The organism is Proteus sp. GOKU, assembly GCF_015475555.1.
Lineage (GTDB): Bacteria > Pseudomonadota > Gammaproteobacteria > Enterobacterales > Enterobacteriaceae > Proteus > Proteus mirabilis_B.
The window spans coordinates 403,700-461,370 of the sequence record NZ_CP034105.1 but is presented as its reverse complement, the minus strand read 5'-3'; the positions used below and the strand labels follow the sequence as shown (position 1 = coordinate 461,370).

Annotated in this window: 49 protein-coding genes, 1 tRNA gene and 3 rRNA genes (2 of these 53 running past the window's edge); 8 read left to right on the top strand and 45 right to left on the bottom strand. The window is 40.0% G+C overall.

Translation table 11 applies throughout. The features are described 5' to 3' along the window. The 5 genes in view from EHE21_RS02230 to EHE21_RS02210 are tightly spaced (at most 16 nt apart) and all read right to left on the bottom strand, a layout consistent with a single transcriptional unit that may run on beyond the window. On the bottom strand, positions 1 to 943 hold the 5' portion of the coding sequence (locus tag EHE21_RS02230) for an acetyl/propionyl/methylcrotonyl-CoA carboxylase subunit alpha (protein WP_194951725.1). The gene continues 803 nt to the left of window position 1, outside the view; only the first 943 of its 1,746 coding nucleotides appear in the window; it begins with the start codon at positions 941 to 943; the stop codon falls past the left edge of the window. A gap of 16 nt (positions 944 to 959) precedes the next feature. After that, positions 960 to 2,537 (bottom strand): 5-oxoprolinase/urea amidolyase family protein, encoded by a 1,578-nt coding sequence (locus EHE21_RS02225; RefSeq protein WP_194951724.1) that lies wholly within the window; start codon positions 2,535 to 2,537, stop codon positions 960 to 962. Between the two features lie 14 nt (positions 2,538 to 2,551). Next, entirely contained in the window at positions 2,552 to 3,358 is an 807-nt protein-coding gene (locus EHE21_RS02220) for a putative hydro-lyase (RefSeq protein WP_194951723.1), read from the bottom strand. Then, entirely contained in the window at positions 3,355 to 4,146 is a 792-nt protein-coding gene (locus tag EHE21_RS02215) for a LamB/YcsF family protein (RefSeq protein WP_194952572.1), read from the bottom strand. Before EHE21_RS02215 ends, EHE21_RS02220 begins: the two co-directional genes overlap by 4 nt. Positions 4,147 to 4,159: 13 nt before the next feature. After that, entirely contained in the window at positions 4,160 to 5,410 is a 1,251-nt protein-coding gene (locus EHE21_RS02210) for an NRAMP family divalent metal transporter (protein WP_194951722.1), read from the bottom strand. Positions 5,411 to 5,878: 468 nt separating this feature from the next. Here EHE21_RS02210 and EHE21_RS02205 point away from each other — a divergent pair, with 468 nt between their 5' ends. Then, positions 5,879 to 6,538, top strand: coding sequence for a GntR family transcriptional regulator (locus EHE21_RS02205; protein WP_088493892.1), 660 nt, complete (start codon positions 5,879 to 5,881; stop codon positions 6,536 to 6,538). A 127-nt stretch (positions 6,539 to 6,665) separates the two neighbouring features. On the opposite strand, the gene rrf is transcribed toward EHE21_RS02205, so the two are convergent. The 8 genes from rrf to pepQ form a co-directional block, all read right to left on the bottom strand. After that, positions 6,666 to 6,781: ribosomal RNA gene (rrf, locus tag EHE21_RS02200) — 5S ribosomal RNA — on the bottom strand. Positions 6,782 to 6,898: 117 nt separating this feature from the next. After that, a 23S ribosomal RNA gene (locus EHE21_RS02195) occupies positions 6,899 to 9,801 on the bottom strand. A gap of 237 nt (positions 9,802 to 10,038) precedes the next feature. After that, a tRNA-Glu gene (locus EHE21_RS02190) sits at positions 10,039 to 10,114 on the bottom strand. Positions 10,115 to 10,198: 84 nt separating this feature from the next. Then, positions 10,199 to 11,741: ribosomal RNA gene (locus tag EHE21_RS02185) — 16S ribosomal RNA — on the bottom strand. Together the 16S, 23S and 5S rRNA genes with 1 tRNA gene alongside form the textbook arrangement of a ribosomal RNA operon. Positions 11,742 to 12,159: 418 nt before the next feature. Beyond that, positions 12,160 to 12,690, bottom strand: coding sequence for a menaquinone-dependent protoporphyrinogen IX dehydrogenase (gene hemG / locus EHE21_RS02180; RefSeq protein ID WP_194951721.1), 531 nt, complete (start codon positions 12,688 to 12,690; stop codon positions 12,160 to 12,162). A gap of 20 nt (positions 12,691 to 12,710) precedes the next feature. Then, on the bottom strand, positions 12,711 to 14,162 hold the full coding sequence (trkH, locus tag EHE21_RS02175) for a Trk system potassium transporter TrkH (protein ID WP_194951720.1): 1,452 nt from the start codon (positions 14,160 to 14,162) through the stop codon (positions 12,711 to 12,713). A gap of 25 nt (positions 14,163 to 14,187) precedes the next feature. Continuing rightward, positions 14,188 to 14,808: an IMPACT family protein gene (locus EHE21_RS02170; RefSeq protein ID WP_194951719.1), complete on the bottom strand. Its 621-nt coding sequence runs from the start codon at positions 14,806 to 14,808 to the stop codon at positions 14,188 to 14,190. Then, positions 14,808 to 16,142, bottom strand: a complete 1,335-nt coding sequence (gene pepQ, locus EHE21_RS02165; protein WP_194951718.1) for a Xaa-Pro dipeptidase — start codon at positions 16,140 to 16,142, stop codon at positions 14,808 to 14,810. Before pepQ ends, EHE21_RS02170 begins: the two co-directional genes overlap by 1 nt. Positions 16,143 to 16,409: 267 nt before the next feature. On the opposite strand from pepQ, the gene fadB reads away from it, so the two are divergent. After that, positions 16,410 to 18,590 carry a fatty acid oxidation complex subunit alpha FadB gene (gene fadB, locus EHE21_RS02160; RefSeq protein WP_194951717.1) on the top strand — a complete coding sequence of 727 codons (2,181 nt, stop codon included), beginning with the start codon at positions 16,410 to 16,412 and terminating at the stop codon, positions 18,588 to 18,590. A gap of 11 nt (positions 18,591 to 18,601) precedes the next feature. Beyond that, on the top strand, positions 18,602 to 19,765 hold the full coding sequence (gene fadA / locus EHE21_RS02155) for an acetyl-CoA C-acyltransferase FadA (RefSeq protein ID WP_194951716.1): 1,164 nt from the start codon (positions 18,602 to 18,604) through the stop codon (positions 19,763 to 19,765). Between the two features lie 149 nt (positions 19,766 to 19,914). Here fadA and fre read toward each other — a convergent pair whose 3' ends face one another. From fre to pepE, 3 genes are all read right to left on the bottom strand, one after another. Beyond that, complete coding sequence (fre, locus tag EHE21_RS02150; RefSeq protein WP_194951715.1) at positions 19,915 to 20,616, bottom strand: NAD(P)H-flavin reductase; 702 nt, start codon at positions 20,614 to 20,616, stop codon at positions 19,915 to 19,917. A gap of 15 nt (positions 20,617 to 20,631) precedes the next feature. Continuing rightward, positions 20,632 to 22,101: a 4-hydroxy-3-polyprenylbenzoate decarboxylase gene (gene ubiD, locus EHE21_RS02145; protein ID WP_088493899.1), complete on the bottom strand. Its 1,470-nt coding sequence runs from the start codon at positions 22,099 to 22,101 to the stop codon at positions 20,632 to 20,634. A 120-nt stretch (positions 22,102 to 22,221) separates the two neighbouring features. Further along, the gene (gene pepE, locus EHE21_RS02140) at positions 22,222 to 22,947 is read right to left on the bottom strand and encodes a dipeptidase PepE (RefSeq protein ID WP_023583493.1); all 726 of its coding nucleotides are present in this window, start codon (positions 22,945 to 22,947) and stop codon (positions 22,222 to 22,224) included. A gap of 288 nt (positions 22,948 to 23,235) precedes the next feature. On the opposite strand from pepE, the gene rfaH reads away from it, so the two are divergent. Then, positions 23,236 to 23,736, top strand: coding sequence for a transcription/translation regulatory transformer protein RfaH (gene rfaH, locus EHE21_RS02135; protein ID WP_088493900.1), 501 nt, complete (start codon positions 23,236 to 23,238; stop codon positions 23,734 to 23,736). A 62-nt stretch (positions 23,737 to 23,798) separates the two neighbouring features. Here rfaH and tatC read toward each other — a convergent pair whose 3' ends face one another. From tatC to udp, 10 genes are all read right to left on the bottom strand, one after another. Then, positions 23,799 to 24,584, bottom strand: a complete 786-nt coding sequence (tatC, locus tag EHE21_RS02130) for a Sec-independent protein translocase subunit TatC (protein ID WP_165121748.1) — start codon at positions 24,582 to 24,584, stop codon at positions 23,799 to 23,801. A 3-nt stretch (positions 24,585 to 24,587) separates the two neighbouring features. Beyond that, positions 24,588 to 25,103, bottom strand: a complete 516-nt coding sequence (tatB, locus tag EHE21_RS02125; RefSeq protein ID WP_088493902.1) for a Sec-independent protein translocase protein TatB — start codon at positions 25,101 to 25,103, stop codon at positions 24,588 to 24,590. A gap of 3 nt (positions 25,104 to 25,106) precedes the next feature. After that, the gene (tatA, locus tag EHE21_RS02120) at positions 25,107 to 25,376 is read right to left on the bottom strand and encodes a twin-arginine translocase TatA/TatE family subunit (protein WP_006535549.1); all 270 of its coding nucleotides are present in this window, start codon (positions 25,374 to 25,376) and stop codon (positions 25,107 to 25,109) included. Positions 25,377 to 25,501: 125 nt separating this feature from the next. Next, positions 25,502 to 27,139, bottom strand: coding sequence for a ubiquinone biosynthesis regulatory protein kinase UbiB (ubiB, locus tag EHE21_RS02115; protein ID WP_023583497.1), 1,638 nt, complete (start codon positions 27,137 to 27,139; stop codon positions 25,502 to 25,504). Beyond that, positions 27,139 to 27,780 (bottom strand): ubiquinone biosynthesis accessory factor UbiJ, encoded by a 642-nt coding sequence (locus EHE21_RS02110; RefSeq protein ID WP_075672295.1) that lies wholly within the window; start codon positions 27,778 to 27,780, stop codon positions 27,139 to 27,141. The genes ubiB and EHE21_RS02110 overlap by 1 nt, the downstream gene beginning before the upstream one ends. A gap of 1 nt (position 27,781) precedes the next feature. Continuing rightward, positions 27,782 to 28,537 carry a bifunctional demethylmenaquinone methyltransferase/2-methoxy-6-polyprenyl-1,4-benzoquinol methylase UbiE gene (gene ubiE / locus EHE21_RS02105; protein ID WP_075672293.1) on the bottom strand — a complete coding sequence of 252 codons (756 nt, stop codon included), beginning with the start codon at positions 28,535 to 28,537 and terminating at the stop codon, positions 27,782 to 27,784. A gap of 83 nt (positions 28,538 to 28,620) precedes the next feature. Beyond that, complete coding sequence (gene rmuC / locus EHE21_RS02100; protein ID WP_102949417.1) at positions 28,621 to 29,961, bottom strand: DNA recombination protein RmuC; 1,341 nt, start codon at positions 29,959 to 29,961, stop codon at positions 28,621 to 28,623. Between the two features lie 102 nt (positions 29,962 to 30,063). Continuing rightward, positions 30,064 to 30,594 (bottom strand): DedA family protein, encoded by a 531-nt coding sequence (locus EHE21_RS02095; RefSeq protein ID WP_088493904.1) that lies wholly within the window; start codon positions 30,592 to 30,594, stop codon positions 30,064 to 30,066. A 71-nt stretch (positions 30,595 to 30,665) separates the two neighbouring features. Further along, the gene (locus EHE21_RS02090; RefSeq protein ID WP_194951714.1) at positions 30,666 to 31,448 is read right to left on the bottom strand and encodes a tyrosine-protein phosphatase; all 783 of its coding nucleotides are present in this window, start codon (positions 31,446 to 31,448) and stop codon (positions 30,666 to 30,668) included. A gap of 148 nt (positions 31,449 to 31,596) precedes the next feature. After that, positions 31,597 to 32,355: a uridine phosphorylase gene (gene udp / locus EHE21_RS02085; RefSeq protein WP_023583501.1), complete on the bottom strand. Its 759-nt coding sequence runs from the start codon at positions 32,353 to 32,355 to the stop codon at positions 31,597 to 31,599. A 704-nt stretch (positions 32,356 to 33,059) separates the two neighbouring features. Here udp and EHE21_RS02080 point away from each other — a divergent pair. Further along, a complete protein-coding gene (locus tag EHE21_RS02080; RefSeq protein WP_194951713.1) occupies positions 33,060 to 33,452 on the top strand; it encodes a YidB family protein in 393 nt (130 codons plus the stop codon). Between the two features lie 78 nt (positions 33,453 to 33,530). On the opposite strand, the gene EHE21_RS02075 is transcribed toward EHE21_RS02080, so the two are convergent. Continuing rightward, positions 33,531 to 34,358, bottom strand: coding sequence for a hypothetical protein (locus tag EHE21_RS02075; RefSeq protein ID WP_194951712.1), 828 nt, complete (start codon positions 34,356 to 34,358; stop codon positions 33,531 to 33,533). Positions 34,359 to 34,539: 181 nt separating this feature from the next. Then, positions 34,540 to 36,813 carry a 5-methyltetrahydropteroyltriglutamate--homocysteine S-methyltransferase gene (gene metE / locus EHE21_RS02070; protein ID WP_194951711.1) on the bottom strand — a complete coding sequence of 758 codons (2,274 nt, stop codon included), beginning with the start codon at positions 36,811 to 36,813 and terminating at the stop codon, positions 34,540 to 34,542. 106 nt (positions 36,814 to 36,919) lie between these two features. Between metE and metR the strand changes: the two genes are divergently transcribed. Further along, on the top strand, positions 36,920 to 37,873 hold the full coding sequence (gene metR, locus EHE21_RS02065) for an HTH-type transcriptional regulator MetR (protein ID WP_075672279.1): 954 nt from the start codon (positions 36,920 to 36,922) through the stop codon (positions 37,871 to 37,873). Here metR and EHE21_RS02060 read toward each other — a convergent pair. The 6 genes from EHE21_RS02060 to EHE21_RS02035 form a co-directional block, all read right to left on the bottom strand. Further along, entirely contained in the window at positions 37,788 to 38,660 is an 873-nt protein-coding gene (locus EHE21_RS02060; RefSeq protein ID WP_194951710.1) for a carboxylate/amino acid/amine transporter, read from the bottom strand. The two genes, metR and EHE21_RS02060, sit on opposite strands and share 86 nt — an antisense overlap. A 2-nt stretch (positions 38,661 to 38,662) precedes the next feature. Next, positions 38,663 to 40,312 (bottom strand): Na+/H+ antiporter, encoded by a 1,650-nt coding sequence (locus tag EHE21_RS02055; RefSeq protein WP_088493911.1) that lies wholly within the window; start codon positions 40,310 to 40,312, stop codon positions 38,663 to 38,665. 407 nt (positions 40,313 to 40,719) lie between these two features. Continuing rightward, positions 40,720 to 41,223, bottom strand: a complete 504-nt coding sequence (locus tag EHE21_RS02050) for a GNAT family N-acetyltransferase (protein ID WP_075672273.1) — start codon at positions 41,221 to 41,223, stop codon at positions 40,720 to 40,722. 127 nt (positions 41,224 to 41,350) lie between these two features. Further along, complete coding sequence (locus EHE21_RS02045; protein ID WP_088493913.1) at positions 41,351 to 42,697, bottom strand: NCS2 family permease; 1,347 nt, start codon at positions 42,695 to 42,697, stop codon at positions 41,351 to 41,353. Positions 42,698 to 43,441: 744 nt separating this feature from the next. Beyond that, positions 43,442 to 44,629, bottom strand: coding sequence for an MFS transporter (locus EHE21_RS02040; protein ID WP_194951709.1), 1,188 nt, complete (start codon positions 44,627 to 44,629; stop codon positions 43,442 to 43,444). A gap of 200 nt (positions 44,630 to 44,829) precedes the next feature. Further along, positions 44,830 to 45,576, bottom strand: a complete 747-nt coding sequence (locus EHE21_RS02035; RefSeq protein ID WP_160229926.1) for a sulfite exporter TauE/SafE family protein — start codon at positions 45,574 to 45,576, stop codon at positions 44,830 to 44,832. A 184-nt stretch (positions 45,577 to 45,760) separates the two neighbouring features. Between EHE21_RS02035 and EHE21_RS02030 the strand changes: the two genes are divergently transcribed. Further along, positions 45,761 to 46,339, top strand: coding sequence for a helix-turn-helix domain-containing protein (locus EHE21_RS02030; RefSeq protein WP_069368071.1), 579 nt, complete (start codon positions 45,761 to 45,763; stop codon positions 46,337 to 46,339). A gap of 212 nt (positions 46,340 to 46,551) precedes the next feature. Then, a complete protein-coding gene (locus tag EHE21_RS02025; protein WP_194951708.1) occupies positions 46,552 to 47,448 on the top strand; it encodes a cation diffusion facilitator family transporter in 897 nt (298 codons plus the stop codon). A 70-nt stretch (positions 47,449 to 47,518) separates the two neighbouring features. Here EHE21_RS02025 and ilvN read toward each other — a convergent pair whose 3' ends face one another. From ilvN to murQ, 11 genes are all read right to left on the bottom strand, one after another. Then, positions 47,519 to 47,803, bottom strand: a complete 285-nt coding sequence (gene ilvN / locus EHE21_RS02020; protein ID WP_069368073.1) for an acetolactate synthase small subunit — start codon at positions 47,801 to 47,803, stop codon at positions 47,519 to 47,521. 3 nt (positions 47,804 to 47,806) lie between these two features. Then, positions 47,807 to 49,504 carry an acetolactate synthase large subunit gene (gene ilvB / locus EHE21_RS02015; protein ID WP_088493916.1) on the bottom strand — a complete coding sequence of 566 codons (1,698 nt, stop codon included), beginning with the start codon at positions 49,502 to 49,504 and terminating at the stop codon, positions 47,807 to 47,809. Positions 49,505 to 49,612: 108 nt separating this feature from the next. Continuing rightward, positions 49,613 to 49,711 carry an ilvB operon leader peptide IvbL gene (ivbL, locus tag EHE21_RS02010; protein WP_088493917.1) on the bottom strand — a complete coding sequence of 33 codons (99 nt, stop codon included), beginning with the start codon at positions 49,709 to 49,711 and terminating at the stop codon, positions 49,613 to 49,615. 242 nt (positions 49,712 to 49,953) lie between these two features. Further along, positions 49,954 to 51,465, bottom strand: a complete 1,512-nt coding sequence (locus tag EHE21_RS02005; protein WP_075672261.1) for a YfcC family protein — start codon at positions 51,463 to 51,465, stop codon at positions 49,954 to 49,956. Between the two features lie 104 nt (positions 51,466 to 51,569). After that, on the bottom strand, positions 51,570 to 52,517 hold the full coding sequence (gene arcC / locus EHE21_RS02000) for a carbamate kinase (protein ID WP_194951707.1): 948 nt from the start codon (positions 52,515 to 52,517) through the stop codon (positions 51,570 to 51,572). Between the two features lie 15 nt (positions 52,518 to 52,532). Beyond that, a complete protein-coding gene (gene argF, locus EHE21_RS01995; RefSeq protein WP_088493920.1) occupies positions 52,533 to 53,525 on the bottom strand; it encodes an ornithine carbamoyltransferase in 993 nt (330 codons plus the stop codon). A gap of 136 nt (positions 53,526 to 53,661) precedes the next feature. Beyond that, complete coding sequence (gene speFL, locus EHE21_RS18975; RefSeq protein ID WP_109372621.1) at positions 53,662 to 53,763, bottom strand: leader peptide SpeFL; 102 nt, start codon at positions 53,761 to 53,763, stop codon at positions 53,662 to 53,664. A 302-nt stretch (positions 53,764 to 54,065) separates the two neighbouring features. After that, positions 54,066 to 54,854 (bottom strand): sulfite exporter TauE/SafE family protein, encoded by a 789-nt coding sequence (locus EHE21_RS01985; protein WP_088493921.1) that lies wholly within the window; start codon positions 54,852 to 54,854, stop codon positions 54,066 to 54,068. Further along, positions 54,854 to 55,705, bottom strand: coding sequence for a MurR/RpiR family transcriptional regulator (locus EHE21_RS01980; RefSeq protein ID WP_194951706.1), 852 nt, complete (start codon positions 55,703 to 55,705; stop codon positions 54,854 to 54,856). Before EHE21_RS01980 ends, EHE21_RS01985 begins: the two co-directional genes overlap by 1 nt. A 24-nt stretch (positions 55,706 to 55,729) precedes the next feature. Next, positions 55,730 to 57,094 carry a PTS transporter subunit EIIC gene (locus tag EHE21_RS01975; protein ID WP_194951705.1) on the bottom strand — a complete coding sequence of 455 codons (1,365 nt, stop codon included), beginning with the start codon at positions 57,092 to 57,094 and terminating at the stop codon, positions 55,730 to 55,732. A gap of 42 nt (positions 57,095 to 57,136) precedes the next feature. After that, positions 57,137 to 57,671, bottom strand: partial view of an N-acetylmuramic acid 6-phosphate etherase gene (gene murQ / locus EHE21_RS01970; RefSeq protein WP_194952571.1) — the 3' portion only. The gene runs 377 nt beyond the window's last position; only the last 535 of its 912 coding nucleotides appear in the window; the start codon falls outside the window, past its right edge — the gene reads right to left on this strand; it ends in the stop codon at positions 57,137 to 57,139.

Below are 57,671 nucleotides of genomic sequence, written 5' to 3'. Positions count from 1 at the left end.
TGCCTGCTGTTTCTTCGGTAACAGGGTGCTCTACTTGTAAGCGTGTATTCACTTCTAGAAACGAGATAGTGCCATTTGCACTTAATAAAAACTCAACGGTACCTGCGCCCACATAACCTGCTTTCGCACAAATATCTTTAGCGGATTGGTGAATACGTTCACGTTGTTCGTCTGTCAAATACGGTGCTGGTGCTTCTTCAATAAGCTTTTGATTACGGCGTTGTAACGAACAATCTCGTGTTCCGACAACAACAACATTGCCCAGTTTGTCTGCAATAATTTGCGCTTCGATATGGCGAGGTTTATCTAGGAATTGCTCAACATAACATTCACCACGACCAAATGCAGTTACGGCTTCTCGTACAGCAGAATGGTACAGCTCTTCAATCTCTTCCATTTTATGCGCGATCTTCAAACCCCGCCCACCACCACCAAAAGCAGCTTTAATGGCAACAGGTAGACCATGCTGTTTAGCAAAATCGATAACCTCTTTGGCGTCATTAACAGGATCAGACGTACCATTTACAAGAGGTGCACCAACAGATTGTGCAATTTTACGTGCTTTCACTTTGTCACCAAGCACTTCAATCGTTTCTGGGTTAGGGCCGATCCAAATAAATCCTGCGTCTTGTACCGCTTTTGCAAAATCAGCTCGCTCGGAAAGAAAACCGTAACCGGGATGGATCATTGTGGCATTAGCTTTATGGGCAATATTAATAATTTTCTTAATATCTAGATAGCTTTCTTTCGGCAAATTACCATTGAGTCCATAAGCTTCATCAGCAAGACGGACGTGTAGTGCATCAATATCATCATTAGCGTAAATGGCAATCGAAGTCGCACCATGATCCTGACAAGCACGAATAATACGAACCGCAATTTCACCTCGGTTTGCAATAAGTACTCTATGCTTCACTCGTTGTTTTTGGTTAATTGTTGTCATGAGTGGCATTCTCCTATCAATATTCTTGAAATTCGGTAATTGGATTAAAACGAATTCTAGCGTTAACAGGGATCTGCCCTGCAAGTGGTAAGTGATATTCAGCAACAGCGCCGATAACAGGATATCCTCCTGTTAGTGGGTGATCGTTAAGAAACAAAACAGGTTGCCCATTAATCGGAACTTGTATTGCGCCGATGCAAGTGCCTTCACTCGATAGCTCTTGTTGTTGTTCTCGAGCAAGAGGGGTTTCGCCCAGTAAACGCAACCCAATACGGTTAGATTGTGGTGTCACCTGCCATAATTGAGAGGTTAATGTTTTTATAGCTTCAGTGGTAAACCAGTCAGTGCGAGGACCTAAAACAACATCAAGCGTGACGATATCATCTTGTTTTGGCAGTGTTGATGTCGGCTGTTCATCAGCAAGAATACCGTTTGAAGTACTTTCATTATTTAAATGAAGTACATCGCCTTCTTGCAAAGCATTAGGACCAATTTGTGCCAAGGTATCAAATGCATAACTCCCTAACACCTTGGGTAATTCAAATCCACCTCTCACGGCAAGATAGCTACGTACACCTGCTTTTGGCATACCTAAAATAATTTCATCGCCACAGCGAACATCGATAGGTTGATAACCAGATAAGGATTCATTCTCACCTGACTCATGTTTTAGTGTAATGGAACAATCCGCCCCAGTTAAAGCGATCACACAATCTTGTCGTGCTTTAAGTGTCAGTCCACCTTGGGTTATCTCAAGTGCAACAAAGGTTGCAGGATTACCCACTAAACGATTGGCTGCATGTAAAGCGGGTTTATCAAGTGCGCCTGAAGCAGATACTCCCATTGATGCAGCACCAATACGCCCTTCATCTTGAAATAAAGTTTGTAGCCCTGCTGAAATGACATATAGCCCTTTATCATTTAATGAGAGTGGAGAAGCAACTACGGCTTTTTTCTCCGGTAGTGAAACGGTTATCGGTGATTTTTTTGCATCAACAAAATGCACTTCATTACCTGGTAATAAAAAAGCAGGTTGTTCGCGTGAGAGATCCCACATCTTTATTTCTGTGGTACCAATAAGTTGCCAACCACCGGGGCTTTGTTGTGGATAAACGCCACTAAACTCGCCAGCTAATCCGACCGATCCTGCGGGGATACGTGTACGAGGTGTTTTACGGCGAGGTACGTAAAGCTGAGTTTCATTTGCAATCAAATAAGCAAAACCTGGGGCGAAACCTGTGAATGCAACTTGATAGGTTTGCTCTGTGTGTCTGCGGATCACTTCACTGGTAGCGATCCCTAATAATTCAGCGACCTCATTAAGATCCTCACCTTGATAATGAACGGGGATCGTTAATGATTGTATTTGACGTGCTGATACCGCTTTAACTTCTAACTGTCGAAGCTGAAGCACAAGTTCTTCAGCTGTGATTAGCCACGGCGTATAGTGAATTAAGAGTGTTTTCGCCGCAGGTACAATGTCTTGAATAGCAGCAATATCCGCTTGTTTAACGGATTCATACAATGCGAGCGTCTCTTTTAAAGAGGAAAGCTCAACAAGTAAATGAGATAGGTTAACGGGTAAAAAGCGCAAAGTATCTTCCTCCCTTATACGTGATAAGCTGCATCAGGCACATCGGTAATAAACATATGCCCCGGAGCATGGCTAAGTGCGAAAGGAACACCTGAACGCATCACTGCTGCTTGTGGTGTCACACCACAAGCCCAAAATACGGGGATCTCGCCTTTTTCAATTCTCACTGGTGAGCCAAAATCTGGCGACATAATATCTTTAATACCCAAAGCATCTGGCGAGCCAATATGTACGGGAGCACCATGTACAGAAGGGAAACGACCACTTATCATCACCGCATCAGCGACTCTGTCAGCGGGAATAGGACGCATTGAAACCACCAATTCGCCTTCTAATCGTCCTGCTGGACGACACAAGCGATTGGTTTTATACATCGGAACATTGCAGTTATCTGTGATATGGCGAATTTCAATACCCGCTTCTAACATGGGTGTTTCGAAAGTAAAACTACAACCAATAAGAAACGTCACAAGATCGGGATGTTGTGCCCAAATTTTGGTGGCATCCGTAATTTCACCCGTTAATTTGCCATTTTCCCAAACACGATAAAGAGGAATGTCAGTACGCAGATCGGCGTCTTTCGCTAAAACAGTGCGATAACTACCTGATTCGCAAACATCTAATATTGGGCAACTTTTCGGGTTACGTTGAGCATAGAGCAGAAAATCAAATGCCCAATCACGAGGTAAACTAATCATATTAGCTTGCGTCATACCTTTAGCCATACCGGCGGTTGGTATGGCTAAACCATTGCGAATAGCTAATCGAGCTTCTTGTGCATTAGCAATTGCATCCGCGGTTGCTTGCATTAAATTAGTCATTTTTGAACCTCCTTTTTAAGTGGCAGAGGTGCAAAAGGCTTAATGCTAACACCATGATTAATTAAAATTTCTTTTACACTTTTAGCGAGAGCTACGGCATCTGGGCTGTCACCATGAACACAAATAGAATCAGCTTGTATCGTTGTAAAAATGCCTTCTATGGACTCAACACCACCTTCTTGCACAAGCCGCAACATACGTTGAGCAACACGTTCAGGATCATGTAAAACAGCTCCCTCTTTTTTACGAGAAACTAGCGTACCATCAGCATGATAAGCTCTATCAGCAAAGGCTTCTGCAATTACTCGAAGACCTTTTTCTTTCGCAAGTGTAATCAAAGGTGATCCCGCTAAAGCAACTAATGTCAGTTGAGGATCTACAGCAAGTATCGCCTCAATAACAGCAAGTGCTTGACGTTTATCATGCGCAATTGTGTTGTAAAGCGCACCATGAGGCTTAACATAGGTCACACTTAAACCCACTGCTTTAGCCAATCCTTGTAAAGCACCTATTTGATAAATCACATCTGCGGTTAATTCATCACTGGCAATATCCATATTACGACGACCAAAACCGACTAAGTCAGGATAAGCAACATGCGCACCTATCGCGACATTACGCTGTTTCGCCGCTTTTAATGTTTTTAAAATTCCATCCGGTGAACCTGCATGAAAACCGCAAGCGATATTAGCGCTACTGACAATTTCAAGCACCGCATCATCATTGCCCATTGTCCATTGACCGAAGCTCTCACCTAAATCACTGTTTAAATCGACTGCTTTTATCATCATTATTGTTCTCTTAAGCAATGTTGAGGTAGTTGAAAATAGCACCCACGGACATAATGCCCATATACCAAGTCAGCGCACAGACCAAAATACCTGACCACAGTAACCATGCAGGATATTTATAGCCATTCATGAGATCTTGGCGACGCCATGCAACAAAAATAAATAGTGTCATACCAATAGGTAAAATCAGACCGTTAAAACCACCGGCGAAGACTAATAATGCAGCTGGCGCTGTTCCCATAACCATATAAATGACAAGTGAAATAGCGATGAAAATAATGGTTGCGATATTACGTTGACGCTCAGTAACACCTTTTTTAAATACTGTAATAAATGACATTGAGGTATAAGCAGCACCAATTACACTTGTTAATGCAGCTGCCCATAAAATAAGACCAAAGATGCGTAATCCAGTTAAACCTGCCGCGTGTTGAAATGCTTGAGATGCAGGGTTAGCCGCGCGACTAGAAATATCTAATGTTACGCCACTGGCAACTACGCCCAAAATGGCAAGGAACAGGATATAGCGCATTAATCCAACCACTAAAATTCCTTTAGTTGCAGCGCTTGATACAGCATCAATGTTCTCAATACCCGTAGTTCCTTTATCGAGAAGACGGTGAGCTCCGGCATAACAGATATAACCGCCCACAGTACCACCGACAATTGTAGTGATCGTTGCGAAGTTAATCGCATCAGGTAAAACAGTTTGTCTTAATGCTTCACCTACTGGAGGATTAGAGGCAAACATCACAAAAACAGTCAGTAAGATCATGACAATGCCAAGAACGATAATCATACGATCGATAAAGTTACTGGCTTTACGTGATGAGAAAATATAGATCGCAAGTAAAGCACTTAAGATCCCACCCCATTTAGGATCAAGACCCACCATTGCATTAAGCCCCAAACCAGCACCTGCAATGTTACCCACGTTAAACACTAAACCGCCAAAAATAACTAATACCGCAAGTAAGTAACCGCTACCGGGTATTGCTTTGTTAGCAATGTCTGAAGCTCGCATATTGGTAACTGTGATCACTCGCCAAATACTTTGCTGAACAACATAGTCGATGATGATTGATGCCAAAATACCGAATGCAAATGCTGCCCCCATAGTGGCAGTAAAGGTTGCAGTTTGAGTAATAAAACCCGGACCAATAGCGGATGTCGCCATTAAAAAAATGGCAGCTATCAATGAAGAGCGTCTATTTTTTATAAACGAACTTGATGTTGTGTTTGCAGAATCTTGTGTAGCCATGAGCTACCCCCTTTATCATCATTATTTTAATTATTATTACTAAGGCAATTAGCGTGCCATTGTTGAGCATGAATACGTAATTGTTAATCACCTGATATTAGATTGTTGAACAATTAATAATAATAGATGAATAAATAAGCAAATAGATTTAAATATGGGATGATAAAAGTGCAGTGAAGATCGCATTTTTAACATTTTATTGACAATTATCATTAATTAATAAGTAATGAATATGCACCTAAATGCAGCATAAAAAGATGAGATGCACAAAAATAGTGCACAAGATTGAAGGAAAAATAAGTTTAATCACTAAAATATCGTGATAAAAAATTAAGTTTTTTTGATGGAAATAAACAGAAAGTCATACTCGATACAGTGAGAAGTACGACAGAGTGACACAATAGAGGTTATATATTACAAAACACACTGATAGAATAGGCGCTTCAATTAAGCTAATAGCAGAAGATAATGCAGAAAAAAACATCTCCACAAATTCTTTCTCAAAAAGTCGCAAATGTTATTCGGCAAAAAATCACTATTGGAGAATTACCTCCTGGTGAAAGATTGTCAGAAACTGCATTAAGCGAAACGCTAGAGATATCGCGTAATACTTTAAGAGAGGTTTTTCGCGTTCTTACCCAAGAAGGGCTTTTAACTTATAAACCTAATCGTGGTGTTTTTGTTTCTGTGCCAGATATGGCAAGTATTATGGATATTTATCGTGTAAGACGATTAATTGAATGTGATGCTCTGCGACATTCTTATCCTATGCATCCAGCTATTGTTAGAATGCAAGATAGTGTTAACCAAGCAAAAGTCTTTCAAGAACAACAAGATTGGAGCGGTGTAGGAACCTGTAATATGCATTTTCATACCGCGATTGTTGAGCTTTCAGATAGTCCTAGATTGTTTAAACAATACCAACTTATTTTAGCAGAGTTACGTTTAGCCTTCGGTTTATTAAACGATCCTCAATTACTACATGCACCGTATATTGAGAAGAATGAACAGATTTTAACACTTTTAATGGATGGAAAAGCCCAAGAAGCAGCAACAGCAATGGAAGACTATTTAGAAATATCAGAAAGAACAGTCCTTGCTGCATTTTCTCGTCATAATTTTTGCTAAAAGATCATAAAAGATGCCCTAATTTAGGGCATTTTTGTATTTAGAATTTAGCATAGCACTTAAAATTTACTAAACCCCAAACGCAAAAAAGCCAACCCAGTGGGTTGGCTTTCTCGTCTTATTTAATGCCTGGCAGTTCCCTACTCTCACATGGGGAGACCCCACACTACCATCGGCGCTACAACGTTTCACTTCTGAGTTCGGCATGGATTCAGGTGGGTCCGCTGCGCTATGGCCGCCAAGCAAATTCGGTTTTATTACCCGTTACATCGATTTCTCGTCATAACCAGCAATATTCAATCTTAAACAAGCCTACTTCATCTACTGTTTGTCTCTCAGACAAAACACCTTCGGTGTTGTCAGGTTAAGCCTCACGGTTCATTAGTACTGGTTAGCTCAACGTATCGCTACGCTTACACACCCAGCCTATCAACGTCTTAGTCTTAAACGTTCCTTTAGGTCACTCAAGGTGACAGGGAAGACTCATCTCGAGGCAAGTTTCCCGCTTAGATGCTTTCAGCGGTTATCTCTTCCGCACTTAGCTACCGGGCAATGCCATTGGCATGACAACCCGAACACCAGTGGTGCGTTCACTCCGGTCCTCTCGTACTAGGAGCAACCCCTCTCAATCTTCCAACGCCCACGGCAGATAGGGACCGAACTGTCTCACGACGTTCTAAACCCAGCTCGCGTACCACTTTAAATGGCGAACAGCCATACCCTTGGGACCTACTTCAGCCCCAGGATGTGATGAGCCGACATCGAGGTGCCAAACACCGCCGTCGATATGAACTCTTGGGCGGTATCAGCCTGTTATCCCCGGAGTACCTTTTATCCGTTGAGCGATGGCCCTTCCATTCAGAACCACCGGATCACTAAGACCTACTTTCGTACCTGCTCGAGCCGTCACTCTCACAGTCAAGCTGGCTTATGCCTTTGCACTAACCGCATGATGTCCGACCATGCTTAGCCAACCTTCGTGCTCCTCCGTTACTCTTTAGGAGGAGACCGCCCCAGTCAAACTACCCACCAGACACGGTCCCCGATCCAGATTATGGACCTAGGTTAGAACATCAAACGTTAAAGGGTGGTATTTCAAGGTTGACTCCATGCAGACTGGCGTCCACACTTCATAGTCTCCCACCTATCCTACACATCAAGGCTCAATGTTCAGTGTCAAGCTATAGTAAAGGTTCACGGGGTCTTTCCGTCTTGCCGCGGGTACACTGCATCTTCACAGCGAGTTCAATTTCACTGAGTCTCGGGTGGAGACAGCCTGGCCATCATTACGCCATTCGTGCAGGTCGGAACTTACCCGACAAGGAATTTCGCTACCTTAGGACCGTTATAGTTACGGCCGCCGTTTACTGGGGCTTCGATCAAGAGCTTCTCCTTACGGATAACCCCATCAATTAACCTTCCAGCACCGGGCAGGCGTCACACCGTATACGTCCACTTTCGTGTTTGCACAGTGCTGTGTTTTTAATAAACAGTTGCAGCCAGCTGGTATCTTCGACTGGCTTCGGCTCCGTCCGCAAGGGACTTCACTTACCGCCAGCGTGCCTTCTCCCGAAGTTACGGCACCATTTTGCCTAGTTCCTTCACCCGAGTTCTCTCAAGCGCCTGAGTATTCTCTACCTGACCACCTGTGTCGGTTTGGGGTACGATTGTTGGTAACCTGAAGCTTAGAGGCTTTTCCTGGAAGCAGGGCATCAATTGCTTCACCACCTTAGTGGCTCGTCATCACACCTCAGCATTAAGTGACCGGATTTGCCTAATCACTCTGCCTACATGCTTGAACCGGGACGACCGTCGCCCGGACAACCTAGCCTTCTCCGTTCCCCCATCGCAGTTACCACCAGTACGGGAATATTAACCCGTTTCCCATCGACTACGCTTTTCAGCCTCGCCTTAGGGGTCGACTCACCCTGCCCCGATTAACGTTGGACAGGAACCCTTGGTCTTCCGGCGTGCGGGTTTTTCACCCGCATTATCGTTACTTATGTCAGCATTCGCACTTCTGATACCTCCAGCATACCTCACAGTACACCTTCGCAGGCTTACAGAACGCTCCCCTACCCAACAACACATAGTGTCGCTGCCGCAGCTTCGGTGCATGGTTTAGCCCCGTTACATCTTCCGCGCGGGCCGACTCGACCAGTGAGCTATTACGCTTTCTTTAAATGATGGCTGCTTCTAAGCCAACATCCTGGCTGTCTGAGCCTTCCCACTTCGTTTCCCACTTAACCATGACTTTGGGACCTTAGCTGGCGGTCTGGGTTGTTTCCCTCTTCACGACGGACGTTAGCACCCGCCGTGTGTCTCCCGTGATAACATTCTTCGGTATTCGCAGTTTGCATCGAGTTGGTAAGTCGGGATGACCCCCTAGTCGAAACAGTGCTCTACCCCCGAAGATGAGTTCACGAGGCGCTACCTAAATAGCTTTCGGGGAGAACCAGCTATCTCCCGGTTTGATTGGCCTTTCACCCCCATCCACAAGTCATCCGCTAATTTTTCAACATTAGTCGGTTCGGTCCTCCAGTTAGTGTTACCCAACCTTCAACCTGCCCATGGATAGATCACCGGGTTTCGGGTCTATACCCTGCAACTCATTCGCCCAGTTAAGACTCGGTTTCCCTACGGCTCCCCTATACGGTTAACCTTGCTACAGAATATAAGTCGCTGACCCATTATACAAAAGGTACGCAGTCACCCCATAAAGAGGCTCCTACTGCTTGTACGTACACGGTTTCAGGTTCTTTTTCACTCCCCTCGCCGGGGTTCTTTTCGCCTTTCCCTCACGGTACTGGTTCACTATCGGTCAATCAGGAGTATTTAGCCTTGGAGGATGGTCCCCCCATATTCAGACAGGATAACACGTGTCCCGCCCTACTCGTCGAGTTCACAATAACAGCATCTTCGGATACGGGGCTATCACCCTTTACTGCCGGACTTTCCAGACCGTTCTCCTGATGCTGCTATTGATTAAGACTCTGGGCTGTTCCCCGTTCGCTCGCCGCTACTAGGGGAATCTCGGTTGATTTCTTTTCCTCGGGGTACTGAGATGTTTCAGTTCTCCCGGTTCGCTTCATGACGCTATGTATTCACGTCATGATAATATCCATTGGATATTGGGTTTCCCCATTCGGAAATCGTCGGGTATAACGGTTCATATCACCTTACCGACGCTTATCGCAGATTAGCACGTCCTTCATCGCCTCTGATTGCCTAGGCATCCACCGTGTACGCTTATTCGCTTAACCTCACAACCCGAAGATGTTTCTCTCGAAGACCAATGTCTTGAGTTCACACTTCAAGGTCTGAGATTTTGAGAGACTCATCAATATACCTCGGTGATATATTGATTTGTTTTCAATTTTTCAGCTTGTTCCAGATTGTTAAAGAGCATAATAGGTAAAATAACTCATGCGAATTATCTTAACTATTCTCTGATTTTCATCAGACATAGTGTGGTACGCCTTTCACTCATACCGCGCAATTGGCGTCCCCTAGGGGATTCGAACCCCTGTTACCGCCGTGAAAGGGCGGTGTCCTAGGCCTCTAGACGAAGGGGACTCTTGTCAGCTTCGCAGACGCGCTTTTGCTCGTTCTTCATCAGACAATCTGTGTGAGCACTGCACATAACACGTATCTCTTAGGTAAGGAGGTGATCCAACCGCAGGTTCCCCTACGGTTACCTTGTTACGACTTCACCCCAGTCATGAATCACAAAGTGGTAAGCGCCCTCCCGAAGGTTAAGCTACCTACTTCTTTTGCAACCCACTCCCATGGTGTGACGGGCGGTGTGTACAAGGCCCGGGAACGTATTCACCGTAGCATTCTGATCTACGATTACTAGCGATTCCGACTTCATGGAGTCGAGTTGCAGACTCCAATCCGGACTACGACAGACTTTATGAGTTCCGCTTGCTCTCGCGAGGTCGCTTCTCTTTGTATCTGCCATTGTAGCACGTGTGTAGCCCTACTCGTAAGGGCCATGATGACTTGACGTCATCCCCACCTTCCTCCGGTTTATCACCGGCAGTCTCCTTTGAGTTCCCGCCATCACGCGCTGGCAACAAAGGATAAGGGTTGCGCTCGTTGCGGGACTTAACCCAACATTTCACAACACGAGCTGACGACAGCCATGCAGCACCTGTCTCAGAGTTCCCGAAGGCACTCCTCTATCTCTAAAGGATTCTCTGGATGTCAAGAGTAGGTAAGGTTCTTCGCGTTGCATCGAATTAAACCACATGCTCCACCGCTTGTGCGGGCCCCCGTCAATTCATTTGAGTTTTAACCTTGCGGCCGTACTCCCCAGGCGGTCGATTTAACGCGTTAGCTCCAGAAGCCACGGTTCAAGACCACAACCTCTAAATCGACATCGTTTACAGCGTGGACTACCAGGGTATCTAATCCTGTTTGCTCCCCACGCTTTCGCACCTGAGCGTCAGTCTTTGTCCAGGGGGCCGCCTTCGCCACCGGTATTCCTCCACATCTCTACGCATTTCACCGCTACACGTGGAATTCTACCCCCCTCTACAAGACTCTAGCCAACCAGTTTCAGATGCAATTCCCAAGTTAAGCTCGGGGCTTTCACATCTGACTTAATTGACCGCCTGCGTGCGCTTTACGCCCAGTAATTCCGATTAACGCTTGCACCCTCCGTATTACCGCGGCTGCTGGCACGGAGTTAGCCGGTGCTTCTTCTGCGGGTAACGTCAATTGCTAAGAGTATTAATCTTAACACCTTCCTCCCCGCTGAAAGTACTTTACAACCCTAAGGCCTTCTTCATACACGCGGCATGGCTGCATCAGGCTTGCGCCCATTGTGCAATATTCCCCACTGCTGCCTCCCGTAGGAGTCTGGGCCGTGTCTCAGTCCCAGTGTGGCTGATCATCCTCTCAGACCAGCTAGAGATCGTCGCCTAGGTGAGCCATTACCTCACCTACTAGCTAATCCCATATGGGTTCATCCGATAGCGCAAGGTCCGAAGAGCCCCTGCTTTGGTCCGTAGACGTCATGCGGTATTAGCCACCGTTTCCAGTAGTTATCCCCCTCTATCGGGCAGATCCCCATACATTACTCACCCGTCCGCCGCTCGTCAGCAAGAAAGCAAGCTTTCCCCTGTTACCGCTCGACTTGCATGTGTTAGGCCTGCCGCCAGCGTTCAATCTGAGCCATGATCAAACTCTTCAATTAAAAGTGTTTGATGCTCAAAGAAATCGAAAACTTAGCTATTCATAAATGAATTTACTTTTGTTGTTCACTCTTCAAGACTTGATACATCTAATATTTTAGAAGATATCGTCTCTGCGAGTGCCCACACAGATTGTCTGATAATTTGTTAAAGAGCAGTGCAACATTCGCTGCCGTTTCCGGTCTTCTGCGTTGTTGCGAGGAGGCGTATATTACGTTATTCCTCTGAAGAGTCAAGAGTTTTTTCAAACTTTTTTCTTTTCTCTTCGCTGTCCTTCGTGGCTGTTGTCAGCTCATCGTCGGTCAGTGGATGCGCATTATAGGGAGTTCCCGGATTAGCGCAAGTGTTTTTTTAAAATAATTTTCTGTTCGTTCAAAACTCCAACAAGACGTATAAAAACCCCACAGTAAAGATTAAACATCACTCAATTTTGGCAAAATTCGTCGCAAATTCGCTTACTTTATTCCAATCCGTATATTCAATTTCTTTTGTTGGATCAGTTTCACCTTTAGTCATCTTCATAATTAACTGGATCATGACTCTATCAATCCATTTATAACGAGGATAATAAAGAGCACCAGCAAATACACCTGTTAAGGTTGGCTTCCAAGGTGTCTTCTCTAAGAACTTGCGTATATAGGAATTAGTCTCTGGTGTATTCTTCTCAGCTTTTCTTGCCGTAAGATTAACGCCAAAGAATGCGGATGGCATATTATTTAACTGTGTAAGATGGCGAGTAATAAATTTATCGAGAACTTTATTAAAGTAACCATAGCGAATAGAAGCGCCGACTAAGACTTTACTATAAGCAGACAAATTTAAACTCTGCTGAACAGAGGTTAAATCTCTCACATCACAATCATGACCATGTTGTCTTAATTCATTCGCAATTTGCGTCATTATCTTTTTAGTTTGACCATCAGTACTACAATACAGCAATAGTGCGCTCATACATTACTCCTTGTATTAGGTTAATCACGCCAAAACGTTGGGGTAAATAAAACCAATAGTGTGAAAACTTCAAGTCGTCCAAATAGCATTGTTACGACAAGTATCCATTTTGCAGCTGGATTCATTGTCGTGAAGTTGTCAGCAACAATACCTAATCCAGGGCCAAGATTATTTAATGTGGTTGCAATAGCAGAAAATGCAGAAAATTCATCCACGCCTGTTGCTATCAACAACATTAAGCTAATAATAAATACCAATGCATAAGCAGAGAAGAATCCCCACACTGCTTCAATAATACGTTCAGGTAATGCTCGGTGACCAAGTTTGATGGTATAAACCGCATTCGGGTGAACAAGGCGTTTTAATTCACGATTCCCTTGTAGGAATAAAAGCAGAATACGAATAACTTTTAATCCCCCACCGGTTGATCCTGCACAACCACCAATAAAAGCAGAGCATAATAATAGAAGAGGTAAAAATGCAGGCCATTGTGCAAAGCTATCTGTGGCAAAACCTGCTGTTGTCGCCATCGAGACAACTTGGAAAAAAGCCTGATTTACAGTTATCCATCCTGTGTCATATACAGAATAAAGCCACAGAATACCGCTACAGATAATGACTAATCCCAATTGAATGGAGATAAACATACGAAATTCAGGATCACGCCAATAGATATTTAAGCTTCTTCCCGTTAATACAGCAAAGTGCAAACCAAAGTTACAACCAGAGATCAAAAGGAATACACCAATAATGATGTTAATGGTTGGGCTGTTAAAATAACCGATACTGGCATCGTGAGTAGAAAACCCACCAATTGCAATCGTTGAAAAGCTATGAGAAATAGCATCAAACACATCCATGCCTGCAATCCATAATGCTAAGGCACAAATGATGGTTAATAAGACATAGATAAGCCAAAGTGCTTTCGCTGTTTCTGCAATTCGGGGACGCATTTTATTATCTTTCAATGGCCCCGGCATTTCTGCACGATATAACTGCATTCCCCCAACACCTAAAAGTGGAAGAATAGCGACAGCCAATACAATGATCCCCATCCCGCCTAACCATTGGAGCATTTGGCGATAAAACAAAATAGCTTTAGGTAATGAATCTAGCCCCACAAGCGTTGTGGCTCCAGTCGTAGTCAGTCCAGAGAAAGACTCAAAAAAGGCATCAGTAATAGAAAGATGGGGTTGTTCAGAAAAAATAAACGGCAATGCCCCTACACTACCCAGTACCGTCCAAAATAAGACAACAATAAGAAAGCCTTCTTTAGGCTTAAGCTCACTTTTTTTATGTCGATTGGGTATCCACAGCATTAACCCAATGATCAATGCAACAATAAATGTTTGGCTAAATGCACGCCCTGCTCCATCTCGATATATTAATGCGACAATACCGGGAATGATCATCGTGACAGAAAATAAGATGACTAGCAGTCCGACAATACGGGTTATTGAACGAAAATGCATTTAGCGATTTCCTTGGTAGCAAAGGTTATTCATTTTTATCTAACGGGATTAATTGCATACTGCCACGACTTATATCACGAAGTTTAACTTCGACTTCACCGCTATCTACAGCTGGCAATGAAAGTATAAAAGTCACTTTATCAGTATATTCACTTGAAAGTACTTGCCCATGATATTGTTCAACGACTTGTTCAAGTAATGAAACAAGTGAATATTCACACGCTACACTAAAACGCAATTGTGGCACTTTTGTTTTTGTTGGCAAAAGCTTTAATGCTTGTTGAACGCCACTACCATAAGCCCTAACTAATCCACCAGTTCCTAATTTGATCCCACCGAAATACCGAACAACCACCGCGGTAACTTCGCCCATTCCACTCCCTAAAAGAGGTGCAAGAATAGGTTTTCCCGCAGTACCTGTTGGCTCACCATCATCAGAAAAACCTAACTGTTGTGAGTCATCGGGTCTTCCTGCAACAAAAGCCCAACAGTGGTGTCGGGCATCAGGAAATTGCTCTTTGATAGACTGAATATAAGCTTTTGCTGCATCAATACCTTCAGTGTGAGCAATAAATGTAATAAAACGACTCTTCTTTATTTCTTCACTGAATTCTACGGTTTCAGCGGGGATCAAATATGCTTTCATCAGGCTAAGTGTAAGTCTCTGGTCATATTTTCAATTTTGTTATCGTGGATAATAATATTATCTTCAATACGAATACCACCAAATGGTTTGAAATGTTCAATCAGCTTCCAATTGAAATGAGCACTGTATTTCCCTTCTTTCCAAGGCTCTAGCAGAGAGTCGATAAAGTAAAATCCAGGTTCAATTGTTAATACCATGCCCGGTTCAACAATACGTGTGCAACGTAAGAATGGATACATTGCAGGAGCCGCTAAATGGGTACCTTTATCATCTTGCATAAAACCAGCTGCATCATGAACTTGCAGACCTAAAGCGTGCCCTAAACCATGAGGTAAAAATGGTGTAGTTAATCCAGCGCTCACCATCTCTTCTTCACTAACACCTTTAACAATGCCGTACTTATTAAGTAATCCAGCAATACGTTGATGCATTTGAACATGGTATTCAGTATAACGCACACCTGCTTTCATCGTTGCAATCAGCGCTTGTTGCGCATCATTCATATCTTTAACTAACGAAGTAAATTCATGGTTTTCTTTTGCGCTATAAGTACGAGTGATATCGGCTGCGTAACCATTATACTCTGCACCTGCATCAATAAGGAAACTACGATATTCATCTGGGGATTCATGATCTAGCTTTGTGTAATGCAAAACAGCCGCGTGTTCATTTAAGGCGACAATATTGCCATAAGGTACATCGGTATCACGATGACCTGTTGCCATTAAATACGCCATATTAATATCAAACTCACTTAATCCAGCTTGGAATGCTTCGCGAGCAGCAATGTGCCCGTTAACAGCCATTTTTTGTGCTTCACGCATACAGGCTAATTCATAACCAGTTTTGTAAGCACGATAGTAATGATAATAATTAAGAAGAGATTGATTGTTGATATTATCAATACTCACACCTAGTGATTCTGCTCGCTGTGTATTTGGACCAATATAAGCAGTATTTTTATTAATATAAGGTGCTAGCTCTTTTTGAATATCATCAACATTTTTAAGATGAATTAACTCAATTTCATGCGTCCAATAGCTACTTGGTAAAGCTTCAACACTGTGCCAATAGTCAACTGGGGAATAGAACCATAATTTAGGTTTATTAACACCATCCGCTAATAGCCAGCAATGTGGTACATCTGTCACAGGCACCCATGCTTTAAAATGAGCATTCACTTTAAAAGGATAATCACTGTCATCAAGGAAAACTCGAATAGGTTCACCAGAATGAATCAATACAGAATCAAGATGGTGTCTGGATAAAGCATCACGAGTACGATTTTGTAGAGTTTTGATATGTTCTTGGTACAGAGAGAGCAATTTTTCCATTATTAATTACCTTATCTTATTCATTGTTAATGATTCAGCTTAACACGCCAACTCTTTTAGTGGCTAACCCCATAACAAAAATAGATTATTGTCGATTTATCGCTCCTCTTTTTAGCAAACTGAGCAACAACATAGAATTCAATAAGTTGAATAATTTCACTGTGATCACCCTTGCAGTTTTTTAATCAAATATTTGCATTTATTTAACATAGTATTCACACTCTTAATATCTGGTCATACCAGTCTATATATTTAGGGAGAATACAAATGCTCTATCAAAGCGAAAATATTCAAGCCGATTGGGTGAAACAAGGTATTGTTGAACTCATTTTCAACGCCAAAGGTTCTATTAATAAATTAGATACCAAAACGGTTGCAATGCTAAGTGAAGCTTTAACGGTATTAGAAGCAACACCGAACCTAAAAGGCGTTATCTTGCGTTCAGAAAAACCGGCGTTTATTGTCGGTGCTGATATTACTGAGTTTTTATCCCTTTTTGATGCCCCTGAAGAAGAATTATCTCAGTGGCTACATTTCTCTAATCAGATTTTTAGTCGACTTGAAGACTTACCTGTTCCTACCGTTTCGGCGATTAATGGCTATGCACTTGGCGGTGGCTGTGAGTGCGTACTTGCTACTGATTTTCGTATTGCTTCTCCTGATTTGCGTATCGGTTTACCAGAAACGAAACTTGGGATCATGCCTGGCTTTGGTGGTTCTGTACGTCTTCCTCGTTTAATTGGCGTCGATAACGCATTAGAAATTATTACTGCGGGTAAAGATGTTGATGCTCAAACAGCCCTTCAAAATGGATTAATCCAAGCAATTGTTCCTCTAGAAAATTTAAAAGAGAGTGCTATTTCGTTAATCGAACAAGCAATTGAAGGCAAAATTGATTGGAAAGCGGCACGTCATCCAAAAACAGCACCATTAAGACTGACAGAGCTTGAACATAAAATGTCTTTTAGTGTCGCAAAAGGTATGGTGATGAAAGTAGCAGGTCCCCATTATCCAGCGCCCATCACTGCAGTAAAAACTATTGAAAAAGCAGCTTTTCTAAATAGAGACGAAGCACTAGCTCTCGAAACTGAAAACTTTGTTAAGCTCACACGCACTGATGTTGCAAAAGCCTTAGTCGGTATTTTCCTTAATGATCAGTACGTGAAAAATATCACGAAAAAACGTCATGCCGAATTACCTAAACAGGCTGCCGTATTAGGTGCAGGGATCATGGGAGGTGGAATATCCTATCAATCTGCCCTAAAAGGCATTCCTGTTGTAATGAAGGATATTAACCAAAAATCCCTTGAGCTGGGTATGAATGAAGCCTTAAGCCTATTGCAAAAACGCCAAGAAAAAGGTCGAATGAGTGCCGTAGATATGGCGAAAACTCTCGCCTCTATTCAACCAACACTAAATTATGCCTCTGTCAGCGATGCGGATGTTGTTGTCGAAGCAGTTGTTGAAAATCCAAAAGTAAAGGCAACTGTGCTTGCAGAAACAGAAGCACTATTAGCTGATAACGCGATCCTTGCTTCCAATACTTCAACTATTCCTATTTCATTACTCGCAAAATCCTTAAAACGCCCTGAGAATTTCTGTGGGATGCACTTCTTTAACCCAGTTCATCGAATGCCACTGGTCGAAATCATTAAAGGCGAAAAAACCAGTGAAGAAACCATTAACCGTATAGTCAGCTACGCCAGTAAAATGGGAAAAACACCGATTATTGTTAATGATTGCCCCGGCTTCTTCGTAAACCGAGTCCTATTTCCTTATTTTGCAGGATTCTCTCTACTACTAAGAGATGGTGCTGATTTTATTGCCATTGATAAAGTGATGGAAAAGGTATTTGGTTGGCCTATGGGACCTGCATACCTACTTGATGTTGTTGGTATTGATACAGCAAATCATGCTCAAGCAGTAATGGCTCAAGGTTTCCCTGACAGAATGGGGACAATTGAGCGAGATGCGATTGCTCTTTTATATGAGCAACAGCGATATGGCCAGAAAAATAATCATGGTTTCTATAATTACTCTGTTGATAAACGAGGTAAAAAACAGAAATCAGTTGATGGTCAAATTCAAACGCTTATTCAACAAAATGCAGGCAAAACGCAAGAGTTTAGCCAAGATGCAATTATCGCTCGTATGATGATCCCAATGATCAATGAAGTTATCCGTTGCTTAGATGAAGGTATTATTGCTTCACCAGCAGAAGCTGATATTGCATTAGTTTATGGTTTAGGCTTCCCTCCTTTCCGCGGTGGTGTATTCCGTTATCTTGATACTATCGGATTAGCGCAATTTGTTGCAGATGCACAGCAATACGCATCATTAGGGCCGCTTTATCAAATCCCTGAAAGCTTAAAACAAAAAGCACAGCGCAATGAAACCTATTATCCAAAACCCGCAAAAGTAGATGTTAACATCAGAGAACTCGCTTAAGGAGATATGAAATGGAAAAGGTTGTCATAATTGATGGTATTCGTACTCCAATGGGACGCTCAAAAGGTGGTGCATTTCGCCATGTCAGAGCGGAAAATCTCTCTGCTCACCTGATGCAAGCACTACTAAAACGTAATCCTAATATTAATCCTAATGATATCGGCGATGTAATTTGGGGTTGCGTACAACAAACTTTAGAGCAAGGTTTTAATATTGCTCGTAATGCGGCGTTATTGGCTGAACTTCCACACAAGGTTCCTGCAGTTACAGTTAACCGGTTATGTGGCTCATCAATGCAAGCATTACATGATGGTGCACGCCAAATTATGTTGGGTGATAGCCAAGTAGCATTAATCGGTGGTGTTGAGCATATGGGTCATGTGCCAATGACTTATAATGCGGATTTTAATCCATCACTTAATCTTTCTGTTGCTAAGGCCTCATTTTCAATGGGATTAACAGCAGAAATGCTAGCAAAATCATTCCAAATTTCACGCGAAGAGCAAGATAAATTTGCTTATCGCTCGCATCATTTAGCGGCGATAGCCACACAGCAAGGTTATTTTGATAATGAGATAGTGGCTATCAATGGTCATGATGCAACGGGTAATTTTATCAATGTAAAAAATGATGAAGTTATTCGTTATAACCCAAGTCTTGAGGAATTAGCGCAACTTAAACCTGTATTTGATCCCGCCACAGGCTCGGTAACAGCGGGTAATTCATCTGCAGTTTCTGATGGCGCATCCGCGATGTTTATCACCAGTGAACGTTATGCTAAAGAACACAACTTAAAACCTCGCGCCGTTATTCGTGCAATGTCTGTGACAGGATGTGATCCCGCAATTATGGGTTATGGCCCTGTTCCTGCGACAGAAATTGCGTTGAAAAAAGTAGGGTTAACATTGAGCGATATTGATATTTTTGAGCTAAATGAAGCTTTTGCTGCACAGTCATTAGCTTGCATGAAGAAAATGAATTTGCTCGATAGTATCGATGACAAAATTAATTTAAATGGCGGAGCGATAGCCTTAGGACATCCTTTAGGTTGTTCAGGCTCTCGAATAACCACTTCATTATTAAATATTATGGAGCGTAAAGATGCACAATTTGGCTTAGCCACAATGTGTATTGGATTAGGGCAAGGTATTGCAACGATTATAGAACGTGTTTAACGCTGTATTCTGTATATCCACATTCTTATCGTTGAGAAAGTATTCTTTTCGATTGCATGGTTAGAAACCATTTTCCCGCCGTCAGGGGCGGGTTTTTTTATGGTTTTAAAAACGAAAATAATAACAAATAACGGGGTACTCTCGTTTTATCAGATAAATTCAAAAGCATCGCTAAATAGACGTGCTTTATCTGCATTACGCTCATTGCAAAAACGATCTCTGGCTATTTTTGCCATCTCAAAACGCCCTGCAATATAAATATCATATTCTGATAAATCACCAAAATCTTCGCTTATTGCCGTTAATACCGTACCTTTTCTGCCTCGCCATGTTTCATCTGGTTGCTCAACCACAGGAACCACAGACAAAGACGGATGTAATTCTGATAATTCTTGTAATTCATTGAGATCATAAAGATGAACGCTTTCTCTTCCGCCCCAATAAATCGTAATAGGTCGCTGTGGATTTTCAGCTAATGCAGCCAATAAAATTGAGTGGGTATAAGAAAATCCTGTACCGCCAGCAATTAATAATAGAGGGCGTTGACTCCCTTTTTTAAACCACGCATTCCCATGAGGGATATCAATGGTAAGCTGCTGTTTTTCTAATATCACATCAAGCACTGCCATCGCATAAAGATTGAGTTCAGACGCACCAATATGAAGTTCAATAAAGTCTTTGTTTTCAGGTATAGATGCAATAGAAAAAGGACGTTTATCACGTTCATCCATAACCGCTAAAAGATATTGCCCAGCCTGAAAATCAAATTCGCCATCGGGTAATAGCCTTACCCGATAAACCGTATCTGTCATCGGCTCAACAAGTGAGACTTTACAATTCAGTATTGCCATGTTGTTCCTCTGTTATTATTTAAGAATATCGAGCTGTTCCCAAATAGTATCGACTCGTTGCTTAACTTCATCAGACATCACAATAGGTCTACCCCATTCTCTATCTGTCTCACCCGGCCATTTGTTGGTAGCATCAAGCCCCATTTTTGAGCCTAATCCAGAAACAGGTGAAGCGAAGTCGAGATAATCAATAGGCGTATTTTCCATCATAATGGTATCTCTCGCAGGGTCCATTCTGGTCGTGATTGCCCAAATCACATCTTTCCAATCTCTTGCATTGACATCATCATCGCAAACAATCACAAATTTGGTGTACATAAATTGCCGTAAATAAGACCAAACTCCCATCATTACGCGTTTAGCATGACCTGCATACTGTTTCTTCATTGTCACAACCGCTAAACGGTAAGAACATCCTTCTGGAGGCAGATAAAAATCTACAATTTCAGGAAACTGTTTTTGTAAAATAGGAACAAGTACTTCATTTAACGCAACGCCCAATACTGCAGGTTCATCAGGCGGACGTCCTGTATACGTTGAATGATAAATTGCATCTTTACGGCGTGTTAAATGCGTAATGGTAAACACAGGGAAAGAGTCAATCTCATTATAATATCCTGTGTGATCACCATATGGTCCTTCTGGGGCTAATTCGCCCGGCTCAATGTAACCTTCAAGAATAATTTCAGCACTTGCAGGCACTTCAAGATCATTTGAAAGACATTTTACAACTTCTGATTTATTACCACGCAATAAACCTGCGAACGCATATTCAGATAAGGTGTCTGGTACAGGTGTTACCGCACCTAAAATAGTGGCAGGATCTGCCCCTAATGCTACGGAAACAGGGAATCGCTCACCGGGATGTTTTTGGCACCACTCTTGAAAATCTAAAGCACCACCACGATGCGATAACCAGCGCATAATCACTTTATTTTTACCCAGCACTTGCTGGCGATAGATACCTAAGTTTTGACGCTCTTTCAATGGACCGCGAGTCACCGTTAATCCCCAAGTAATTAAAGGCGCCGCATCTTCAGGCCAACAATGCATAACAGGGATCTTCGTTAAATCAACATCGTCACCGGTTAAAACCACCTCCTGACAAGGGGCTTTACTCAAGCGTTTTGTTGGCATATTTAAAACTTGCTTAAATTTAGGTAACTTATCAAAGAGATCACGAAAACCTTTCGGAGGATCAGGCTCTTTTAGAAAAGCTAATAACTTTCCAACTTCGTGTAGGGCTTTAACATCATCTTGCCCCATCCCCATTGCTACACGCTCTGGTGTACCAAATAAGTTACAAAGCACTGGCATATCAAACCCTTTAGGGTTTTCAAACAACAGCGCTGGCCCACCGGCACGTAAAGTTCTGTCCGCTATTTCGGTCATTTCAAGGTAGGGATCTATTTCATAGGTGATACGTTTTAATTCACCTTTTTCTTCTAATAATGAAAGGAAATCTCTTAAATCGCGGTATTTCATCATAATCTTACGAGCCAGTGAGTGAAAGAAAAGAGGGCTAATGCCCTCTTTGAGACGCTATAAGCTAAACGCATAACTCACTAAAATGCAATGCTTTTTATTTAGTAGCGTTCACTATACTTATAAACAGCGGAATGGAACCCACTCTGAAAGCAATTTAGTATCAAACTGTTCAGGGAATGTTTTTCCATGTTGGAAGATTTTAAAACCTTCATTTTTAGCGCTGTAATAATGTAATTCTTCACCTTGAATATATAAGTAACTACCTTCACGGATAGCCACGACAATCTCTTCAGGGTTAATTGCACAAAATTCTGCAATACGCTCATCGCGAGTTTCACCCATATGACCACTGATAGAAGCATCAATGTAATGTGGGTTAATTTGAACAGGGAATAAACCTAATGAAGGCATAATAACAGAAGAGCGTACTGGCATATCATTAGTAGTACGAATTGTTGGTGTTGCAACGTTACAACCTGCACTCCAACCAATATAAGGAATATTGCGCTCACGTACTGCACGTTGAATTGGAACAACCAATCCTTTTTCATGCAGCATTTGGTTTAATAACCAAGTATTACCACCACTGACTAAAATACATTCTGCATTGTTGATTGCATCAACTTCTGAATCAAAATGTTCAATACAAGTAACTTCAATACCTAACACTTCTGATAAATCACGAGCACGTTGATCATGATCGGAACGAATAACGGCATAAGCAATTAATACAGCAGAACGAATACCGCGTTTTTTAATCATGCTATCGATATTATCTTTTGCATAACTTAACCAACGTGGATCCCCGGCAATTTTTCCGTTACTTAATAAAAAAACTTCCATTACAGAACCTCTTTATAATTATGAACAAAATTCTAAGATAATTATCTTGAAAGCTTTTTCTTGTTTTTACCATCACTTTTTTGTCAACTTGTTACCTCTATCCGAGATCCAACTGAAAGTCACAAAAACAAGCCTTTTTATTGCGTATAAACACGGCTTTTTTGTTCTTTTTTCAGTATAAAACCACGTTACTCTATTTTTTATTTAATCCCTGATAGATACTGTTACCTTAATTATAAATTTGCTATCATCGCTTAAATTAAATTTAACTAACTTATTGTCTCTATTATGAAAAATTGGCACTTGCTGTATTGTAAACGAGGGCAAATTCCTCGTGCTATCGAACACTTAGAACGTCAGCAAGTGGGCTGTTTTACACCTATGGTAACCATAGAAAAAGTATTAAGAGGAAAGCGCACTACCGTAACAGAACCGCTTTTCCCTAATTACCTTTTCATTGAGTTTGATCCTGAAGTGATCCATACCACGACCATTAACTCAACCCGTGGCGTAAATTCGTTTGTTCGCTTTGGGCAATATCCTGTCACCGTTCCTCAAGATGTAATTGACACACTGCAAATACCGCAACTTTCTTCGCTAACTTATAGTGAAGAAAATGTGCCTCATAGTGGCGACAGTGTGTTAATTACAGAGGGTATTTTTCAAGGGATCAAAGCCATATATCAAGAGCCTGATGGAGAGACCCGTTCAATTTTGCTTTTGAATATATTAAATAGTGAAGTGAAAAAATCAGTAGGAAATAAAGAGTTTAAAAAAGAGTCACTCTAGAAAAAGTTAACCCAGCAATTGCTGGGCTAATATCATATTATTTTAGAAAATCGTTTCTAAAATTATTTTTGCTGTTCTGCTTCAGCTTCCGCCTCTGCTTCCTCAGGCTCTTCTTCAGATGCTCTTCTTCCCTTGCCTACATAAAAGCGCGATACCATGACACCGATTTCAAACAGTAAGTACATAGGTATTGCTAGTAAGGTTTGAGAGAAAACATCTGGCGGGGTTAATACCATACCAACAACAAAGGCACCCACAAGAATATAAGGACGTTTTTTCTTTAAGGCGTCTGGTGTTGTTACACCACTCCAGCACAGTAAAATAATCGCAATAGGTACTTCAAAAGCAGCACCAAACGCCATAAATAGCGTCATTACGAAACTTAGATATTTACTGATATCTGGAATAAAGTTAACCCCTTCAGGGGTTGTATTAACAAAGAAGCCAAACGCGAGAGGGAACACAACAAAATAAGCAAACGCCATACCGAGATAGAATAATACTGTACTTGAAACAAGTAATGGCAGCATTAAGCGGCGTTCGTGTTTATACAATGCTGGTGCGATAAAAGCCCATACCTGATAAAGAATAACAGGCACAGAAGCAAAAACGGATACCATGATTGTCAATTTAATCGGTGTCAAAAATGTAGAGGCAACATCCGTCGCACTCATATTTGACCCTTTTGGCAACTTTTCGAGTAATGGAGCCGAGACTAATTGATAGATATCGTTAGAAAAATAAACCAGCGCTAAAAAAACCACCAGAACTGACACTAAGCTATACATCAAACGCTTGCGTAGTTCTATTAAATGGCTGATCAGCGGTTGGGTATCATTTACTGCCATGTTTTAATGCTCACCATTGACCTGATCAGTTGTTTTTTTCTCTATTGTTACTGGTTGAGTAACAGGAACTTCTGTTTTTGTAACACTTTCTGCCACAGGTTTATGGCGATTAGCATCATCATTAACTTCATCAGCTTCAGCAAGTGCGGCTAAATCAGAAGGTGAAGGTTCCGTAGAGTCGGTTTTTACAGACTGCTCTTTCGTGGAGTCTGGCGTTGTAGGTGCTTGATAAGTTTGTTTTAAAGACTGTGCAGCCTCTTTTAACTCATCCATAGACGCTTTCAGCTCTGGCGATAGCGTTTGCAAATTTGCTTTCTCTTCAACTTTTTTCAAGCTCTCTTGGAGTTCTTGAAGTTTTAGTTCTTGAGTCAGTTCATTTTGCACATTCGCAGCCAAAGAGCGTAACGCCCTTACCCAGCCAGCAATTGTTTTTACTGCTACGGGCAAACGTTCTGGCCCCAGAAAAACAAGACCAATCACCATGACCAATAGCAGCTGACTAAAACCAATGTCAAACACGGTTTACACCTGCTCTTTGTTTTTGCTCTCAGTTGTAGACTTCTCTTCTGTTGAAGTCTTCTGCGCTAAATTTTTAGTATCAAAATCTGCGTCGTTATTTGTTTTTTCAGCGTTGTTGGTGTCTTTATCTGCAGCTTCGTCACCAATCGCTTTTTTAAAGCCTTTTACTGATGCACCTAAATCTGAGCCCAGTGTGCGCAGTTTATTTGTACCAAATAATAAGACAACGATGACAGCGATGATGAGTAATTGCCAAATGCTAATACCGCCCATTTTATGTTCCTCAACTATTTTCGGGGTTATACTTAATAACAGTGCCCATTATATACAACGAATTCAATTTTCGGGAATCTCGAATTCATCTTTTAACTTGCTCAAAGACAAACTTTGATGTGTTTTTATTGTGCATTACCAGATCTAAACCAACCCAAAATCCATGCAAGAAGGCCTAAACTGATAAAAACACTGAATAATGTTTTAAAACCAGAAACAAAAAACAGGCTACCGCATAAAAACAGTGTTGTACCTATACCCAATAAAAATAGAGACTGTCTCTGTTTGACTCTTTGCGAACTTATTTGTTCCGTCAATTTGTCTAGCGTTAACTTCATATTTTTATGTTGCTTCAGACTATCATAAACCAACTCTGGTATCTCTGGCATTTTTTCAATCCAGTAAGGCGCTTTGCTTTTTATACCATTCACTAGTGCCGTGATACCAATCTGGCTATGTAACCAATCTTCTAAGAAAGGTTTGGCTGTTTTCCATAAATCCAATTGTGGATATAACTGGCGACCAAGCCCTTCAACATAAAGTAATGTTTTTTGAAGTAAAACTAACTGCGGTTGTACTTCCATATTGAAACGGCGTGCTGTATTGAAAAGATTAAGTAACACATGTCCAAATGAGATTTCGGAAAGTGGCTTTTCAAAAATCGGTTCACACACAGTACGGATCGCAAATTCAAAATCTTCTACATTAGTATCCGCTGGCACCCAGCCTGAATCAACATGTAATTCTGCAACTTTTCGGTAATCTCGGTTAAAGAAGGCTAAGAAGTTTTCAGCTAAATAGCGTTTATCTTCTTTATTTAATGACCCAACGATCCCGCAATCAATACCGATATAATATGGATTTTCAGGGTGATCATAGCTAATAAACACATTACCAGGATGCATATCAGCATGGAAAAAACTGTCTCTAAACACCTGAGTGAAAAAGACTTTTACGCCACGCTCTGCAAGAAGCTTCATATTCGTCTTTTGTGCATTCAACGCTTCAATATCAGAAACGGGAATACCATAAATACGCTCCATTACCATCACGTTTTCATGACAATAATCTGAATACACTTCAGGAATATACAACATAGAGCTATTTTCAAAATTACGACGTAATTGAATAGCATTAGCCGCTTCACGCAGTAAATTTAGCTCATCGAGTAATGTTTTTTCATATTCGCGGATCACCTCTTTTGGTCGTAAACGACGACCATCAGGTAAAAACGGTAATAAATTTGCCAAGCGATACATCAAACGGATATCCGCTTTGATAACAGGCTGAATATCAGGACGAATAACCTTTAGTACCACTTCTTTGCCGTTTTCTTTTAATTTTGCAGTGTGAACCTGTGCAATAGAAGCGGAAGCTAGTGGGGTTTCATCAAAATCATCAAACCATTGGTCAATAGGGCCACCAAATGAGTTTTCGATATATTGTCGTGCTTTCTTACCATCAAAAGGAGCGACTTTGTCTTGCAATAAAGCAAGCTGGTCAGCAATTTGAGGAGGGAAAAGATCACGTCGAGTTGATAACATTTGACCTAATTTAATCCAAACAGGGCCTAATGTTTGCAATGCGAGTCGTAAGCGTTCACCTAATGGTTTTTCTGGATGTTTATTTTTGATCCAAAATAGTGCTCGGCATCCTAATCTTGCAGGTAAAGTAATTCGGTGTTTAGGAATTAACTCATCAAGCCCATAAGATAAAAATACCTGAATAATATGATAGAGGCGCTTTAACTCACTAAGGAGCATTATTTTTTCTCCAATGTGCCTAACCGTTTTTCCAGCTCGGCTGTTTGCTGTGCAAGTTCTTCTATTTCATCATAAAAATGGACTGTTTCTAATGCACTAGGTGCGGTTTTCCACTCTTCAATTAATGCGTCACGTAAATAATCTTTTTGGTGACTTAAGAGTGAAGAAAATAACTGAACACCCTTTCCTGCAACAACAGTCAGGCTTTGCGCTGCAATATCACCGATATAAGGTGCTAAATATTGCGCGGGATCCCACTGCGCCATATCCAATAATGCAGACCAATTTTGAACAACCTGCATATCACCATCAATAGTGATATCACCACGGTTGATTAGTTCTGACATTTTTTGGCGGTCACGAAGCTTAATTAGAGTTAATAATTTTGTTTTTATCAAACAATCAGTTTCATCATCCCACTGACTTAATACATCAACTTGTTGTTCACTAAAGACTAAGTAGATGGAACGAGGAAACTCATTGATAGAAAGCGCCAACACTTTGCCCGCAAGGCGATTGCGGGCAGGTTTAAGCACATTTTCCTGATATAAAACGTGATTAAGTGCTGTCTCCATTGATGCTGTTAGCAGCGGATACAGTACTTGAGAAGCAATATCATGAGAAAAAGTGGCTTTTTCCATCTCAGAATTTAAATCCTTTGTGTAATGCAACTATACCTCCGGTCATATTGGTATAGGTAACTTGATCAAATCCAGCTTCTTCCATCATACCTTTTAGCGTTTCTTGGTCTGGATGCATACGAATTGACTCCGTTAAATAACGGTAGCTTTCAGCATCATTGACAATCACTTGACCAATTTTGGGTAAGATATGGAAAGAGTAAGCATCATAAATCTTGCTTAAAGGATCAAGAACAGGTTTAGAGAATTCTAGCACCAGCAGACGTCCACCTGGCTTTAATACACGGAACATAGAACGTAACGCTTTTGCTTTATCTGTCACATTACGTAAGCCAAAGGAGATAGTGATGCAGTCAAAATGGTTATCTGGGAACGGTAACTCTTCAGCATTTGCCTGTACATAGTTAACATTACCCACAATACCGTGATCGCGTAGCTTTTCACGTCCCATTTTCAGCATTGAGTCATTGATATCAGCTAAAACAACTTCCCCATTTTCCCCCACAAGACGAGAGAATTTAGCCGTTAAATCACCAGTACCACCAGCAAGGTCAAGAACACGTTGGTTACGTCTAACACCACTTGCTTCAATGGTATAGCGTTTCCAAATGCGGTGAACACCGAAAGACATCAAGTCATTCATTAAATCATACTTAGACGCGACAGAGTGAAAAACCCTTGCAACCATGGTTTGTTTATCATCTTTGTCAACGGTTTGGAAACCAAAATCTGTTGTTTCCTTAGTTTGTTGAGTCATATTATTTGCCCGCTAATTAATCAAAATTTAGTAAATTCAGTACTGGTCGTTCTCAGAAATCGTTATCTCTTTATTTTATCAAATCAATCAGATGCTGATTTTTCAATGAGATCATTATCAATCGTTTTTTTTATCTCAACCCCTAAGGATTTAAAGCCTTCCGCTTGACTGATTAGATTTCCACGACCTTCAGAGAGTTTTTTCATCGCTAATAGATAGCCAGACTGCGCTTTTTGAATACTGTTTCCTAGCCCTTGCATATCATCAACGAAAAGTCTTAATTTGTCATACATTTTAGCCGCTCTGTCTGCAATTTCTTGCGCATTTTGGCTTTGATATTCATAACGCCATAATGCGGCTATTGTACGCAAAGCAACAAGTAAAGTAGATGGCCCAACTAACATAATATTGTTTTTCAATGCTTCTTCTAGCAAGTCTGGAGAATGACCAATCGCAACAAGATAAGCGGGCTCAATAGGTATAAACATTAAAACATAGTCTAAAGACGTTACACCCGGTAGTTTATGATAATCTTTTACACTCAATCCTTTAATATGCGCTTTAATTGAGTTCACATGCGCATAAAGCGCTTGTTTGCGTTCATTATCATTATCACTACTAAAATACTTTTCATATGCCACCAGCGACATTTTAGCGTCGATAATAACATCTCTACCATGAGGTAGATGCACAATTACATCAGGTTGATAGCGACTACCATTTTCATGTCGAATACTCACCTGTGTTTCAAATTCATGACCTTCACGTAATCCTGAAGACTCTAATATACGTGCTAATACTGTCTCGCCCCAGTTACCTTGAACTTTATTATCCCCTTTCAAGGCATTAGTTAAGTTAACGGCTTCTTGTGCCATTTTTACATTCAATTGTTGAAGCTGGCGAATTTCATGAACCAAGGTATGTCGCTCTCTGGCTTCTTGCCCAAAACCATCTTGAACTTGTCGCCGAAAGCTTTCGAGCTGTTCACGAAAGGGGGAAAGTAAGTGTGTCAATCCTTGGCGATTCAACTCTTCAGCTTTACGTCCACTTTGTTCGAAAATACGATTAGCTAAGTTCTCAAACTGCGTTGCAAGCCGTTGCTCACTATTTATTAATAATCGTTGTTTTTCTTCTGCGGATATTCGGCTTTCTTCCCAGCGAGTTGTCACTTCTCTTAATTCAGCTTCTTGAGAGGTAATAATTTCTCGCTGAGCACGTAATTCTTGCTCTAGTTGTTCTATATGTTGTTGTAAAGAAGGGATAATTACCGCTTTTTCTTGAGCGATAGCAAGCTGTGTATGATTTTCACGTAACATGGCTTCTTTATCGGATAAACGTTGTTGGATAGACCACCAAACCAACGCGCCTCCAACAAGTACACCACCTAATAAACCAATGATCCCATATAACAACTGAATATCCACTAAAGTGACCTTTTTACTTTCCAGCGGGCTACGTTAAAACGCATAGGTAATATTGTCTAGCAACAATTTACATCATGACTTGATTTGCGATAAAGGACGCAGTTATCCCATCCATTTCGCAAGCCATTGCAAACCAAAAGCACCGGGCGCCAAAATGCCAAAAGCCCAAATCATGGCTGATGTTAAATTAGCAATTTGAAAATAACGTTGTGGCATCGCACAAATACCCGCAACTAACGGAACAATTGCACGAAAAGGCCCAAAAAAGCGTCCAATAAACACCCCCCAAATTCCCCAACGATTAAAGAATTGATGACCTCTAACCAATGTTTGTGGTGAACGTGAAATTGGCCACAAATTTTTCACACCGTCTTTATAGTGAAACCCTACCCAGTACGATATCCAATCACCAAAGAAAGCGCCTAATGCAGCCGCAAGCCAAATCGGCCAGAAAAACAGGCCACTCTCACCAATTAAGGCACCTAATCCCAATAAAATAACCGTGGCGGGAATAAGCAAAGAGATAAACGCGAGTGATTCACCAAAAGCAAGAAAGAACACGATCGGAATAGCCCAGATCTCGTGCTCTTTTACAAAGAGGGTGATGGTATGAATAATGTCTTGTACTGTCAAAATAGAGACCTTAAATTCGGTTAACCTAAGTGAAATAAAATATTCTGATTAACCGAATATAAATCACTTCATTACTCTAGAAAATAATTTTGTAAGGCATCTCGGCTAGAAGCATCTAAACCGATATCTTTTTCTAGCCAAGTATCCACATTACCGTAATGCTGATTAATACTCGCTAATGCCGTTTGCAGAAACTCTTCTTGTACTGAATAAACATAGGCAAATTTATCAACAATGTTATCACTCATTGTTTTGGCATGTTCTTCTAAAAGATAAGCGCGATAAGGCGCTAATGTTTCATTGGTTAGCAAGTAATCTTCCATTACCACATCTAAAGATGCACCGAGTGCGAATAACACTAAAGCTGAGCCAACACCTGTTCTGTCTTTACCTACTGCACAGTGTTGCACTACGCCCCCCTTTTCGGGCTGCTTTAATAACGTAGCTAATTGTTTATAGGCAGGGTTGTTAATAGGTAACAATTTATATAGCTGAAACATAAAGGCTTTAGCATCAAATTGCTCAAGTATTTCAGGTGTCAGCTTTTCAAGATTGGCAGAGACTTCTTTGGATAACGGATTGGCGGGTGCATGATAATATTGCGCACCGTCCCAGACTCGGTCTGGTTTATCAACGATTTCACCAGTATCGCGATAATCAATGATTTGAAAAAGATTTTTATCAATGAGAAGAGATTGGTCTGTATTGGTTAATCTATCCAGCGAGCCTGAGCGAAAGAGCATTCCGGGTTTAATAACCCCACCGTTACTCAATTTTTTACCGCCTAAATCACGGAAGTTAATTCCGCCGACTAAAGGCAACACCGAAGGATGTGTTTGTAATATATCAGTCATAATGCCTCTTCTCATTGTTGTATTGTTAAGACCTCAAAGACCTTAACAGAAATCAGCGCCTGTTAACACATTAACTTGATGAATTACCATACAAAAAAAGCCCTTAATACTTATGTATTAAGGGCTTTCATATTTGATTAAAAAAAACTTATTTCATTAAAATGCGAGCGGCTTCGATAACGATACCTAGTGCATTATTTTCAGTTTTCTTCAGTAATTCCGCATCTGGAATTTCTTGTTGAGTACGGTTTACGATAACACCCGCAACCATACCTGCACGTAAACCTTGGCTTGCACACATTGTTAATAATGTTGCAGATTCCATTTCATAGTTCATTACGCCCATTTCTTGCCACTCTTTCATAGAGCCTTTGAAACGGCGAACAACACGACCTGTATAGGTGTCGTAACGTTCTTGTCCTGGATAGAATGTATCTGAAGATGCAGTAACCCCTACGTGTACAGTTGAGCCATTGTCTTTAGCGGCTTTATACAGTGCGTTCATACATTCAAAATCAGAAACAGCTGGGAATTCCATTGGTGCGAAATGTAAGCTTGCGCCATCTAAACGAACCGCAGCAGTGGTGACAAGGATATCACCTACATTGATATGCTCTTGAATTGCACCTGTTGTACCAATACGTAAGAAAGTACGGATACCTAACTGCGCTAATTCTTCAACTGCGATAGAGGTAGATGGACCACCGATACCTGTTGAGCAAACAATGACGGCTTTGCCATCAATTTCGCCACGCCATGACGTGTATTCACGTAAAGAAGCCAGATGAACTGGGTTATCCATTAATTTTGCAATTTTTTCAACACGCTTAGGATCACCTGGAACAATTGCTAAAGTGGCACCCTGTAGGTCATTTTTGGTTAAACCTAAGTGAAATACATCAGACATATCGGACTCCTCAATGGGACAAAACCAATGATCATTAAATTAAAAGTTACTGTATCAGTTTTCCAGACCTTTTTAGTGACTAACATCACTTACAAGGCACCAAACAAAGTAACAATTTCATAAAATTGCGACCATAATCACGAAAAATGGCATTCGAAATACATTTTCAGCGAATACATCACCCATATTCGCTTACTAGTATAGATGCAATAAAAACCCTAGCGAATATAAATACCCAAATACATACTCTAAATAATTCAAGATGTAGCTAGGCGACAAACGAACGAGTCGCTGGGAGCATACAATAGTATGTGACTAGCGCGAGAGAATATAGTCAACAACGCTACGACTTGAAGTATGACGAGTAAATACTCTAAATAGTTCAAGATGTAGCTAGGCGACAAACGAACGAGTCGCTAGGAGCATACAATAGTATGTGACTGGCGCGAGAGAATGAAGTCAACAACGCTACGACTTGAAGTATGACGAGTAAATACTCTAAATAGTTCAAGATGTAGCTAGGCGACAAACGAACGAGTCGCTAGGAGCATACAATAGTATGTGACTGGCGCGAGAGAATGAAGTCAACAACGCTACAGTTTGAAGTATGACGAGTAGCTTGAAGTATGACGAACATAACGCGTACACTACCCGCCCTTAAAATAAACACCTAATGTGACAAACACATCGTCACTGGAGTAAACATGAGCTTATTTAACCAAATTGCGAGCCTACTTGGTGGCGAAAAAATCAATCAATATAAAACTGTCCTTGACTGGATTGGATCTCAAGGCGGCATTGAAGGCTTAGTAAAGCAATTTGATACAGCGGGTTTAAGTGAGCTTATTCAATCTTGGATAAGTACCAATACAAATTTACCTATCAGTGCTGAACAAATCGTAGCGGTTTTTTCATCGCCTGTTATTAATGAACTTGCGTCAAAAATTAATTTAAATGCGACAGAAGCTTCTGAAATGGCGGCTCAATATTTGCCTAAATTAATTGATAAAGTCACACCGGATGGCGTTGTACCTAAAGACTTAGATTTAGTCAGTGCTGGTATGGATATTTTAAAAGCGAAGATTTTCGGTGGCTAAATAAACCGACTGTTTTAATGCGTTTTCCCTTACATCCCATAAGAGAAAACGCATCACGTTCTTAATAATCAAAATTGATTACAGCAAACCTTCTTCAATCAACGCTTCATGAAAACGTTGTTTCTCTTCAGGTGTTGCCTGAATACGTTCTAAAGGTACATCTAAAGCATAAGGGATATTCTGCTGTGGTGAATAAACGGCTAATACATAAGTATTTCCATTTTGCTCAATCACAATAGGAGGGGTTTTCTTATTCCCTGAATAAGCAATACGAATATCTTTACCATCTAAATTAAGACGATAAGTGGCAATAAATTGCTTATTACTCACAACCATTTTTGCAGGGATGGCTATTAATTTTAAAGGCTGAGTTCCCACTGATAATAATGCTTTTCTCACTTTACTCGTCAATATTTGACGATAAATAAAAAAGATCACACTAAAACCAAATAAGCCGATAAAAATAATAGTGCTAATTAAACGAAGCCAAATATTATCTATCGCCACATCAACGGTCATTTTACTTAGATCATTTGCATCAGCGACGGGTTCAACTAACACATCTTTGGGACCTAAATCTAAAAAAGTAAAATTACGCGAAACTTCATTGCCTTTATAACGCAAATCAACACTACAGTTAGTAAGAACAAAGAGTTGCGAGCGACAAGAGCCTTTCACCGTAGCGTCAACAGGTACTGCATTCTCACTGATTTTATAATCATAAAGAATATTGGGAATTTGATAAGCACTAAATACCGTCATTGCTAGCATGAAAATAACTAAGAATAAGGTGCGAAATAATCCACCGTCTCCTCTTAGTGGAACTAATTTCAAAGGTCGAGTTGGAAAAGCATCTAATACTTTATCCGAAAGTTTAATGCTAGTTTGCACAATAATTATATCCATAAAATTAGAGAGTTTTCGCAGTATAGCAACTATCATGAATATCAATAATAAGATTTACTCTAAGTTTTAATGAATACCTTTCTTTTTTATTTTATATAAATTTAACCTGCTATTTTGACTGCGCGACTTATCTAAAGTAACAGATCAAAAATAACAGGCTAATAAATAATTAATTATTTTATTACACGTTCTGACGCAAATACCTAGCCGCCTCAACCATATTCGCTAATGCTGCGCGTGTTTCAGGCCAGCCTCGTGTTTTCAATCCACAATCTGGGTTCACCCATAAACGCTCTGCGGGAATTCGAGATTGTGCTTTTCTTAATAAACCCACGATCCATTCCACATTTGGTACATTAGGTGAGTGAATATCGTAAACACCCGGTCCAATTTCATTTGGATAATCAAAATGTTCGAAGACTTCTAAAAGCTCCATATCTGAACGTGAGGTCTCAATAGTAATAACATCCGCATCCAGTGCTGCAATAGAATCCATGATGTCATTAAATTCGCAATAACACATATGAGTGTGGATTTGTGTTTCATCATCGGCAATAGCGGCACTTAATTTAAAGGCATCGACAGCCCAATTAAGGTAAGCTTGCCACTCATTACGACGCAGTGGTAATCCTTCACGTAATGCAGGCTCATCAATTTGAATAATACCAATACCCGCTTTCTGTAAATCATCCACTTCATCACGCAGTGCTAATGCAATCTGTTTTGCAATTGTTTCACGCGTCACATCTTCACGAGGGAATGACCAACATAAAATTGTCACAGGACCTGTAAGCATGCCTTTAACTGGTTTTTCCGTTAATGACTGCGCGTAAGTTGCCCAATCCACGGTAATCGGTACAGGACGACTAATATCACCGATAATCACTGGTGGTTTTACACAACGTGAGCCATAACTTTGTACCCAGCCATTTTGCGTAAACACATAACCATCAAAATGTTCACCAAAATATTCCACCATGTCATTACGTTCAGCTTCGCCATGAACTAATACATCAAGACCAAGGTTTTCTTGTTCTGATATTGCTTGCTTAATATGTTCACTAATATTTGTGCGATAAGCTGCCGTATCTATACGCCCTTTCTTAAAATCTAAACGAACAGTACGAATTTCTGTTGTTTGCGGGAATGAGCCAATCGTGGTCGTAGGCCATAATGGCAGATTAAATCGAGCTCGTTGTACTTCTGCACGTTGAGTATAAGGTGAATTTCTTTCACTATCTTGTGCTTCAATTGCCTGTAAACGAGCCTCAACTGTTGCATTATGTACACGAGTCGAGTGCTGACGTTGACGAATTGGCGCACTGTACTGTGCCAATTGTTCATCATACTCACCTTCTGGTGCATTCAACGCCTTGGCTAACAAAGCCACTTCTTCACATTTCTGAACAGCAAAAGCAAACCAGCTTTTTACTTCATCATCAAGTTTCGTCTCTGCATTTAAATCAATTGGGCTATGCAGTAATGAACATGATGTTCCGATCCACAAAGGACGCTTATCTTTTAGCGCAATCACTTGCTGATAACGTGCGCTTAAATCTGCTTTCCAAACATTTCGACCATTAATGGCACCTAATGACAGTACCCAGTCTTTAGGTAACGCTTGGTGTAAATGTTGCAAATCATCTAGCCCAGCTGAAATGTCAACATGAAGCCCATTAACAGGTAAATTTTTAATAATATCAAGATGATGAGAAATACCATCAAAATAGGTTGTCAGCAGTAATTTAGTTTGTCCCGTTAATGCTTGATAAGCTGTTTGGTACGCATTTTGCCATTCAACAGGTAAATCGAGTACCAATGCAGGCTCATCAATTTGCACCCATTCAATACCTTTCTCTTTTAATGCAGTAAGGACTTGTTGATAGATAGGTAAAATATCTTTTAACAGCGTTAATCTATCAAATTCAGGGCCTTTCACTTTACCTAACCACAAGTAAGTCACAGGACCGAGTAAAACAGGTTTTACTTTATGACCCAGTGCTAATGCTTCATCGACTTCTTCTAGCAACTCTTTCCATGCAAAGGTAAATGACTGACCTTGCTGAAATTCCGGTACGATATAGTGATAGTTAGTATTAAACCATTTCGTCATTTCAGATGCAGCAGCAGGTTTACCTGTTGGTGCTCTACCACGAGCGACTCTAAATAGAGTATCAAGATCGAGTGAGCCATCTTCATTACGATGACGAGGTGGCACATTACCTAACAGTAGGCTTGTACCTAATACTTGGTCATACCAAGCAAAATCACCGACAGGTAATAATTCAATACCTGCATCTGCTTGTTGTTGCCAATGGCGAGCGCGAAGTTCTTTACCCACTGCAACCAATTCTTCCTGTGAAATCTTGCCTGCCCAATAATTTTCTTGCGCCTTTTTTAGCTCTCTATCTAAGCCAATACGAGGGAAACCGAGTGTGTGATTGCGAATTGTCATAATTAAAATCCTATTTTTAGCCGTCTAGATGTTTACACATCCATAATCTACAGGTAGTGTATAAATCACAAGCGCAAATTTTTCATCAACAACCTGAAGGTTTCTCATGATAGAAATAAAACATTTAAAAACGATCTTAGCCTTGAAGCACACTGGCTCTCTTGCTAACGCAGCAAATCAACTGCATCAAACACAATCGGCTCTTTCACATCAGTTTAGTGAATTAGAACATCGCCTTGGCTATCGAATTTTTGTACGTAAAAGCCAACCACTGCGCTTTACTTCACAAGGGGAAGTGCTCGTTAAATTAGCAGAAGAAGTATTGCCTATCGTTCGTAGGGCGATTGAAGCGTGTAATGAACCGGGTAGTGTGAATTTGAATATTGCTATCGAATGCCATAGTTGCATTCAATGGTTAACCCCTGCATTACAGCAATATCGTCAAACATGGCCTGAAGTGACTGTTGATTTTCATTCCGGAGTGACATTCGATCCACAACCCGCATTATTACAGCGTGAATTAGATGTAGTGCTAACCTCCGATATCTTGGATGATCCTCGTTTACATTACACACCGTTATTTGACTATGAAGTGAAATTAGTTTTATCGCCAGACCACCCTCTGGCTAATCGCTTACATATTCAGCCACAAGATTTAATTGCAGAAACGCTATTTATTTATCCCGTACAAAGAGAGCGCTTTGATGTATGGCGTCATTTCTTGCAGCCCGCAGGGATCACTCCACATTTTAAACACGTCGATAATACGTTGTTATTAATTCAAATGGTTGCAGCCGGTATGGGTATTGCTGCATTACCTCATTGGGCTGTTGAGAATTTTGAAAAACAGGGATTAGTTGTTACAAAAACATTAGGAGAGGGATTATGGAGCCGGTTATATGCCGCTAACCGTAGTGGAGAGCAACATCAACCGGCAATTCGAGAATTTATTCGCTTATCAGGTCAGCACGCTGTTAACAATCTTCCTTTTGTAAAGCAGGTCGGCGTATCCAGCGTCGATGGATCCAAAGTGATGCAACAATCAGGCTCGCGCCTATGATGAAACTTGGCCAATTTGGATGTTGTTGCCAAATAGAGAAGTTCACTAATAACCCAGCTGGAACCATCATGTTATTCATAATAGCTAAGGTTCCGGCATCAACTTGTGTGGCACCATAGTTCCACATGAAATACCCTATTCCAGAAGCGCCAATTCCTAACCAGAGTAAAACACTCCATTGTAGTGATGTTGTTGGCATTTTCTGCCAATCAGCAAAAAACAATGCACCAACCAATGAAACCGCAACTGCACCAAGATAAAACCAAGAAAATGCATGATGTTGAGGAATAGGATGTACTTCCATTAACCGTTTATAACCCACCTGACCGATAGCAAAGAAAATATTAGCCAATTGCACTAATAATAATCCATACCAAAAATCATCACTTAAATGGTCATAGCGAATAATTGCCGCACCTAATACCGCTAATAATGAGCTAAATGCATAACCCCAACGTAATTTCTGACGCTCTAATAAATCATAAATTAACGTGACATAAAGCGGTGTTAATACAGTAAAAAGTAAAAATTCTGCGACAGTCAAATAGTTATAAGCGTGGAAGACAAACAGATACATAATACCGAGTTGGCAAGCTCCCACGAGCATATAAAGCAAAATCACCTTAAAACGAATTCCCTTCCAACGTAAGAAAGGTAAGAAGACCAAAGCCGCCAAAGAAACGCGGATCAGAACAGAAAGCCAGCTATCAACCTGACCCGCGAGATACTCGCCGATCAGGCTAAAAGAGGCTGCCCATAACAGTGTTGTAATAACGAGCAACCACATAATTAACTGTCTTTCTCTACTAACAATGCTTCCATTAAATCCAATTCATGTAGCAATAATTGGAGCGTTTCATTACTGATTTTTCGCGTCGCTCTTAGATGGTAAAGCTCACCACGTTCAGCACGTAATGCCGTTAAGCGAAAACGCCTTTCGAGATCTTCTTCTAACGCGTTATGAACCATTTCATCTTGATTTGCTGTGCGGCGTCTTAAATACCCCGTTACACGAGAAGCCACTTCATTAATTTCTTCAGCATCTAACTGCTCTTCAGTACTTGCTGCTAAACGCTCTTCCATTTTATTCAGGCTGACAATTGCTACTTCTGCCATTACTTTACGTGCATAGCGCACTTCATTTTTGTCAGCTTCTTTGTCGGTTGCTTTCACGCCTTTTAATAGGAAAGGAAGAGAAATAATACCCACTAAAATCGACAGCAAAATAACGCCAGCAGCAATAAAGATAATTTGATAACGCCCCGGGAATGTACTGCCATCGGTTAAAAATAGTGGAATAGAGAGTGCACCCGCAAGCGTAATAGCACCACGAACACCAGCAAATGACGATAACCACAACTCACGCGTTGTATAATTAGCAAAATCAAGTGGATGCTTTTTCATAAAGATACGGCTAATTTTCTTCATTAGCCATAACCATGTAAATCGCAGGATCAGCAGTGCAAAGTAGATAACGAAGACAGCTGCAAACAACATCCAGACTTCAACTTCAGGGTCAAGATCTGCTTGAATAACAGAGCTTGTCCAGATAATAGGAAGTTGTAAGCCAAGCATGATAAAAACAAGTCCGTTAAAAACAAATTCAAGCATTGACCACACGCTATCGGCACGTAAACGCATCGCAAGCGGTGCATTACGAATAACGCCTGATTTACTGATAGTCATACCGGCAGCAACAGCAGCTAAAATACCTGAAAAACCAATATGTTCTGCAATAAGATAAGAGGCAAAAGGCAGCAGCAACATAAAGACGATTTGTGTAGCAGGATCGTCTCCACTCCAACGGCTCATTAATCGTAGAGATTTACTGTAAAGCAAGGTGACACCGATACCTGCCAGTAATCCCCCAACAGCGACTTTGAAGAATTCAAGGGTTGCACCACCAACAGTAAACACCATTGTGCCCATTGCTACAGCAACCGCAAATTTCAAGGCAACCAGACCTGAAGCATCATTCATTAATGCTTCACCCTCTAAAATACCCATTATTCGCTTAGGTATTCGCCCTTTACCGACAATGGACGAGAGTGCGACCGCATCTGTTGGCGAAAGTACTGCCGCCAATGCAAATGCAGAAATAAGAGGAATACTTGGCATCATCCAATAAATCAGATAACCGATACCAACAACTGTCACCATGACTAAAACAAGCACAAGAATAAAAATCTCACGCCCATTTTGGATAAATTCTCGTGTCGGTGTTTTCCAACCATCAACAAAAAGCAAAGGTGGGATCAATAGAACGAGGAACAATTCAGGATCAAAAGTGACATGTAGACCAAACTGAGGCCATGCCAATAAAGCCCCTATCACAATCTGTATTAATGGTAACGGAACACGAAAGGGAATTAATTTTGTGATAACTCCCGAAACTGAAACCACCAGTATTAAAATCAAAATAGTAAAGAAAATTTCCATGTTACCCTTACATGCCTATTTTTATCCTGAAAACCTAGCATCTTTTCCTTGTCATAAGGAAAACCTACCGAATGATAAAGAAACACATTATGTAAAATTTGCGCATCATATCTTTCTTTATCTCTATCTATGCATCCACGCTTATTTTAAACAGATCCCACACAGACTCTGTGAGAATATTTAAAAATTAAGATTAATCGTATCTAACACCGCACATTGTATGCAAATTATTACTCTCTATTTATTAACGGCATTAATTATAGAAAGCATACGTTTTTATTTCTCTTTTTCAGTCTAAGCAATGTAATAGACCGTATAAAAACGTAAAACGTTAAGTAATTAAATAAAAAATAATAGATAAATAACAATAGCGATTAAATTTGAGAGCTAACTCGTAGTGCTAATGATTATTCAATTGTTCTTAACATCGACATCATAACAACATCACAATACTTGCCCTCTCTAAAGGCGGCTTTACGACGTACACCTTCAACTTCAAAGCCTAACTTCTTATAGAGATGCAAACCTCTTTCGTTGTCTGAATACACTTCTAATTCTAATCGTGTGGCTGCTAACCAATTGAAAGCATAATCAATTGCTGTATTGATGAGTAACTTACCGACACCTTTCCCAGAGTATTCAGCGCCAACACCGATACCAAAACTGACAATGTGGCGACGACGAGGGTGATTATCGATTATCAGTGCTAAATGTCCCGCAACTTGACCATCAATGGTTGCAACAAAATTAGGGATATTTTGCTCTGAAAATTCAAGTAATCTTTTTTTCCACATCGTGACTGAAGGATAAGGAAATTGGCAAGTACAAATATATAAATCAGGATGTGTATATAACTGTTGAATTGCTGATGCGTCGTCAGGTTCACCGTGGCGTATTTTTATTTCTTGCATATATTCTACCAACTATTTAATAACTAGGTTTAATTTCGACAATAGCGAATAAAAGTAGATAAATAAATAGCAAAAAGGCGGAATAAAAATATATTCCGCCTTTTGTCTTTAAAACCGATTATTTTAATTAAATTGCCCACTCACCCGCATAAAATGCCACTAGAGCAATAGTAATTAATACTGTACCAATATTGAGTTTACGCCATTCTCCGGCAAATACACGACCAATCACCAAACAGCCGAAACCTAACATAATGCCTGTGACGATATTGCACGTTAAAACAATAAATACAGCACACACCATGCCTGACATTGCGTCAACAAAATCACTGAAATCTAGCTTAGTGACATTGCCTAGCATCAATAAACCTACATACATTAATGCAGGTGCCGTTGCATAAGCTGGAACTAAATAAGAGAGAGGCGATAAGAAAAGGATCAGTAAGAATAAAATACCAACCACAGTTGCGGTTAATCCTGTTTTACCACCAGCGGCTGTTCCTGCGGCTGATTCAACATAAACCGCAGCAGGAGCGGCACCAATCACACCAGCAAAAATACTACTGACAGAGTCAGAAGTTAGTGCTTTTCCACCATTAATAATTTGTCCGCGTTTATCTAATAAGTTTGCTTGACCAGCAACGGCACGGATAGTCCCTGTTGCATCAAAAATCGCTGTCATTACTAACGCAAGAACACTTGGTAAAACTAAAGGTTGTAAAGCACCTTTAATATCCATCGCAAACAATAAAGAAAGCCCTTCTTCACCTAATTGAGGCATTTTAAAGATGCCTTGATATTTCACATTAGGATCAAAAATAAGACCAATAATCGAAATAGCCACAATCACTAATAGCACGCCACCCGGTACTTTACGTTTTTCTAATCCGAAAATAGCGGCTAATCCAGCAAGTGACATAAGAACAGAGAATGATGTAAATTTCCCCATTGCAACAGGTAAGCCATCAAATGGATTTTTCACCACTAATCCAACACTATTTGCTGCGATTAAAAGTAAAAATAGCCCTATCCCTATTCCCGCACCATGTGCGATACCGATTGGAATATTTTTTAAGATCCAAGTACGAATGCCGGTTAATGAGAATACGGTGAATAAACACCCCATTAAAAACACGGCACCTAAAGCAACAGGTACAGAGATGTTTTGTCCTAAGACCAAGCTAAAAGCGGTAAATGCTGTTAATGAAATAGCACAACCAATTGCCATAGGAAGATTTGCCCACAATCCCATTAGAAGAGAGCCCAATCCCGCGACTAAACAGGTTGCGATAAAAACCGCTGTATGTGGAAAACCGGCTTGTCCTAACATGCTAGGAACAACAATCACGGAATACACCATCGCCAAAAATGTCGTCAAACCGGCGATCATTTCTTTGCGAACAGTTGTACCGCGAGCTGTAAGTTTAAAATAGCTATCCAGTTTACCTGTGGTTGCTGATTGATTAGCAGACATTACATTCCTCTGACATAAAAACGGTTCACTCTCCAAAAAACGAAAACGATTACGTATCAATTAAAATAACCTCTTATTGATAAAAATCTTAAGAGGGAGTCAAAAGCAAACGTTTGGTTTTTCGTGTAGATTGAGTGAGAGAATTTGACGCAAACGATTATCTGGTGCTTTTAGGGTAAGAATCAAGCGAAAAAATACATTTTTAATAAAAATGTCATAAAAAGATAATTTAAAGTCAGAAAAAAAGAAAAAGAGGAAAGCGACTATCTACTTTCCTCATCATTCTACTTTTATACAATCATCTAATATCATGTTTATCTCACAGTAGAAAAACAGATTAACCAATTGTTTTTATTAAAATTATATTAAACAACCTGATAACTAGGTATATTTATCTATTATTAGTAGCCTTAATAAGTTGCCTAGATAAATAATACCTCCCGTTCCCAATGTGTGGCGATTAATGGTTTGCAGTATTCATTATTTTTTATCTGAAGATGGTGTCATCTTCTACTTCTAACGTTAGATGAATAAACGTTGTTTTAGCAAACAACTTTCTGTTCAATATAGGCATTTCTAGATTATTCTTAATAAGTTTTAAAATAAGTATAATTACGAAAGATAATTATAATCATTTATAAAAAACAATAAGATAAAACTAAATATTTAGAAATAAAGAAAAGAGAGAGTTCCTCTATCATATTCCTATCACTCTAAATGGAATACGATAGAAGAGGAATGATATTAAGATGAGCTACTGTTCAGTGCTTCAACGCCTAGATTCCAACGTTCCATCGTTGATACTAAGAATAAACCCGTCATTGCAACCAATAAGAATGGTAGTGAAGATGAAGAAATTTCTGACATCGCGCCAGCCAGTAAAGGTCCAGATAAATTACCAATTCCCCATAACATCGCCGCAGACGCATTTGCAACCATCAGATCATTACCTGAGAAATATTGCCCTATTTGTACTAACGCAATGGTGTATATCGCACCTGCTGTTGCACCCAGCACCAGTAATAAAGGCCAAATCAAAAATGTATGAGACATCGTGATCGGTAATAATAAGCTTGCGAGTAAAGTCACCACACCACAAATTCGATATAACCGCGTTCTGTTCATATGATCAGCAAGCCAGCCAAATGGCATTTGCATAATGGCGTCACCGGCTAAAATAGCGCTTATCATCATTGCTGCAATCGCTTCAGTATGTCCCACACTTAAGCCATAAATAGGAAACATTGAAAGCACGGTACCATCAAAAAAAGCAAAGAAAACAATACCGCCGCAGATTGCGGGTGCAACTTTAACAAAGCGAATAATAGAGAAATTAGGCTCTTGCGTATCTTTCGGTAATTTATCTCCTGTTTTCTGATCCATCATTAAAAACAGGACAATAGAAATAATATGAATAAAGACACTAATTAAAATAGGTGTCTTATCTGCGACACCATAAAGCGCAATAATTGAAGGCCCTAATAACTGACTGATGGTAAATACCGTGGTATATACCGCTAAAATTCGCCCACGTTTATTATCTGGCGAAAGCTCATTAATCCACGTCTCTCCTAAACAAATCATCACACCACTGGCAATACCAGTGATAAGTCGTAAAGGAAATAACAACTCTAGCGGTAAGCTTCCCATTAAAGGTAATAAACTGATTGCAGAAACAATGGTTGCTAATAGCATCGCAAAGCGTTTACCAATCCATTGCACAATACGCCGAGCAAAAGGTGAAATAACTAACATCCCAATAGCTGGCGCGGCGGAAATAAGTCCAATGATAGATTCACTAATACCCACTAAATTGAGGCGTAGTGCAACCATAGGAATAGTTAATCCGATAACAATCCCGATAACGCCAATACTTACCGTGATAGTTGTTATCGCAAAAACTTCGGATTGGCGATAATTTTGATGTGACATGTTATTTTGTTTCTGTGAATAACAGAAACCTCTGTAATAAAAGGAAGGTGGTTAAATAAAATATTGTTATATTATAGGGGATAAGAAATAGATAAACATGCTTAAAAAGTAACGTTAATCAGAGAAAGATCTCCGTTTGACTCACGAAGATCTTTACCTTTCACAATATTCTCACTTCACCGTCATTTATCCTACAACGCTTAAGAAAAATAACGGTAGATAAGCACAGTACCTGATGCCAATACAATGGTATAAATCACACTCATAAATCGTGCTTTTGACATACGTAATGTTAAATTTCGCCCTAACCACACACCAGCAAACATCGCGGGCAAGAAAATAACGGCTAACTTAAGAATATCCAATTGCCAATAAATACCCGCAAATAAGAAAATTACCACTCGCGTTAGTGTACTAAAACCAATCAATGTGGTTTGTGTAATACGAAACTTATTTTTGTCTGCAATTCTGCCTGATAGATAAATCGCATATAAAAAACCACCACTACCAAACAAAGCACTAAATACCCCACCAATTAACCCAAAAGGATAAACCAAACGTTGAGAAAATTGGCTTTCCTGTTTTTTCCAAAACAGTGCATAGATTGCATAACAAGCGGCAAAGATACCTAAAAGAAGAGAAAGTAAATCAGGTCGTGTGGTTAATAAAATTGTTGCACCAACAAGACTACCTATAATAATAAGCGGAATAAGATAGCGTATCTCTTTAAAATCTGCCTGTTTACCATCTCTTAAGACATTCACTATGGCAGCACTTAAATCGATTAATGCCAATAAAGGCACTATCATTGAAAGAGGCAAATAAAGTGCTAATACTGGGCCTGCAATTAACGCCGAGCCAAACCCAGCCATACCGAAAATAACATAAGCAAAAAATAAGGTAAGTAAGCAAATAAAAAGATCAGACCAACTAAGTAAGTCCATCATAATAAACCTTGAATAATTATCATTTAATGAAGGATATTAGCGTAATTATTAAAAATCGAACAGTGATCGTAAAACTATTCGCAAAATACAGCAGAAACAGGATCTCATTTTTCCGAATACAGCTAATTAGTGTTATTATCTAATCGGAATGACACTTTTAAACTAACGATATTTTGAATTGGCAATGAACCCACAACCTCCTAAAAAAACGAATGAATACCTTGGTAATAAAGTCAAACAGTTAAGACAATCTCGAAACTTGTCACTTAATGAGTTATCAAGAAAATCGGGAATATCCAAGGCTGCATTGTCAAAATTAGAATCCGGTGATTCTAATCCTAGAATCGATACCTTAGAGGCTATCGCGATAGCGCTTGGCTTTCCTTTGGGAGATTTATTTAGTTTTACGCGTGAAGAATACCCTCGTTTAGAACGACATAAACCTATCGTTGGGGATTATGCTCAAGAGTTTAAATTCCGTATTGGTATCGGCAATATTACTGAGATTTGGCATATCGAAATGAAGCATGGTGCGATTATTAATAGCCCTGCTCACGCAGATGGTACTCAAGAACACATCATGGTCTATTCTGGTAAATTAATGATGCGTTTTGATAACGACGAAACGGTTTTATTAGAAACCGGTGATTTTTATGCTTTTCATGGTAATGCGCCCCACTCTTATATTTGTGTAGAAGGCCATTTGCGCGCCTCTGTGATTATGTCTAGCCCAAATCAACAGCATTACCACCATCGTCCTTAATCAATTTATTGCCCTAGCTTTATTACTCACACGATAATTAGCAAATCATTTAACTGGTTTTAATTATCGTGTGAACTTAACGATCAATACCCCTTCATTTAATGTCTTCATATTCGCTTCAAGTTGTCTAGAAATCCTCTCTTTATCTAATTTATTTTTCTTTATTTTCAGCTATGTTTTTATTAATGCTATTCGGATAATAAGGAACTTCAATGAGTGGAAATCATGAACATGCGGACGTAAAAACACTACCTGAATCGCGATTATTAATTGCATTCGGCTTAACATCATCATTTATGTTAGTCGAATTTATTGGTGGTTATTTAACGGGTAGCTTGGCATTAATTTCCGATGCCATGCATATGATGACGGATGCTTTCGCACTTTTACTTGCACTGATCGCTATTCATGCAGGCAGAAAAGCCGCTGATGTTTTTAGAACTTATGGTTATGCACGCTTTGAAATATTAGCAGCAACCATGAATGCACTTATTTTAATGGCAGTCGCTTTCTATATTTTATATGAAGCCTATAAGCGCTTATCTTCTCCTCCAGATATTCAATCTGTTGGGATGCTTATCATCGCGTTAATAGGTCTTGTAGTTAATCTGATTTCAATGAAATTACTCACCAGCACAAAGGATGAAAGCCTTAATGTAAAAGGCGCTTACTTAGAAGTTTGGGCTGATATGTTGGGCTCAATTGGCGTAATTATTGGTGCGGTCATTATTTGGTTTACAGGTTGGGAGCTTGTTGACTCTATTATTGCCGTGTTAATCGGTTTTATGGTTTTCCCACGAACTTGGATATTACTTAAAGAATGTCTGAATATTTTACTTGAGGGCGTGCCTCGCGGTATCGATCTTATTCAGGTTACTGAAACAATTAATAATAATCCTGATGTTGTAGGCTCTCATGATTTGCATTTATGGGCACTCACACAAAGTAAACTTATTTTAAGTGGACACATCGTTTATCAACCTAATGCCAATCATGAAGAACTTAGAATTCACCTTGAGCAACAACTTCGTGAGCAATTCCATATCAACCATATTACGTTACAGATGGAATGTGAGGACAGACAACAGCTTGAAGAAAATCACCACTAAAACAGAATAAATTTATACACTCATAAAATTCTGGCTCTCTCTTAATGATTAAAGAGAGAGCCAATCTGTATTAATTTAAATAACTTTCCATTTGCTCAAAAACACGTAAGTCATCGCTGAATCTCACTTCTTTTACGTCTTCAAGCTTTTCTACCTGACTCACCATCTGCATTAAGCGATCATCTTTTTGCACTAATAGCCAAATCCGGCTTTTATCGCTATTTTTCATCGGTAAACACAAAATACCATCGACGTTAAATGCACGGCGAGCAAATAGCCCACAAATATGGGTCATAACACCGGGATGATTGCGAACAATCAATTCCAGCGCGATAGGTTGTGATTGTTGTGACATAAATTAAGCTCCTATCATCTCAATATTTGCCGCCCCTGGCGGTACCATTGGAAATACTTTTTCATGAATATCAATCATTACATGAATTAAACATGGACCTGGTTTTTCAATCGCTGCTTTTAGCGCACTGGCAGGATCCGCTTCCTGATTTAAGTCACAGGTATCTAAACCAAAACCTTGTGCAATACGAATAAAATCTGTTTGATAAGGGTAAGCCGCAGCATAAATACGCTCTTCAAAAAACAGCGTTTGTTGTTGGTGAACCAATCCTAACGCCTGATTATTTATCAAAATAATTTTGATATCTAATTGATGTTCAGCTGCCGTAGCAAATTCTTGAATATTCATCATAATGCTACCATCCCCTGAGAAGCAGAGGATTTTCTTATCTGGCTCAGCTAATGCGGCACCAATTGCTGCTGGTAAACCAAATCCCATCGTACCTAAACCGCCAGACGTTAACCACTGTCGAGGTCGATTTAACGGATAGGCTTGTGCTACCCACATCTGATGTTGCCCAACATCTGTTGTAATAATGGCATCATCATCTACGCAATTTGCGGCTGCCAATACAATACCGTAACCACTCAGAATATTTTCAGAGTTTTTCATCTCTAATGGATATTCTTGTTTCAGTGTCGTAACACGCTCTATCCATTCATTGCGCTTGTTTGTATTAATCAATGGTAATAACAGTGATAACACTGATTTTGCATCAGCGTGGATCGCAATATCAGGGCGTTTGATCTTACTAATTTCAGCGCGATCGATATCAACATGAATAATTTTAGCATTAGGGCAAAACTTCTCGGCTTTACCAATGGCGCGATCGTCAAATCGAGCCCCTAATACAATCAACAGATCGGCTTCTTCTAAAATAAAATTGGTGCTACGAGTCGCGTGCATACCCAACATCCCCAAATACAGAGGATGCGAAGGTGGCATTAATCCTAACCCCATTAAGGTCATTGTTGTTGGCAGGTTGTTTTTCTCTGCTAATTCAATTGCTTCTTTACAGGCTTCCGAGCTAATGATCCCCCCACCTAAATATAAAACAGGTTTTTTAGCCTGATTAATCATTTGCGCCGCTTGTATCACTAAATCAGTATTAAATGCGGGAACAGGATCTTTTTGTGGAATAGGCGGTAACACTTCTAATGTAATTTTGGCTTGCTGAATATCTTTTGGTACGTCAACCCAAACAGGACCCGGTCTTCCTGACATCGCTAAACGAAACGCATCACAAATAATTTCAGGTAACTCAGCAATATCACGAACTAAATAGTTATGTTTAGTAATTGGGATAGACATGCCGTAAGTATCAACTTCTTGGAAAGCATCAGTTCCAATCATCGCTGAAGATACCTGACCTGTAATACAAACTAAAGGAATAGAATCAAGCTTAGCATCGGCAATTGCTGTGACTAAATTTGTCGCACCCGGTCCACTTGAAGCAATACAAACAGCAGGTTTACCATTTGCACGGGCAATACCTTGTGCAATAAAACCAGCACCTTGTTCATGGCGAGTTAAGATATGTCGAATAGATTTACTTTGGCTCAATGCGTCATACAACGGAAGCGCTGCACCACCAGGGATCCCTGCAACTGTCGTAATGCCTTGCCGTTCCAGTAAATAAACGATTAATTGCGCACCAGTAAACGTTCTACTTGTTGTGGCGTTTTCTTGTTGATCACCCATTTTTATCTGTCCTTTGTTTTAAGCCGGACTTGATGGGCAGGTAGAAAAGAAAAACCCCGCCCGGTTAGTGCGCCGGCGGGGTTTCGAAATTGTGTTGATTCGGACCCGTTACGGCGCTTTGCCGACGACCACCACCACACGCACGACAACCACAGCCGCGATGTGCGCTGTTAGTCGTAGGCTTTGTAGTAGATTAGTGATGATCATGGGTTACCTATCAATTAATTTAGTGATGTGTTTACGTGTTATCTATATTTAAAAAAACATAACTTCTACAAATTAACAACCTTTTTTTTCGGTTTATTTTTTATCACCGCTAAAAACGAGAGCTAGATCACTTCTAGTGAAAATCAAAAAATAACTCCGATTGCAGCATAAAAAACTAGATTAATTTCACATTACAGAATAACCAAAAATCCATTTAATAACGTAAACACATCAATTTAATTTTATAGAAAAGCGACTTGAACCAATAACAGTGTTGCTGAAAGTACAAACATAAATATCACCATCGGCATAATAAATTTAAGCCATTTGTTATAGGAGATATCTAGCATTTGCAATGTCGCTAACACCAGTCCGGTAGGTGCTAAAAACAACATAATATATTGCCCCCAGTTATATGCTGATACCACCATATAACGAGGAACACCAACTGCGTCAGCTAATGGCGCCATAATTGGCATCGCTAAAACCGCAAGACCTGAAGAGGAAGGAACAATAAAACCTAGACAGATAAAAACAACGAGCTGTGCTAATAAGAATAGGCTTGGTGGCATTCCTGCAACCATATGAGACATAAACTCAAGGATAGTATCGGCAATTTTACCTTGTTCCATCACAAGGTTAACACCACGAGCTAAACCAATTATTAATGAAACGCCAACGAGTTCAGAAGCCCCATGAATAAATCCATCAATGGCTGTTTTTTCTTTTAATCCAGAAAGGAAAATTATGATGATAGCGATAGCAAGGAACAGAGCCGCCATTTGTGGGAACCACCAGCCCATGTCCATAACGCCCCAAACCATAATAGGAAAAGCAGCAACAAATAAGCAGAGGATCACTTTACGACGCCACGAAAATTCTAATATCTCATTAGGATCGTAATTACTTAAAAAGCGCTGTTTAAAACTTTCGGCATTTTCATAATTATAAGAGAAAGCCGGATCTTTTTTGATCTTCTTGCAATACCAATATAAATAAACCAAAACACCGATCGTACCAATCACTAACCCAATAGTACGAAAGCCAATTCCTTCAATAAAACTGATCCCCGAAGCATTTGATGCAATAACAACGGAGAAAGGATTGACAGTTGAGAAACCTGCCCCCATTGAAGAGGCAAGAAAAATAGCCCCGACACACACAATAGCGTCATAGCCCAATATTAAGAATATAGGGACTAATATGGGATAGAAGGCGACGGCTTCTTCTTCAATCCCACAACTTGTCCCGCCTATGGATAATATAATCGTGACACCAAATACCACTAAAAACTCTTTGCCTTTGGTTCGATTTGCCAGTGCTGTTAAACCTGCATTGAATGCGCCAGTTTTATTAACAACTCCGATAAGCCCCCCCAATACAAGAATAAAAACAATAACATCAGCTCCCTCTATCGTCCCTTTCACCATACTTTCGGTAATATCCATTATCCCTTTAGGTTGCTGTGCTACGCGTTCATAGGTTCCGGGTATTGCTATCGGTTTTTTAATTGTCCCATCCGTGAATTTATCAATCTCAATAGAGACATTTAAATCATTTAATGTGGCTTGAGTTGCAGGTAACACTTCATGAGAACCATCTATTTTCGCAACCACTAATGATGGCTCTGTTGAGTTATAACTTAATCGTTGATATTCGCCAGCCGGAATAATCCACGTTAAGCCAACCACAATTACTGTAATTGCAAATAAAATAGTAAATGCGGTCGGAAACGCAAACTTTTTAAGTTTCATAAGCGCCCTCGACTTAAATAAGAGGTAACTCTGCCAGTAGAAATAATATCTAACTGGCAGTGTTTATTTTTAGAATTAAATTTAGAATGATGATAAGTATGATATTAATCAGAAATAATTGTTGTACCTGTTTTTCCTTCTAAAGCAGATAATGCATTATCTAAAGAAGTAATAATCGCTTGTACACCTTTATCACTCTCTTTTATAAAATTAAGGCAAGCCTCGACTTTAGGTAACATACTTCCTTTTGCAAATTGCCCTTGAGAAATATATTCCTGAGCTTGGGAAAGGGTTAATTTATCTAAATTCACTTGCTCTGGTTTATTAAAATTAATAGCGACTTTATCAACAGCCGTTAATATTAATAAAGTATCTGCTTTTAATTCGACAGCTAATTTAGCGCTAGAGTTATCTTTATCAATAACAGCATCAATACCTTCTAATTGCTCCCCTTTTCGAATAACAGGAATACCACCACCACCAACCGTGATCACCACAATATTGCGTTCGACTAACTGTTTAATAATTGGTGATTCCACAATTTCTTGCGGTTTGGGTGATGGAATAACTCGACGATATCCACGCCCTGCATCTTCCATAAAGTGGAAGCCATGCTCTTTTTCAATAGCCTCTGCTTGTTGTTGAGTATAAAACGCGCCAATTGGTTTTGTGGGTGATAAAAAAGCAGGATCATTTTTATCAACAACCACTTGCGTCACAATGGTTGCACAGCCATGATTTTTATTCAGATTTCTCGTACATAATTCATCATTAATCGCCTGTTGTAGATGATAACCGATATAGCCTTGGCTCATTGCACCGCATTCAGCAAATGGCATATAAGGGGTGCCTATGTTCTGTTGCGATGCATAATCCATAGCTAAATTGATCATCCCTACTTGCGGACCATTTCCATGACCAATAATGACTTGGTAGCCTTTCTCAACCAAATCTACAATCGGTTTTGCGGTTTTCCGTACTATCTGTTTTTGCTCTAGTGGCGTACTGCCCAGTGCATTTCCCCCTAAAGCAATAAATACCTTCTTAGGCATCGTTAACTCCTTGCTTTAGCTTAAAGTCGCAAACATAACGGCTTTAATGGTATGCATACGGTTTTCAGCTTGGTCGAAAACTTTTGATTGGCGGGACTCAAAAACACCGTCTGCCACTTCCATTTCACTCAAGCCAAATTTTTGATAAATATCTTCACCAATAGTTGTTAAACGGTCATGGAATGAAGGTAAACAGTGTAAGAAAATAGCGTGTGGATTTGCCATTTTCATCATAGATTCATTAACTTGATAGGATTTTAATAAACGAATACGCTCATCCCAAACACTGTCTGGCTCACCCATTGAAACCCAAATATCGGTATAGAGAACATCAGCGTCTTTTGCCCCTTTCTCGATATCTTCTGTCAATGTAATAGAGCCTTCGTTTTCAGCTGCGATTGCACGACATTCCTTCACAAGCTGCTCTTCTGGCATTAAAGATGCTGGGCCACATGCGGTAAAATGTAAGCCTAATTTCGCGCAAACCACCATTAAAGAGTTAGCAACGTTATTGCGGGCATCACCAAAGAAAGTCAGCTTAAGCCCTTTTAAATGACCAAAATTTTCTTCAACTGTCAGCATATCCGCCAACATTTGAGTTGGATGGAATTTATCGGTAAGACCATTCCATACAGGTACTCCTGATTTCGCTGCCAATTCTTCAACTAATGACTGATCAAAACCACGATATTCAATACCATCATAGAAACGCCCTAACACACGCGCAGTATCTTCAATAGACTCTTTTTTCCCCATTTGTGATGAGCCTGGATCAAGATAAGTAACTCCCATTCCTAAATCATAACCCGCAACTTCAAAGGCACAACGTGTACGTGTTGAGGTTTTTTCAAATAATAAAACGATATTTTTACCCTCTAAAGAGCGATGAGGAATACCCGCCATTTTTAATGATTTAAAATGTTTAGAAAGCTTTAATAAATATTGAATTTCAGCTGATGAAAAGTCGAGTAATTTTAAAAAACTTCTACCTTTAATATTAATAGACATAATAATCCTATCTCCTAATTATTCTGATAATAATAGAGTTAAAAAATATTTTGTTATTTAAAAAATAGAGAACCTTCCTCAATAACCTAGGTTATTAAGAAGTATGCTTTATATTTTTAGAGCATAGAAAGAGGGTTTATCCGTTAAAAACAGAGAAATGGAAGCACTGACGTTGTTTATACATCATAATGTGGGCAATACGTCTAATATGAGGTGTTTTCCTATTATTATTTTCCATAATACTAGTACCTTCACTTATAGGTATTAAATGAGGGTTACAGTGAAACATATAGGAATTAACATTAATGTGACTATCATCTCAATTATCTATTTACGATAAAAACCATATATCAGTAAAAATAAATTATCAAAAACACATTCCATTAACACACAATAAAAAAGTGGTTGATCATTTTTATATTAATAATGACCTCAATTAAATTAATGAGATAATAGAATAATAGCCAATAAAAAATTATTTTTATTTGGCTATTATTTAAATTATGCGTTTATAGTTAACATTAATGATACATTTTGATACTAGAATAATTTAGCTAACATCATCACGGCACTACAAATAATTAAGATCAAAGTCGCATACTGAAACACCCTGTCAGGCATTCTGATTAACAGCCACTTAGACAGCGGAATAGAGATCAACGAACCTAAAAATAACACCAGAGCCAAATGAATATCTGTATGCCCATCTTGCATATAGGCGAGTGCTGAAGATCCCGATAATAATGTCGTGGTAAATATAGAAGTACCAATGGCTTGCTTAATCGAGAGGTTTGCATAACGCAGCAATAACGGTAATACAACTACGCCACCACCCACCCCTGTCGCACCTAAAACAACACCTGCTGCAATTGCAGGAAGTAATAGTGCTTTTATATTTAAAGGTGCTAACGCTGTATTTTCAACGACAACCGGAGGTAATGAGAAAAACATTCTCTGTACAAAGAGAAATAGAGAAAAAACAATAGCACTAACAACAAGCGCATTAATTCCCCATTCAACTTGTTGCTGATACTGCTCTAGTGAACCTAAGTAATTAACCAAAACACTGGCTAAAAAGGTACTTGGTAGCATTATTCCTAATACAATCATCGCCCTTTTAAAGGGAATATTTCCAAGGCGAAAATGCATATAAGACGAAGTGACTTTCATCAACATGGATAATAAATTAGCCGTTGCGACTGCCATTAATGCATTCATGCCAAAGAAATAGGTCAATACAGGTAAAACAATAACCCCGCCACCCACACCCGTCGTGCTTATAATTAAACCAATAGCCGCACCCACCGCTAATGTGGTGATAAGTAACATTATTGATTTCCTTGCATAACAGCTTCTCGCCCTTTTAATAATGCTTTTTCTGCTGACTCACTGGCTAATGTCATATATTTAAAAAACAGCACATCAAAGGCGACCATTTGTAAAACTTGTGGCGTGATCACCCCTAATTGAGAGTGTTGCTCGTCATAAAAATAAGGCAACGTATAATCAGATAATCGCGTTGCTTCATCTTGTCCAAAACGCGTTAATGCCACCGTTAAACAACCTTCATCTTTTGCTGATTTCAGCATTCGATTAATATCCGCCGTATTCCCTCTAGCCGTGACAGCAATAGCAATATTATCAACAGATAAATTAGCGGAATAAGCCAGTTGAGCATGAAGATCTGGACTAAATAACGTGTTTTTATTTACACGAATTAATTTATGAAAAATATCACTCGCCACAACCGACGATGCACCAATACCAAACAATACGATACGTTTTGCTGATACCATTTTTTCAGCTAACACATCAATGGTATTGGGATCTAACAAAGCCAACGAATCCAAAATAGCGCTGGTAAACAGATGCCCTGTTTTGGAAATAATTAATTCTGTCGAGTCTGTTTTTGCAAGATTGCCATAGAGAATATCGCCACTACTTTTTTGTTGCTTTTCTTCTGAAAGGTAATCAATTTTAAATTCAGGATAACCGCGATATCCCATTTGACGAGAGAAACGGATAACAGAAGCACTACTTACACCTGCTTTAAGTGCCAGATCAGCGGCATTCATACTGGCAATATTCTCACTATTCTCCAATAAATAATGAGCAATACGTTGTTCTGTGCCTTTGCCTTGTGTTAGCAAACTTTCAAGCTTTTTGGTCAGTGTCGACATTCTGTTATCCTTTTTATTTCTGACTTATTTCTCTGGATCAGTAAATCCCATTAGCATACTGGCAATAAAACCGACAATCCATGCACCTAATACTGCAATCAAGAACTTAATAATTTGACCATCACCGACTAACGGAATTAATGATAACCCAGCTGTACCAAATGGAATAATGATCCCAACTTGGAAATATGCCATTAATGCACCACCCGCAGCGCCACCAATACATCCTGCGACAAACGGTTTTCCTAATGGAAGAGAAACACCAAATAATAAAGGCTCACCAACACCAAAAATACCAACAGGTAATGCACCCATTAATGTTTTCTTTAAACGCTGATTTTTAGTACGTAAATAAACCCAGAAACAAGAGCCTACTTGCCCCATTCCACCCATAGCTAAAATAGGGAATAGGTAATTTAAACCAAAAGTATTTAAGATTTCGGTATGAATAGGAATTAACCCTTGGTGTAATCCCGTTAAGAGTAAAAATAAGAAACTTCCCCCTAACGCTGCACCCGTTACAACTGCGCCACCACCTTGATTTAAAAGTGATAGTGAAACGCCCTGTGCTAATAACTGATTAAGATAATGACCGATTGGTTGGAATATCATAATCGCCACAAGTGAAGAGACTAAAATAGTCACAAACGGCGTTAAGATAAGATCGAGACTCTCTTTAACGATACTACGAAACCATAATTCTAATTTTGAAGAGAACACGACCACCATTAGTACCGCAAAAATACCGCCACTGTTTGGCTGTAATTTCTCGCCAAATAAAGTGATATCAGCAAGTCCCGGCATGGCTAATAACCCCGCCATTACCGCACCAATCGAAGTTGACGCTCCCAACTCTTTCGCTGTATTTATCCCAATCATAATAGAAAGATAGGCAAATACCGTACTACCAATTAATTTGAATAATTTAAATAGCTCGGGGAATTGCTCAACTAAGCCCGGTGCGACTAAACGGATAATATTAATTAGCCCCATAATCAAACCGCAGCCAATTAAAGCAGGAATTGTCGGAACAAAAATAGCCGCTAATGTATTTAGCATCCGACGAATGGAAAAGCCTTTTTTCACTGGTGTTGACGCAGGCTCATCTTCACTACTTGCAGAGCTGTTTTGCATACGCTTATTCATGATGGAATAAACTTTTGCCGCAGTTCCCATTCCTACAATTACTTGATGCTGTTCGCCATTAAATACAACACCTTTAACGCCTTCGACTTGTTTTAAAGCGTCCGAATCAAATAGCGAGCTATCTTTTAAAATCAATCGAATACGGGTCATACAATGTGTTAGGATTGCCACATTTTGAAACCCACCAGCGTGTCTTTCTATTTCTATTGCTAACGTGTCGAGATGTTCTATTTTATTAGCCATATATGTGCCTGCTAAAGTTCAGAGTGTTTACTCATATTGTTATTAGTTAAATAGGGCAAGTTGCTGTTGTAGCGAACAATAAGGATATTGCTGTGTAATTTGATCGACTTTCTCCACACTCAAGTGAAGTTCATACATTAAAATGGCTTTTCTAGGATGATAATTAACCATTTGTAACAGCGTTCTGGCTCTTTCATTGGAAATTCCACACACTTCGCTGACAATGCCTTCAGCACGACGTTGCAATTTCTCATTACTTGCAATCACATCCACCATAAGGTTTTTATGCACTTTTCCAAGCTTAGTCATTACGCTGGTGCTTAACATACCCAAAATCATTTTTTGAGCCGTGCCGCTTTTCATTCTTGTAGAGCCTGTTAACACCTCTGCGCCCACATCTGGCGCAATAGATAAGTCTGCAATTTCACTCATCATACTTTTGCCACGTGTGGTAATAGAGACAGTCAACGCCTTTAGCTTTTTACCATATTGCAAAGCAGCGACAGTAAAGGGTGTGCGACCGCTTGCAGCAATACCAATAACGACATCTTTATGGCTGACATGACGACGTTGAAGT

Excerpts from the sequence above, each read along its gene's own strand:
- EHE21_RS02220 (WP_194951723.1), bottom strand. The coding sequence starts at position 3,358 with ATGACTAATTTAATGCAAGCAACCGCGGATGCAATTGCTAATGCACAA.
- EHE21_RS02215 (WP_194952572.1), bottom strand. The coding sequence starts at position 4,146 with ATGATAAAAGCAGTCGATTTAAACAGTGATTTAGGTGAGAGCTTCGGT.
- EHE21_RS02210 (WP_194951722.1), bottom strand. The coding sequence starts at position 5,410 with ATGGCTACACAAGATTCTGCAAACACAACATCAAGTTCGTTTATAAAA.
- EHE21_RS02205 (WP_088493892.1), top strand. The coding sequence starts at position 5,879 with ATGCAGAAAAAAACATCTCCACAAATTCTTTCTCAAAAAGTCGCAAAT.
- hemG (WP_194951721.1), bottom strand. The coding sequence starts at position 12,690 with ATGAGCGCACTATTGCTGTATTGTAGTACTGATGGTCAAACTAAAAAG.
- trkH (WP_194951720.1), bottom strand. The coding sequence starts at position 14,162 with ATGCATTTTCGTTCAATAACCCGTATTGTCGGACTGCTAGTCATCTTA.
- EHE21_RS02170 (WP_194951719.1), bottom strand. The coding sequence starts at position 14,808 with ATGAAAGCATATTTGATCCCCGCTGAAACCGTAGAATTCAGTGAAGAA.
- pepQ (WP_194951718.1), bottom strand. The coding sequence starts at position 16,142 with ATGGAAAAATTGCTCTCTCTGTACCAAGAACATATCAAAACTCTACAA.
- fadB (WP_194951717.1), top strand. The coding sequence starts at position 16,410 with ATGCTCTATCAAAGCGAAAATATTCAAGCCGATTGGGTGAAACAAGGT.
- fadA (WP_194951716.1), top strand. The coding sequence starts at position 18,602 with ATGGAAAAGGTTGTCATAATTGATGGTATTCGTACTCCAATGGGACGC.
- fre (WP_194951715.1), bottom strand. The coding sequence starts at position 20,616 with ATGGCAATACTGAATTGTAAAGTCTCACTTGTTGAGCCGATGACAGAT.
- ubiD (WP_088493899.1), bottom strand. The coding sequence starts at position 22,101 with ATGAAATACCGCGATTTAAGAGATTTCCTTTCATTATTAGAAGAAAAA.
- pepE (WP_023583493.1), bottom strand. The coding sequence starts at position 22,947 with ATGGAAGTTTTTTTATTAAGTAACGGAAAAATTGCCGGGGATCCACGT.
- rfaH (WP_088493900.1), top strand. The coding sequence starts at position 23,236 with ATGAAAAATTGGCACTTGCTGTATTGTAAACGAGGGCAAATTCCTCGT.
- tatC (WP_165121748.1), bottom strand. The coding sequence starts at position 24,584 with ATGGCAGTAAATGATACCCAACCGCTGATCAGCCATTTAATAGAACTA.
- tatA (WP_006535549.1), bottom strand. The coding sequence starts at position 25,376 with ATGGGCGGTATTAGCATTTGGCAATTACTCATCATCGCTGTCATCGTT.
- ubiB (WP_023583497.1), bottom strand. The coding sequence starts at position 27,139 with ATGCTCCTTAGTGAGTTAAAGCGCCTCTATCATATTATTCAGGTATTT.
- EHE21_RS02110 (WP_075672295.1), bottom strand. The coding sequence starts at position 27,780 with ATGGAAAAAGCCACTTTTTCTCATGATATTGCTTCTCAAGTACTGTAT.
- ubiE (WP_075672293.1), bottom strand. The coding sequence starts at position 28,537 with ATGACTCAACAAACTAAGGAAACAACAGATTTTGGTTTCCAAACCGTT.
- EHE21_RS02090 (WP_194951714.1), bottom strand. The coding sequence starts at position 31,448 with ATGACTGATATATTACAAACACATCCTTCGGTGTTGCCTTTAGTCGGC.
- udp (WP_023583501.1), bottom strand. The coding sequence starts at position 32,355 with ATGTCTGATGTATTTCACTTAGGTTTAACCAAAAATGACCTACAGGGT.
- EHE21_RS02080 (WP_194951713.1), top strand. The coding sequence starts at position 33,060 with ATGAGCTTATTTAACCAAATTGCGAGCCTACTTGGTGGCGAAAAAATC.
- EHE21_RS02075 (WP_194951712.1), bottom strand. The coding sequence starts at position 34,358 with ATGGATATAATTATTGTGCAAACTAGCATTAAACTTTCGGATAAAGTA.
- metE (WP_194951711.1), bottom strand. The coding sequence starts at position 36,813 with ATGACAATTCGCAATCACACACTCGGTTTCCCTCGTATTGGCTTAGAT.
- metR (WP_075672279.1), top strand. The coding sequence starts at position 36,920 with ATGATAGAAATAAAACATTTAAAAACGATCTTAGCCTTGAAGCACACT.
- EHE21_RS02060 (WP_194951710.1), bottom strand. The coding sequence starts at position 38,660 with ATGTGGTTGCTCGTTATTACAACACTGTTATGGGCAGCCTCTTTTAGC.
- EHE21_RS02055 (WP_088493911.1), bottom strand. The coding sequence starts at position 40,312 with ATGGAAATTTTCTTTACTATTTTGATTTTAATACTGGTGGTTTCAGTT.
- EHE21_RS02050 (WP_075672273.1), bottom strand. The coding sequence starts at position 41,223 with ATGCAAGAAATAAAAATACGCCACGGTGAACCTGACGACGCATCAGCA.
- EHE21_RS02045 (WP_088493913.1), bottom strand. The coding sequence starts at position 42,697 with ATGTCTGCTAATCAATCAGCAACCACAGGTAAACTGGATAGCTATTTT.
- EHE21_RS02040 (WP_194951709.1), bottom strand. The coding sequence starts at position 44,629 with ATGTCACATCAAAATTATCGCCAATCCGAAGTTTTTGCGATAACAACT.
- EHE21_RS02035 (WP_160229926.1), bottom strand. The coding sequence starts at position 45,576 with ATGATGGACTTACTTAGTTGGTCTGATCTTTTTATTTGCTTACTTACC.
- EHE21_RS02030 (WP_069368071.1), top strand. The coding sequence starts at position 45,761 with ATGAACCCACAACCTCCTAAAAAAACGAATGAATACCTTGGTAATAAA.
- EHE21_RS02025 (WP_194951708.1), top strand. The coding sequence starts at position 46,552 with ATGAGTGGAAATCATGAACATGCGGACGTAAAAACACTACCTGAATCG.
- ilvN (WP_069368073.1), bottom strand. The coding sequence starts at position 47,803 with ATGTCACAACAATCACAACCTATCGCGCTGGAATTGATTGTTCGCAAT.
- ilvB (WP_088493916.1), bottom strand. The coding sequence starts at position 49,504 with ATGGGTGATCAACAAGAAAACGCCACAACAAGTAGAACGTTTACTGGT.
- ivbL (WP_088493917.1), bottom strand. The coding sequence starts at position 49,711 with ATGATCATCACTAATCTACTACAAAGCCTACGACTAACAGCGCACATC.
- EHE21_RS02005 (WP_075672261.1), bottom strand. The coding sequence starts at position 51,465 with ATGAAACTTAAAAAGTTTGCGTTTCCGACCGCATTTACTATTTTATTT.
- arcC (WP_194951707.1), bottom strand. The coding sequence starts at position 52,517 with ATGCCTAAGAAGGTATTTATTGCTTTAGGGGGAAATGCACTGGGCAGT.
- argF (WP_088493920.1), bottom strand. The coding sequence starts at position 53,525 with ATGTCTATTAATATTAAAGGTAGAAGTTTTTTAAAATTACTCGACTTT.
- speFL (WP_109372621.1), bottom strand. The coding sequence starts at position 53,763 with ATGGAAAATAATAATAGGAAAACACCTCATATTAGACGTATTGCCCAC.
- EHE21_RS01985 (WP_088493921.1), bottom strand. The coding sequence starts at position 54,854 with ATGTTACTTATCACCACATTAGCGGTGGGTGCGGCTATTGGTTTAATT.
- EHE21_RS01980 (WP_194951706.1), bottom strand. The coding sequence starts at position 55,705 with ATGTCGACACTGACCAAAAAGCTTGAAAGTTTGCTAACACAAGGCAAA.
- EHE21_RS01975 (WP_194951705.1), bottom strand. The coding sequence starts at position 57,094 with ATGGCTAATAAAATAGAACATCTCGACACGTTAGCAATAGAAATAGAA.